This window comes from Streptomyces sp. NPDC056361 (genome assembly GCF_042262805.1).
In the GTDB taxonomy this organism is placed as follows: Bacteria; Actinomycetota; Actinomycetes; order Streptomycetales; family Streptomycetaceae; genus Streptomyces.
This window is the reverse complement of the sequence record NZ_JBHJQI010000053.1, coordinates 1-51,231: the sequence shown is the minus strand read 5'-3', so window position 1 is coordinate 51,231 and position 51,231 is coordinate 1. Positions and strand designations below refer to the sequence as shown.

The window sequence follows — 51,231 nt, the reverse complement described above, 5'->3', positions numbered from 1 at the left end:
CTGCGGGGCAGCCTCCACGACTGCCCCGCAGTCCGGGCCGCACTCGCATGCACACGCACACGCACACGCACACGCGCACTCGCACTCGCACTCGCACTCGCACTCGCCGGACCCTCGCCGGTACGCGGGGCAGCGCGACGCGCTCCGAGGTCAGAGGCGCCAGGTCCGGATGCGCTCGGCGGCCTCGTAGACGTCCGCCTTGTCGGCCTGGATGTCGCGGACGAGCTCGACCATGGCACCGTACGGAGGGTTGATGCCCTCGCCCGAGGCCTGCATGTAGGCGGCGGTGACCTGGCAGGCGTAGAGGCTGTTGCGGTGTGGCAGCGGCTGCAGCCTGATGAGGGTGTGCAGGAGGGCGGCGGCGCGCCAGGCCGGGTCGGGCTCGGCGGTGGCGGGGCGCGGGACACGGGTCTTGTGGCGGGCCACGGCGGCGACGAGTGCGGAGTAGTCGGCGACGCTGACGTCTTCCGGAACGGCCTGCTCCTGGACGTCCAAGAGCCAGGAGACGTCGATGTGGAGAATCATCAGGCAGCGTCCGCCCCGCGGTCACCGGAAGCGGACGGGGCCTCGTCGGGGAACGCGTCGTCGAACTCGCTCCGGTGCGCCTCACCCCAGGAGACCGCGTACCGGACGAACTGGCGGCGCAGACGCTCGCGCAGCGACAGGTCATGGACGTACTGCTTGAGGGACTTGCCTTCAGCGGCCGCAGCGGCGCGGACCTCCTCCAGCTCCTCGTCGGTGAAGGTGACGTTCAAGGACGGCATGCCGCCGATGGTACCTAGTAGGTACCTGAGGCGGCCAGGGTCCGGCTGCGCACCTCGGCACGCTGCCGGTGGCGGGCCGGCCGCCTGGCCCCCTGGCCGGCTGGCTGGCTAGCTGGCTAGCTGGCTGGACTGTCGGCTGGCTGGCGGGACTGCCGTACGGCCAAGGCGGCAGACCGCAGGCGAAATACGGAAGGTTGTCATCCCCAAGGAAGCTGACAGAGACTCAACATCGTTAGCACTCCGCACCATTGAGGACCGAGGAGATCCATGGTCGACACCGTCAACTCGCTGGCCACCCGCGTGCACGAACTGCTGGTGGCGATCCTGACCCATGGTGCCGACGTGATGGTGCCGGGGCAGGACACTGCCTCCTCGCCGCGCGGGTTCCTCGGTTCCCGTCAGCGCATGGACGCCGCCTCGGCCCTCCGTGACGTCGTCACGCGCGCTGGGGCGCTCGGCCCCGAGGGTACGTGGCTCTCCGCCGCGGGACACTCGGGCCTCAGCGCTCTGGCCATCGCGCGCGGGGACGCGAACCAGGCGCTCTTCCACCTCGACGCCGCGGTGGCCGGCGGTTTCAACGACTGCGTGTCGCTCCACTCCGCCCCCATGCGCCCGCTGCACAACGACCCCCGCTTCCAGGCGCTCTACCAGCGCATGCGCATCACCGCGGCCGACCTCGACGAGCTCTTCTGGCTGCACCGGGAGATGCAACTCACGGTGCAGGAATCCCAGAGAGCGACCATCGACAACATCGGCCGCCTCGACACCGGAGTGTCGCTGCTCCCCCTGGCCCCCATGCCGACCCGCGAGCCGAACACCCACGGCCTCCTGATCACCCGCATCGATCTCGCCGCGATCCAGACCGCCTTCCAACAGGTCGCCCTGAAGATGGAGTTCCAGCGCAGCTCCGGCAACACCAGCCTCAGCCTCATCGACGACACGTGGGACTACACCAGCGCCACACGCGATGCCTGGCACGCCGACGCATTGGAATCCCAGCGCCTCCGAGCCGCCCAGGCCCGCGCCTTCGTCGCACGCCCCGGCGCCGACACCATGCTCACCCGCTGCCCGCCTCTGGGCTCCATCGCCTACCCCGCCTGAGGAAGGCCCGATCGGCGCGCTGGACGCCCGCACCCCCAGAGGGCCGCGGCAGCGAGACCGTCATGGTCGGCTTCGTGGTCCCCGGCCACCGGGCGCGGAGACCGGGGGGGGTGTCACCTCCCGGTCCTGCCGGCACCGCTGCCCCGGCCGGCACCGCGGCTACTGCCGGTACCGCTGACTCACCGCCGCGAAGGCCGCCTTGGGTTCCCATGCCATGTCGGGGTAGGTCTGACCTCGGCCGTCTTCGAGGAGTTTGACGATACCCAGGCCGGCCCGGTCCAAGTCGTCCCTGGGGTCGCCGTCCGGGCGGTGCGGGTAGCCGGGCAGGGCGAACAAGAACACGAACGCGCTGTCCACGCCCTCGGTCTCGAAGATCTCCAGCAGTTCGCTCAGGTACGCGGCTTGACCGGCTTCGTCGCGCTCGTAAGCGTCGTTCAGCCGGATGGGGGCCTTGGTCAGGGGGTCGCGTTCGACCACTTCCAGGACCCGACCGCCGCGGTCACCCGCACCGCGGTAGGCCGCGGTGCCGAATCCGGTGATGGCGAGCGGTTGGGGACCTTGGGCCAGGGTGCGCACGGCGTCGCGGAACCGGTCGGCGACTTCGGCGGAGCGGATCAGTTCGTACGTCGTGATGTCGAAGGGGGTCCAGTCGACCTGCTCGAACTGGATGGCCGCATAGGTGACTTTGCCGTGGAAGTGCGCACGGACGGTGGCCGCGGCGTCCCGGAGGAAGGCGTTGATGCGCGTGCCGAGTTCGCGCATCGCGTCGGCCCGTCGCTCGGGGCGGCTCATGAGCTGCTCGACGCGCTCCTCGGGGCTCTGTCCGGGCAGGAAGCCGCGGTTCATCACGCTCAGCTCGACCCCTGCGACGAACACGACGGTCGCCCCTTGCCGCCGGAGCCGTTCCGCTCGCTCGGCGCAGTCGCGGAAGAGCGTGAGGATCTGCTCCGGATCAAGCTCCAGCGGATAGGGCGAGAACCAGACCTCGAGGCCGAGCTCAGCGGCGGCGCCGGCGGCCAGCTCCAGTCGGTCCGGGTCGCCGCCGATGATCTGGATCGCGTTGCAGTGGAGGTCGTCGCGGATGATGGCGAGTTCGCGCCGGACCACCGCAGGGTCGAAGTCCTCGCGGGATGTCCGCCCGTGTACGACGAATCCGGTGTCGTAGGTCATTCCTCTGGCTCGCATGGCCATGCCCTCCCTGTCGGTGTCGTTCGGGCCGAGGCTGACAGGAAACATGCGTGCACGCAAGTTTGCGTGCACGCATGATTGCGCATACGAAAGTTTGCGCGCTCGCAGGATTATGTGGAACGCTGGCCCCGTGACGACACCACCACCGGCAGCAGGGCTTCGGGAACGAAAGAAGCAGGCCACGCGCGCGGCGCTGAGTGGGGCGGCCCTACGCCTGGCCGTGGAGCGCGGGCCCGATCACGTACGGGTCGAGGACATCGCCGAGGCTGCCGGGGTATCGCCGCGCACCTACAACAACTACTTCGCCAGTCGCGAGCAGGCGATCGTCTCCGCCGTCACGGCCGACCGCGAGGCGCGGATCGCCTCGGCGGTCGCGGCCCGGCCCGCGGGCACGCGCCTTGCCGATGCCGTCACCGACTCCGTCGTCGAGCAGTACACGAACACCGATGAACGTGAACACCGCGCACTGCTCCTGATCACCACCCGGACCGCGCTGCGCGACGCGTTTCTCGACACCACCGCCGACATAGAAGCCCCTCTCACGGCAGCGCTCACCGAACGGCTGGGTGACGCCTCACCGCACACCGCCCGTGTCCTCGCGGCGAGCGTGGGCGCAGCGGTCCGCATCGCGCTCGAAGCCTGGCTCCGGCCCACCGGGAACACCGACGCCACCGGGACTGTCGGCGCCACGGGACTCCTCGTGCCCTCCGGTTCCCTGCCCGACCAGCTCCGCGCGGTACTGGCTCCGCTCGCGCCGGCGTTCGACGCCGCCGAGCGACGCCCTCAACCGTGAAGCCGACCCGGCCGAGTCCGCAGCACCAGACGGCTGCCACCTGAGCGTCCGAGCGCCTGACCGCCCGACCCCCTGATCGCCTGCGGGAGCAGGAGCGGGTCACCGCTCAACGCGCCCATGGCCCCCACCACTTGGGTGGCAACGGGTCGGCCGGAGCCGATGTCGGCTGCTCGGGGTGGAGTCCGAGGTGTCGCAAGACGTTCGCGCGCACGCGGACGACTATCGTGCCGTGCCAGTGGCCGTCGGAGCCCACCCCGCACATGTGGTCGATCCGAACATCGTGCTCGGTGAAGGGGTACCAGTCGATCCCCCGGTCACGCAGTCAAACCGCCATCAGTCGGCCGGGCCTCGGGCAGCCGGCGACGTTCTCGAACCAGAAGAGAGTCACCCAGTCGGAAGTGTGCAGGTCCATGGCTGCCATCATGCCGCACGACGAGGACCTACCGCCCGCATTAAGGAGGCGGGCGCATATGTCGACGGTTCTTTTCGTGCACGACTCTGTTGTGCACGGGAGGCCGGTGGCAGTGTGTCGGTACGCGGTCCTCGCAGACAGGCCAGTCCCGGAGAGGGATCGCATGCTGGTCCCACCTGCCGCCGGGCGGGCGGGACCGCGCCGGCCCCTTCCCGGCTCCCCACGGGAAGGGTTCAGGCGCGCCCGTACGCCTGCGGTCGCCGTGGGACAGCCGCGCGCGGTCAGGACCTCCGTTCTCGCGGCGATTCGGTCAGTCCGCGAACACGCGGGTCACGCCCAGTTGACCGTCGTAGTACCAAGCGAGGGGTTCGTTCTGAGCCGTTTCGGCGTAGACGTTGACGACGGACCGGCGCATCAGTTCCTGGGCGCGCGCGTCCGGGTGCTCCGCCGTCACGGTGAAGTGGTCGTCACGGCGCTGGGACCGATGCCAGGTCTCCCAGGATCGCCACAGGTCCTTGGCCTCGGCCGCCTCTGCAGCTGACGAGATCGGGCAGACGTCGTTGGCACCCCACGCGTAGTCCCGGAAGCCGCCCTCTTCCAGGGTGTCCTGGGAGTGGTAGGCCACGCCCTGGAGGTTGCCCGTCTGGGCGATCCACACCTTGATGCCGGTGTCCGTTTCGCTCAGCCGTGATGTGCCGAGTGTGACCTTCAGCGCGACACCCGGAGCCGTCACCCCCTCGAAGGTGGGGCGGAAGTCGGGCCGGCACGACGTCACCGCGTAGACCTTGGTGTGGCCGCCGCGCAGTTCCCGCAGTATCCGGTACTCCGCGGGTCGCGAACCGATGGATCCTGGCGCTGATCCGGCTGTCCGGGTTCTCAGATGTGCCCATGGCCAGACCGTAGGCGGAGGTGGGGCGCCTCGCCGATGACGACTGGGTCGACATGCCGCCGGGTACTCCTCCGGGCTGGATCAGGGCGGCGTCCCGGGCAGAGTTTTATGGATCGCCGGACGTGCCTGCCGGGTGCGTGCCCCTGCCGGGTCCGTGGCCCTCCCGGGTGCGTGACCCTTCCAGGTGTGTAACCCTTCCAGGTGTGTAACCCTCCCGGGTACGTGCCCCCGTCAGGTACGCACTCCTGCCGCTGGCTGTGTCCCGACACGTGAGCCCGCCCCTGCCGTCGGGGACGTCGGCAGGGGCGGGCTTGAGGGCTCTGGATCCGGTCGGTCGGTGTCGATCGGATGGTGAACCCCGTGTCAGGGGACGTGCAACGTGGTTGCGATGCGGCGGACGTCCGTGATGTCGCCGGGTTGAGCCGGTGACACGGACCTGTGCTTCCGGGGAGGAGATGTGCGCGGATCGCCGAGCGGTTCGGGCGGCGCGCAGGGGGTGGTGGGGGCCGGTCAGGCGGCGGGCGGTACGACCGGCTGGGACTGGGTGGCGCAGTGGATGCCGCCACCGCCGCTGGCGATGTTGTCGATGGTGACCTGGACGACCTCGCGGCCGGGGTAGGCGCCCTGGAGGATCGTGCGGGCTGCCGCGTCCGCGGCGGCGTCGCCGAACTGGGGAACGATGACGGCGCCGTTGGGGGTGTAGTAGTTGGTGTAGCTGGAGAGGAACGCCCGGCCGCTGCCGGTGATCTTGGCGCGGTCGGGGTTGGGGAGCTCGGTGATGGCGAGCGGGCGGCCCTTGGCGTCGGTGGCGGTCTGCAGGATGCGCTTGGTCTCGTCGTACACCTGCGACCAGACGGAGGTCGGGTCGGCGCCGGGGCCGGGCTTGTCCAGGATGACCTTGCCGGGTGCGGTGAAGCGGGCGAGGCAGTCGATGTGGCAGTCGGTGATGTCCTGACCGGCGAGGCCGGGCACCCAGATCACCTTGTCGACGCCGAGCGACGACTTGAGGTCCTGCTCGACCTGGGCCTGCGACTTGCCCGGGTTGCGGTTGGGGTTGACCAGGGAACTGGCGGTGGCGAGCAGGGTGCCCTCGCCGTCGGTCTCCAGCGAGCCGCCCTCGCCGACGAAGGAGGCCTGGACGCGGTTGATGCCGTACTGCGTGAGCAGGGTCGCGGCCGCGGCGGCGTCGTTGGCGAAGGGCTGGTAGTAGGTGGTGCCGGTCTTGCCCCAGCCGTTGAAGTTGGTGTCGAGGCCGGCTATCACCCCGGGGCCGGTGAGGAACGTCGGACCGAAGTCCCTGATCCACAGGTCGTCGTTGGCGATCTCGATGACCGAGATGCCGAACGTCCCCCCGGTGCCGCACGTGGCCCGGGCTTCGGCTGCGTGCGCGGGGCCGGCCAGCATGACCACCGGCTCGAAGCGCGAGATCTGCTGCGCGACGCGGGCGACGTCGCCGCGAACGCCCGCAAGGTTGGGCCAGACCGACGCGAGCGTCGGCCACGCCATGAAGGTTCGCACGTGCTTGCCCTCTTCGGCGGGCATGCGCAGCTGTACGCCGGTGGGGCTGGTCGCGGCTCCTGCGGTGGCGGGTAGGGCCATGCCCAGGCCGAGGGCGGGGATCGCCGCCGCACCGAACTTGAGGATGTTTCGTCTGGAGGTTTCCGACGAAGTCATGAAGGACTCCCAAGTGTGAGGGGGTTGGAGGTGCCGCGTGCCACATAGTTCACCTGACTGAAAATTCAGTCAAATCCGGATCGGAACGCGGACGCAACGTCAAGAAGGTTCCGAATCAGGCGAATTACGCACTCTGAGCAGCTGTGAACACTGACCGGGACATCCGGACTCCGCGCAAAGTCGTGGCCGTGGACGCCCGGCACCCCACGCACCGTGTCGTTCGACGGCGGGGAACTGCCTCTACGTCAGAAAGTCGATCCCACACCTGAGAGCCGTTCCCGCGGATCCGGGAACGGCCTGGGCGACCCGAGCGGGCTCAAGTGGGCTCAAGTGGGCTTTCGCGCAACGCGGTCGCCGGGAGGGCGGCACTGGCGGGCGGAGCGTCGGGACTGCTGTGCCGGTGGAGCGTCCGCCCTGCCGTGCGGATGAGCCTCGGTCTTGGCGGCTGGAGCGTCGGTGGGGGCGGTCGGAGCGCCAGTGGGGCATGCGGAGCGCCGGTGGGGGCCGGCGCTCCGCACGCGATGGAAGGGCGGATCAGGCGGCCGGCGGTACGACCGGCTGGGACTGGGTGGCGCAGTGGATGCCGCCACCGCCGCTGGCGATGTTGTCGATGTTGATCTGGACGATGTCGCGGCTCGGGTAGGCGCCCTGGAGGATGCTGTAGGCCACGCCGTCGGCATAGCTGTCACCGAACTGGGGCACGAAGACGGCGCCGTTGGCGGTGTAGTAGTTGGTGTAGCTGGAGAGGAAGTCGTTGCCCGTGCCGCGGATGCGCTTGCGGTCGGGGCCGGGGAGCTCGGTGATGGCGAGCGGGCGGCCCTTGGCGTCGGTGGCGGTCTGCAGGATGCGCTTGGTCTCGTCGTACACGGCGCGCCACTGGGCGCTGACGCCGGGGCCGGGCTTGTCCAGCATGACCTTGCCGGGTGCGATGAAGCGGGCTAGGCAGTCGATGTGGCAGTCGGTGATGTCCTGGCCTGCCAGACCGGGCACCCAGATGACCTTGTCCACACCGACGGACGACTTGAGGTCCTGCTCGACCTGGGCCTGCGACTTGCCCGGGTTGCGGTTGGGGTTGACCAGGGAGCTGACGGTGGCGAGCAGGGTGCCCTCGCCGTCGACCTCGAGCGAGCCGCCCTCGCCGACGAACGACGCCTGGACGCGGTTGACGCCGTAGTAGTTGAGCAGAGTCGCGGCCGCGGCGGCGTCGTTGGCGAAAGGCTGGTAGTAAGTGGTGCCGGTCTTGCCCCAACCGTTGAAGTTGGTGTCCAGACCGGCTATCACGCCGGGGCCGGTCAGGAAGGTCGGACCGAAGTCGCGGATCCACAGGTCGTCATTGGCGATCTCCAGCACGGTGATGCTGTAGTACGCGCCGTTGCCGCAGGCGTACCGGGCGCCGGCCGCCTGCCCGGAGCGGGCCAGCATGACCACGGGTTCGTAGCGGGAGATCTGATAGGCGACCTCGGCGATGTCGTTGCGGACACCCGACAGGCCGTTGCCCCAGACCGCGGACAGCGCGGGCCAGGCCATGAAGGTCCGCACGTGACGGCCGTCCTCGGCCGGCATCCGCAGCTGCACCCCGTTGGGGCTGGTGGCGGCACGCGCGGTGGCGGGGAGGAGGCCGCCGAGCGCCAGGGCGGGGACGGCTGCGGCGCCGAACTTGAGCAGGTTGCGCCTCGAGGTTTCAGGCATGTTCATAGAACTCTCCCTGGAGGGGGTGGGGAGGTGAGGTGTGGTGCGCCGCACATACTTGCGTTAACCGAAAATTCAGTCAAGGGATCTCATGCAGCGATGATCGTCCGGATACTTCGGCGGTTCTGGCTCATACTCGACCCCTACCGCCGGTTACCCCTCTATCCGACGAACCACCAGGCCCGGATGCGACTCAGGCGCGGCCCTCGAAAACTTCGCCCCGCGCGCCGCGGCGACGCCGGACCGTCCGCCCGCCGGAGGGCTCGGCAGGACGGCCGCGGAGGGCTGGGAGCGCGCGGAGGCGGGGCGGGGTGTGCCCATACCCCCGAGGAGCCAGGGTGCGCCGATACGCCCGAGGGGTCGCGGTGTGCCGATACACCCGGGGGGCACGGTGTGCCGATACCCCCGAGGGGTCACTTCCCGAGGGCCCGGTAGGCCGCCATCGTCTGCTCCAGCGCCTCCTCCGATGGGGTGGCGACGGCGCCCAGGCGGTCCCGGATGAGGGTGGAGTCGACGACGAACGGTTCGGCGAACTCGTACTGCATCTCGATGAGTTCACGCACCGTGCGGTTCACGGCACCCACCGCGTACAGCGCGAGCGTCGGCATGCGGCGCAGCCGGGCGGCGCCGGGGCGGCCGGTGGTGCGGTGGGCCAGGCCGACGAGCTCGCGGGTGGTGCGGGTGTGGGGGTCGTTGGGGAGGTGCCAGATGCGGCCGGGGGCGTCGGGGTGGCGGCCGAGAAGGGCGAGGGACTCCCCGATGTCGGGGATGAAGGTGTACGTGTGCGGCTGGTCGGGGTCGCCGAGGACGGTGGCGGTACGGCCGGCCAGGAGGGCCGGGAAGACCAGGTCGCCGAGGTTGGACTGGGCACCGCCACGCGGCCCGAAGTAGTCGGAGGCGCGGCCGATCGCCACTTCCACGCGCCCCGCCTCGTGTGCGGCGAGGAGGTCCCGGGCCATCCGGCCCCGGAGCCGGCCCTTGCGAGTGGTCGCGGCGTCGGGGGTCTCCTCGGTGAAGGGGCGGCCGCCGGGTGGCCCGTAGCTGTAGACGTTGTCCATCGAGACCATGCGGGCACCGTTCGCCTCGGCCGCGGCGAGGACACCTGCCTGGAGCGCGGGGAACTCCTGCTGCCAGCGGTGGTACGGCGGGTTGAGCGCCTGGTAGACGACGGCCGCACCGGCGGCGACGGCGGTGGTGAACGCCGGATCGGCCGCGTCGCCGGCGGCCACCTCGACGCCGTCGGGGACGTCGGCGCGACCGGACCGGTTGACGATCCGGACGGACTCTCCCTGGCGCACCAGCGCCTCGGCGACGGCCGTACCCACGGCGCCGGCACCGAAGATCACGTGACGGGGGGTGGTGGTGTGCTTCATGCGCCGACCTCGCTGAGGGAGTCCGAGCCGGGGGCCCGGGTGGGGTTGGTGGCGGGCAGGAGTCCGTGGAGCAGGGCGCCGGAGAGGGCGGAGAAGGTGACGGCGCCGGTGGCGCCGAAGACGGTGAACCGTGCCTCCACCCCCACTCCGGCGAGGGTGGTCACCGTCCAGCCTGCCGCCCACAGGGCCGGCATCGCCACCGCCCAGATCCACGGCAGACGGGTGGCGCGCGGCAGGGCCCAGGCCTGGGCCGCGCCGAGCAGGACGCCCTCGACCGCGCCCATCAGCGCCAGGGAGCCGAGATCGGTGCGGTAGTCGACCAGCGCGGCGCCGAGCAGGAGCCCGAGCCCGCTGCCGACCGCCGTGGCGGCGGACCAGCGCGGCAGGCCCAGCCGGCCGGAGGAGACGAGCGCCTGCCCGGCGCCGATCACCGCCCCCGTCACGCCCCCGCCCACCAGGGCGCTCACCACGTCGTCGACCGGACCGGCCACCGCGCGGCCGGCGAGTCCGGCGATCGGGAACGCCAGGAAGCCGGCCGTCCACCGGATCCAGTCACGCACGGCGGGGCGTCCGACGCCGTGGACAGCTGCACGCATGGGGATCACCTCTAATTTCTGTACGGTGTGCAATTAATGTACGCCGTGCAAAAATAGCTCGTCAAGGTTTCGAGTCAGCACCCGTGAGGAGCCGTACGCATGACACAGGACGCGCCACCGGCGAAGCGGGGCCGCAAGCGGGCGGTCCACGAGGAGGAGGTCGTCGCGGCCGCCATTCGGCTGCTCGGCACCCGCGGCGCCGACGCGGTGAGCATCCGAGGCATCGCCGCCGAGCTCGGCCTCGCACCGAACGCCGTCTACACCTACTTCCCGGACCGCGCCGCCGTGGTCCGGGCGGTCGTCGAGCACCTCCTCGGCGAGACCGACCTCGCGGCCCTCTCCTCCCCCGACACCCCCTGGCGGGACCGCATCCACGCACTCGCCACCGACCTCCGCCACCGCCTGCTCGCCCACCCCGGAGCCGTCCACCTCCTCCTCTCCGGCCCCATGGACGGCCCCAACGCCCTCGCGCTCGGCGAAGCCCTCCTCACCGTCCTCGCCGACGCCGGCCTCGACCCGACGGAAGCAGCCCGAGCCTCCTACCTGCTGATCGTCCAAGTCCTCGGAGCCATCGCCCTGGAAGCCGCCGAACTCCCCTCCCCCGCACCCGCCCCGCCCGTCGACGAACGCATCGCCCTCCGCCGGGAGCAGCTCCGCTCCATCCCCGCCGACCACTACCCGCGTACCGTCGAGGCCGCGGACACGATCGCCCGATTCGTCTCCGACGAGCAGTACGCGTGGGGGCTCGACCGGGCCTTGGACGGCATCGCGGGGCGGGCAACGGGCTGAGGCTCGTTGCGTCGCGGTCGGGGTGGTGGGACCGGCTCGGTTGACCCGACCCCGACCCGGCCACGCGGGCGCTCGATCCGCTTGAGGACCACGTGGTCGACATCGACGTGGACTACCTCACCGACGCGCACGCCACCACGGACGCGGAAGGGCACTTCACCACCACGGTCACCGTGAACTCCACGACGCAGATCCAGGCCGTCTACCGCTTCTCGAACGAGCACCCCGGCGTGCTGTACGGCGAATCCGCCGCGGTGCCGGTCGACGTCCGGAAGGTCGCGACGCGCTGGGTCGTCCAGAGCCCCGAGGAAGGGCTGACAGTCGACTCCGGGCAGGAGGTCACGCTCACCGCGGTTCTGGAGCGGGAGTCCCCGCAAGGCTGGGTACCGTTCGCGGGCCAGAGCGGCGGGGTCGTCTTCGAGCCTTCCTCCGGCGGCCAGTTCTCGGTCGTCGGCCAGTTCACCACCGACCTGGACGGCGAGATCGCCTTCACCCGCTTCTCCGCGACCCGCACCGACAGACACAACGCCCACGTCGAGGGCGGCATGGACTTCCTCGACGGCTGGACTCCCTCCACCATCCCGGTGCGCGTCCAGTACTCCCGTGACGGCGCGTCCTGGACCGACGTGACCACGGTCGAGATCCGAACCCACGCCCGCATCCGGGTGCGGGTGCGGGTGCCCTCACCCGTCCCGAGCCCCGGTGATCACGTGGGTCGCAGATCACCCCTCACGCTTTCGGGTCACTGAGCCCCACCTTTCCTCGACACGGACGACGTGGGATTGTGCCGTCCCGGTGGCACGGATCCCGCCATGCTCGACCAACAGCCACGACGTGCGAGGGTCGGCGAGAGGCCGCTGGCCGTCACCGACAAGGACACGGACACCGTGGTCCTTCCGACGCGGAGCACCTACAGGAATCCGGCCACCGAAGCCCGTAAACCCCTGGCGGCAAGGCGCTTGTTGCCGCGCGCGTGCCGCTGAGCCGGTCCGTGGATCTCCTACGCTGGGCCGTCGATGATCTACGTGGCGGCCGGCTGCATCATGACCCGCCGTGCGGAACGTCGGACCAGGTGCTCAGTCGGGCACCAGAGGCCTCGCGGTCTCCGCTCTTCGTCGCCGTTCGAAAGGAATTCTCATGAATCTGCCTCCGTCGGGCAGGCGCGTCCTGGTCAGTGGCGCGTCCCGCGGGCTCGGGCGCGCGGTGGCTCAGGCGTTCGCGGCCAACGGGGACCGGGTGGCCGTCCACTTCGGCTCGCGCGTCGACGACGCGCGGCTGACCTTGGAGTCCCTTGCCGGTACGGGGCATGTGCTGGTCGGCGGCGACCTGACGAACCCCAACGGAGCTGCCGTCGTCGTCGAGATGGCCACGGAAGCGCTCGGCGGGGTCGACGTGCTCGTGAACAACGCGGCGGTCAACATCCGTCACCCCCTGGCGGAGACCCCGTACGAGGAGTGGGCGGCTGTCTGGCAACAACACGTGGCAGTGAACCTGCTCGCCACGGCGAACCTGAGCCACCTCGCCGCCCGGCTCATGATCGAGCAGGGCACGGGAGGCCGCATCGTGAACATCGGCTCCCGCGGCGCATTCCGTGGCGAGCCCGACCACCCGGCATACGCAGCCACCAAGGCCGCCGTACACGCCCTCGGTCAATCCCTCGCAGTCTCCCTCGCCCCGCACGGCATCGCCGTCACCTCCATCGCCCCCGGCTTCTTCGCCACCGAGCGCGTCGCACCGCGCCTGGAAGGCCCCGAGGGCGAGGCCATCCGCCAGCAGAGCCCGTTCGGCCGTGTCGGCTCGGCCGAAGAGATCGCAGCCGCGGTCCTCTGGCTCTCCTCCCCCGCCGCCGAATGGTCCTCCGGCACGATCCTCGATCTCAACGGGGCTTCCTACCTGCGGAGTTGATGATCAGACATGGCAACGGACCCGCTCCTTCCCGGTACTCCGGGCCGGGGCGGGCCCCGGAACCGTAAACGCCGCAATCCTGATCGCTCCGACCGTCTCCGCCGACGAGGACCAGGACCACCTCCCTCCGAACTACCCGACCTGTGAGAGGTGCCCCTGGACCACCTCCCCGGTCGCGCCTCGCCCAGCTGAGGGCAAAGCAACAGTGGCGCACGCCGAATCACTGCGCTGGTCATCCGCGCTGCTCCCTGGCTCGGCTGTCTCGCGCGGCTCTCCGCGACCATCTCGCGCAGCTCGCTCGCGCGGCGCAAGGCGAGGGCCCATCGCGCGGCCTAGCCTGGAGGCATGGCAGTGGTGCGATTCGGCGGCGTCGAAGTCGCCTATACGAAGACGGGGCGCGGGCCGGTCGTGGTCCTGGTCCACGGGGCCGGGATCGATGGGCGGATGTGGCAGCCTCAGGTCGAGTCACTGGCGGACGAATTTACGGTGGTGGCCTGGGACGAGCCGGGATCCGGCAGGTCCGGCGCGCTGCCGACGGGCTTCGGGCTCGCGGACTTCGCGCACGCTCTCGCCGCCGTGATCGAGGACGTGGGCCTTGGGCCCGCCCAGGTCGCGGGACTGTCCTGGGGCGGAACAGTGGTCCTGGAGCTGTACCGGTGGCGACCGGACCTGGTGCGGTCGCTGCTTCTGGTGGACACGTACGCCGGCTGGAAGGGCTCACTGCCCCCGGAGGAGGTCGCGGTGCGCGTCGAGGGGGCCAAGAGAATGCTCGCTGCCCCTCGCGAGGAGTTCGACCCGGCGCTTCCCGGGCTGTACGCCGACGGCCCACCGGAACGCTTCGCAGCGGCGCTGGACGCCATGAGCAGGGACGTACGCCCGGAAACCATGGCCGCCCAGCTCTCTCTGATGGCCGAGGCCGATGAGACCGACCTCCTGCCCCGCATCACCGTGCCGACCCTGCTGCTGTGGGGCGAGCGCGACGCCCGCTCTCCCCTGACCGTCGCCCACGCTTTCCAGGACGCGATTCCGCACGCCGAACTCGTGGTGATCCCCTCGGTCGGCCACATGAGCAACCTGGAAGCCCCGGAGGCTTTCACGGCGGCGGTTCGGGCCTTCTGCCGCGCGAACGCCTAGGTTCACCGGGGCCGCGGCACGCTTCGAGGCCGAACGCGGCCTTCCCGCCGAGCACTCGAAGACGCCACGCCCGCGTCGGTGACTTGGAGGTAGATGTTGCTGCCCGCCACGGTGACGCCGTGCGGGTTGGTGGCGTAGGTGTAGCGGTTGGTGACGGTGCCCTGGACGTACTCCGTCGTGGCCGAGGCCGGAGCGGCTCCGAGCGCCAGGGCCGCGGTGAGCCCGGCGGCGACGACACCGAGGGCGCGGGCGCCCCTGAGGGGAACGGGCATGGCTGTCCCTTGCTGGGTGGGGTGGTGGGGTGTGTTCGGGTCGCTGCGGTTGTTCCGGGGTGACGGGCCGACGTGCAGGTGTCCGAGGCGACGATGCGGATCTTGCCGACCGTGCCGATCCTCCGTAGGTCGGTCCTGTTCTCGCCGGGGCGGACGCACCGGGTGGCGCCGTTGGTGAAGTGGAGGAGCGCGCCGTTGCGCAGGCGGGCGTTGGACACCGCGGCGGCACCGCGACTCGCGGTGAGGGCCGGTCGGGGGTCAGGCGCTGGCGGACGACGTGCAGGCGCTGGAGCCGCCGCAGTAGGTGATGTCCCAGTGGTTGCCCTCGTCGGCGTAGACGTTGCCCGCGGCGGAACGCCAGCGGGGGGAGCCGTCGCTGCGGGTGGAGATGCGGGTGAAGCTGTTCTTCACGTACGAGTCGATGCACGAGTTGTGGGTGATGTCGGCCTTGTAGCCGTTCCAGTGGCTGTACGTGCCGCTCGCGTGGCCCGTCTCGGTGCCGCCGGTGACGTTGATGCCGCAACCGCTGGCGGTCCGCAGCGTTTTGAGGTCGTTGACGGTCGCCGTGTTGATCTGCTCGAACGAGGTGCAGGTGCTGTTGTTGCGGTTGGTGCAGCCGCCGCTGGAGCTCCAGGTGATGCCGACGCCGCGCAGCGCGGACGCGGCGGAGCTCTGGCTCATCTTGGTGACGGCGAAGGCGTTGCCGGGCAGTGCGAAAAGGACGGCCGCGCCGATGGTGCCCGCGACGACCGAGAAGCGGTTGACGGATCGCACGATGGTTCCTCTCGTAAGGAGCGGATCACTGAGTGGTGTACTGGGGTGCTGTTGTGACGGCTCGTCAGGGACCGGTCGGGCATGCGGACTGGGACTCGATGCGCAGCTTGGTCACGGTGATGCCGGACTGGACCGGCCAGTCCTGGTTGGGCGGCAGGCAGGTCGTGTACTCGTTGCCGCCGTCGAGGAACTTGATGCTCGCGCGGTCGTCGTTGCGGGTGTTGACGACGGCCTTGGCTCCCCTGGACTGCGCGCCGAGGGTCTGGAACCCCGTCGTGAAGTCCTTGAACATCGCCGTGGGGTGGTTGTCGGTGTAGTCGGCCTTGGTCAGGTAGAAGCACACGTTCGGGTAGGGGCATCCCTTGCGGGACGTAGCGGAGGCCGGCGACGAGGTGAGCGTGACGAGGCTCAGTGTCGTCAGTGTCAGAGCGGCGACCACGGTGCCTCGCATGCGCCTGTGTGACATGGGCGTTCTCCCTCTCCTGAGGTGCGTCCGGAGGGCGACCGCCTGCCGTGAGCGGCGGTCGCCCGGTCGGAAGAGAACCTAGCCAGGGGGCCCGATCGGCCTCGACCGCCGCAGGTTTGAACCGTGATACGTCATGAGGCGCACGGGTCGGCTCGCGATGAACCGCCCGCCGCAGTCGCCTCATACCGGCGCGGTAGGCGATGGATCCGGAGGGGCGCCCTCAGTCGTCGTCGGCCGTGCGGGTGTGGCCGGGGACGACGAGACCCGTCTCGTACGCGAAGACCACGGCCTGTGCGCGGCTGGACAGGCCGAGCTTGGCCATCGCCCGGTTGAGGTGGGTCTTGACGGTCGCCTCGCTGAGCAGGAGCTGCTGGGCGATCTCGGCGTTGGGCAGGCCGCGGGCGACCTGGACGAGGACTTCGTGCTCCCGGTTGGTGACGGTCTGCCAGGCCGGGGGAAGGTGGTCGTCGGGCGCGGGTGCGGGCGCGTACGCCTCGATCAGGCGCCGCGTCACCGACGGCGAGAACAGCATGTCCCCGGCGGCCACCGTGTGGACGGCGGCGACCAGCCGCTCCGGCGGCGTCTCCTTCAGGAGGAACCCGCTGGCGCCGGCGCGGAGGGCGTTGTAGACGTACTCGTCGAGGTCGAAGGTGGTGAGCACGATGATCCGGGGCGCCGCGACGCGGTGCGGCGGCGGTGTGGCGCCGGACTCGGGCGTCGTCGTACCGGTCGGCGTCGCCGGGCGGGCGGCCGTCGGGGCGAGGATGCGCCGGGTGGCCTGGATGCCGTCGGTGCCGGGCATCCGGATGTCCATCAGGACGACGTCGGGGGAAGTGGCTGCCACCTGCCGGACGGCGTCGTCACCGTCGCCGGCCTCGCCGACGACCTCGACGCCCGGAGCCATCCGCAGCAGGGCGGCGAGTCCGGCCCGGACGAGAATCTGATCGTCGACCACCAGGACGGAAGGCATCGTCGGGAACATCCTCATGGGGACGGCCGGCCCTCGGCGGCGACGCGAGGCTCACGGCTACGGGGACCGGAGGTTGTGCGCGCTGCCGCCGGTCGGAGTGGGCAGGCTGAGCAGCACCTCGAAGCCGCCCTCGGCCCGGGGACCGACGTTCACCGTCCCCTGATAGATCCTTGCTCGTTCGCGCATGCCGATCAACCCGTGCCCGACGTTCGGCCGATCAACGGCCGGAACCCGTCCCTGCCCGTCGTCGGCTATCCGGACGGTGAGGGCCTGCGGTCGGTAGCCGACGGTGACCGACGCCGTGGCGGGCCCCGCATGTCTGAGGACGTTCGTCAGCGCCTCCTGGATCACCCGGTAGGCGCACAGGTCCATCCCGGGCGGCAGCGCGTAGGGCTCTCCGGTGACCTCCAGGTCAACGGGGACACCGGCCTCCCGCACGCGGAGCAGCAGCGCGTCGAGCCGTTCGAGTCCCGGGGAGGGCGCGTAGGCGTCCTCCGCTCCCTCCGTGCCGGTGCCGGTGCCACCGTCGGCGGCCCGCACGTCGTCCGATCCGACGCGCAGCAGGACCAGCAGACGGCGGAGCTCCTCCAGCGCCTCCCTGCTGGTGGCGGCGATCGTGTCGAGGGCCCGCCGGGCGGTGGCCGGGTCGCCCTCGAACACGTACGACGCCATGCCGGCCTGGAGCGACACCACCGACATGTGGTGGGCGACGACGTCGTGCAACTCCCGTGCGATGCGTACGCGTTCCTCGGTGACCGCCTGCGAAGCCCTCGTCTCCTGCTCGACCTGCAACCGGCGGGTCAACCGGGCCAGTTCGCGGCTGCGCTCGGCCGCCCGGCCGGCACCGCGCCCGATCAGGACCACGACTGCGGGAAAGGCCACCGCCTGCACCAGTACGGTCTTCATGGAGCCGTTGTGCACGTTGGACAGACCCGCCAGCACCCAGGCCGCCCCCACCGCCGCCCCACCGATCGGAACGGACCTGCCGGTCCTCGTCGCGGCCACCGTGTACAGGGCCAGCAGCGTCGCCGGGGAGTTGACCACGGGCCAGTACCCGCACGCGATGTACACCACCCACAGGGCGACGACCACCGACAGCACCGCCACCGGCGCCATCCGTCGCGCGACCAGTGCCAGGCTCGTCAGAACCGTCAGCAGCGCGCCGGTCGCGTCCATGTCGGACCAGCCGGTCGGCGGTCGCTCCATCCCGAGCAGCAGGCTGGTGGTCGCGTACCCCACGGCGAGGAGCGAATCGACCACCACGGGTCGACGCAGGCCCTCGCCGGGACGGCCGAAGAGTCCCCGATCCGGTCGCATCAGCGAAGCGTACGCCCCCGGGCGTGCTTGATCCATGAGACCGCCGCGGTACTCCGGCTACCGTGAACCGCCCGTGGATACCGCCGGAGTTTCAGCAGACGGCGGACCTCCACCCCTCCTCGTGGGGAAACGCGGCGGGGACCTGACCCCAGATGGCAGGCGGCGCGTGGCAGGCGGCAGGCGGCAGGCGGCAGGCGGCAGGCGGCGAAGCTCAAGGGATCAGGACGACCTTGCCGCGGATTCGGCCTGCCTCGCTGAGACGGTGAACGTCCGCGAGCTCGGCCAGCGGGCGGGACGCGCTGATGTCGAAGGTGAGCTTCCCCTCGTCGACGAGTTCCACGAGCGCCGCCAGATGTGTCACGTCGTTCCGGGCGACCATGTGCGAGGACGTCACTCCGGACTCGGCGGGTGGTTCGACGGGGGTGGCGATCGACACGATCCGCCCGCCCGGCCGTACCGCGGACGCCAGCGACGCCGCGTCGTGCGGGGGCAGTGGCACAAGGTTGAGCATGACGTCCACGGGTCGGTCGAGGGCGGCAGCGAGCGGCGTGGCGGTGTAGTCGATCACCTGGTCCGCCCCGTGCCGGAGGACCGCCCGGGTGCTGCGCGGGCCGGCAGTGGCGACCACCTCGGCTCCGGCGTGCTTGGCGAGCTGGGTCACGAACCCGCCGACCCCTCCCCCGGCCCCGTTGACCAGCACCCGCTGGCCTGCCGCCACCTTCCCGTGCTCGAACACCGCCTGCCAGGCCGTCTGGCCGGCGATGGGAAGGGCGGCGGCGTGTTCGAGGGGGACAGATGTCGGGGCGGGAACGAGCAGAGCCCCTGGCGCCGCGACGTACTCGGCCGCCGCACCCGCCCCGTCCAACCGCCCCACGACCCGGTCGCCGACGGCGAACCCCTCGGTGTCCGGGCCGATCTCGGCAACGGTGCCGGCGACGTCCCAGCCCGGCGTGTAGGGAAGGGCCACGGGCAGGAAGCCCTGCAACAGCCCGGCGCGCAAGGCGGCCTCGGTCGGGTTGAACGAGGTCGCCGCGACGCGGACGAGTACCTCACCGGCCAGGGGCCGGGGCCGAGGAACGTCGTCGCAGCGGATCACGGACGGTTCGCCGAACGCGTGGATGCGCATGCTCTTCATCTTCATGCCCTGAAACTACGGCCGTCGCATCGAGACGATCCATGCGTCGAAGTGCCTGGTTCATACGCGAACGTCTCACGTGTAGCTGACAGCTACTCACTGGGCTTCGACCGAAAACGCTCGCCGGGTCGGCAACCGGCGACGGCGACCAAAGACCGACGACCGACGACCGGCCATCGGCAACCGGCCACCGGCCACCGGCCACCGGCCACCGGCCACCGGCCACCGGCCACCGGCCACCGGCCACCGGCGAGACAGCTACGCTCCCTCCATGACCACAGCCTGGACGGCCGGGGCCGCCGGCATTCTGCGTCTCCCCTCTGGCCGGCTCGTTCGCGGTCGGGGACTCCGCCGGCCTTTGCCCGAGGGGCCGTTGCCCACCTTCGCGCTGTATCTCCTGGGCCATGAGCCGCCCTCCGTCTCGTGGGAGGCCCGCTGGCTTCGCTGGCCGGACTTCTGGCTGCCGTCCGACCGCGCGGCCGCCGCGGAAGGGCTGCGCGAGGCATGGACCCGCGCCGAACACGAGCGGGTCGAGGTCGCCTGTGGCGGCGGGTACGGACGGACCGGTACAGCCCTGGCCTGCCTCGCCGTGCTGGACGGAGTGCCCGGCAGCGAGGCGGTCGCCTACGTCCGCGAGCATTACGCACCACGCGCCGTGGAGACCCCGTGGCAGCGTCGCTTCGTCACCCGCTTCGAGTAGCGGTTGCCTCGGCAGCACCCCAGCGCCTGAGGACCCCGGCCCGACCGTCGGATCAACCCTGCGTCACCGCCGAGCCGTGCCACGCACGGCACGGGACTCGCAGCACTAGGGTCGCCGCATGGACGTGCTCAGCGATGTGATCACCGTGGCGCGGACCGGCCGGCCCCGGTCGGCGTACGTGCGCTGGCACGCCCCGTGGGGCCGACGGTTCGCCGCCGTGCCGGGCTCGGCGGGGTTCCAGGTGGTCCTGGAAGGTTCCTGCTGGCTGCTGACCCGGGACGGGACGCCCCTCCGGCTGGACGCTGGTGACGTGCTGTTCCTCCCTCATGGGAGCGGACACACCCTGGCCGACCACCCCGAGGCCGAAGTGGACACGCCGGCGTGCGACCCCGACGACCCCGGACTGACCGATTCCTACGCGTCGGACACCGTCGACCCGCTCGGCCGGAGCGGGCCGGTCACGGTCGTGCTCTGCGGCGCGTACCGACTCGACCCGGCCCAAGCGCACCCGTTGCTGCTGACCCTGCCGGAAGTGATCCACCTTCCGGCCGATCCCACCCGCCACCCCGAACTCCATGCGGCCGTACGGCTCCTGGCCGCCGAGGTGAGCGCCCCACGCCTGGGCACCGGCACGACCGTCCCCGCGCTCCTGGACACGCTTCTGATGTACATCCTCCGCATCTGGCTGGCGCGACAGCCCCAGGCCGACCGCGCCACAGGTTGGGCCGCGGCGCTCAACGACCCCGCGCTCACCGCCGCCCTCCACGCCATCCACCGCGCCCCCGCAGAGCCGTGGACCGTGGCGAAGCTCGCCGCGGAGGCGGGTCTCTCCCGTGCGGCGTTCGCCCGCCGCTTCTCCGCCCTGACCGGCCAACCGCCGCTCGCCTACCTCACCTGGTGGCGGATGACCACGGCGGCCCGGCTCCTGCGAACGACGGAAGCGCCGCTGCGCGCCATCGCGACCCAGGTGGGCTACACCTCCGAGTTCGCCTTCGCCAACGCCTTCAAACGCGCTCACGGACAGGCCCCCGGCACGTACCGTCGGAAGAACTGAACCACCGTCGGGAGAACCGAGCCGCTGCGAGCCTGTACGCGACCCGGCACACGCGGGTGCGCGCGGACGCACGCACGTGCGCGGGCCGGGGAGGCATACGTGTCGGGTCACGAACCGCGGGTCGTCTACAGCGAGGCCCCTGATCAGGAAGTGCGCAGCCTGCGCGTACGCCACTGCCGACTGCGTACCGCCCGGGACGCACCCGTCGCCGAGCTGGAGGCGGTCTCCTTCCGGCTGCGGTTCGGGGCCTTGGCCGTGCCTGCGGAAGGCATCGGCGGTGTGGAGACGCAGCCCGCGTTCCGGCGCCAGGGGCACATGAGCCGCCTCCTGCGGCAGGCGCTGGGCCCGCATGGCGCGGAGGGTCGACGTGGCCTTCGTGCCCGAGGGGATCGAAGGGGTGTACGAGCGGTTCGGCTTCGTCGGAGCCGTCGCCGACGGGCATCTGGTCATCCCCGTGCGCAACGTCGAGCGCACGGCGGGAGGGGATCCGGAGGCGGCCGACCCTGGCATCCGCAGTGCCACCCCGGCCGATCTGCCGGCGATGGTCGGCCTGTACAACGTCGCGCACGCCCAGCGGCCCTGGACACATGAGCGGCACGCGGGCTGGAACCGGCTCGTCCCCCAGACCACCTGGAAACCGGGGTCGCAGACCTTGGTCCTGCGGACCGGTCACACGATCGCCGGCTACGCCGTGCTGGAAGGGCGGGCCTTCGGCGACCCTCTGGGCACGGTGACCGCGGACGAGCTGGTGGCCGTGGACGCCGCCGCGACCCGCCGGCTGCTCGCGGCCGTCGCCCGGCTCTGCTGGCAGCGTCGACTGGACCGGTTCACGGTACGGGAACCGGCCGACAGCCTCACCGGCCGAATCGCCCGCCACATGGGCTGCTCCTACGAGCAGCGGTTCCCGCCGAGCGGCGGAATGATGGCCGCCGTTCTGAACCGCCCGTCCCTGGTCCGCACGCTCGAACCCGAACTACGGCGCCGGGCGGGTGGACAGCTGCCGGACACGGCCCGCCCCCAAGCGATCGAGGCCCTGTGCGGTGGCGACCTGTTCCCCGACGACCGCACACTCATCCGGTTGCTCCTCGGCCACTGGTCGGCCGAGGACGCGTACGTGCACGGTGCGGCGGTCCCCGACCGGTACCGGAGTCTCTGCGCGGCCTGGTTCCCCGGCGGCGGTACCCCGGTGCTGCCCGCTCCCTACGCTCACCGCCTGGACCGGTATTGAAGGGTACGTAGGCGCACGCCGCAGAGGTGCGACGTACGCGGTCACCGATCGTGAGACGCCGGTCCGTCACGCGGGGGACTTCCCGGCCCGTCTCCCCGGTTGCCGCGCGGCGGTGTCACACGGCTGGTCCGCCCGGGCCGTCCGGCAGCGCCGGGCGCCCGCCGACGCGGGCGATGCCCATCTCGTAGGCGAAGACGACCGCTTGGGCGCGGCTGCGGAGGTTCAGTTTGGCCATGAGCCGGTGGAGGTGGGTCTTGACGGTGGAATCGCTGACGCGCAGGTGCTCGGCGATCTCCTCGTTGGCGAGTCCCTGGGCGACGAGTCCGAGTACCTCGATCTCGCGGCCGGTGAGCAGGTTCGTCGCGTCGGTGCCGGGCCGGGCCGCCTGCTGGGGTTGCGGGTCGTGGGTGACGTGCCGCTGGACGAGGCGGCGGATGCGGGCCGGGGCGACCAGGAGGTCGGCGGAGAGGGTGGCGTTGACGGCGCTGAGGAGTTGCTCGGGTGGCATGTCCTTCAGGAGGAAGCCGCTGCAGCCGGCACGCAGGGCCGCGTAGACGAACTCGTCCTCGTCGAAGGTGGTGAGGACGACGATGCGCGGGGCCGGGTCGAGACCGAGGCCGAGGATGCGTTCGGCGGCGGCGAGGCCGCTGAGGCGGGGCATGTTGATGTCCATGAGGATCAGGTCGGGGCGGTGCTCGCGGGCCGCGGCGACGGCCTCCTCGCCGTCCGCCGCCTCCACGATCGGGCCCAGTCCGTCCACCGTGCGCAGCAGTGTGACGATGCCGGAGCGGATGAGGTGCTGGTCGTCCACCACCAGGATGCGGGCCACGGCGCTCCTCGGCCTCGGTTGTTGCTCACGTCACGGTCAGCCGCTGGTCCGATCCCGACCCGGGGGGACGTCCTTCCCCGGGAAGGCATCCGCCTCCAACGGGAGACGGAGACATACCTGGAATCCGCCCCCTGGGCGTGGTGCGGCGATCAGCGAGCCGTGCCGAATCTTCGCCCGTTCCCGCATTCCGATCAAGCCGTGCCCGGATCCGCGGACGTCGGCGGCCCTTCTCGGGGCGGCGGGCGGGGACGGATCCTGGGCCGGATCCGGTGTCCCTTCGTCCAGGACGGTCACGCACAGTTCCCGGTCCAGGTAGTCGACGGTGACGTCGGCGGCGTGCGCCGCGGAGTGCTTGACGACGTTGGTGAGTGCCTCCTGGACGACGCGGTAGGCGCACAGTTCGACTCCCGGGGGCAGGGGGCGCCGCCTGCCGGTGAAGCGGACCGCGACGCGCAGCCCCGTCGCTTCCAAGCGTTCGGCGAGCGCGGGGATGCGGTCGATGTCGGCGAGCAGGTCGTCAGGGTTCGGAGCGGACGGATCTGAGGGGACAGTGGGGACTGAGGAGACCGTGGGGATTGAGGGGACCGTGGGGGCGTACGGGCCCTCGGGGGCGCTCGTGCTCCCCGGACCCTCCGTGTACGGGCTCCCGGAGCCGGTCCCGTACGCGCTCCCCGTACGCGCCGCGTCCCCCGGATCGTACGTACGCAGGACGACCAGGAGGCGCCGCAGTTCGTCCAAGGTCTGCCGTCCGGCCGTGGCGGCGACGCCGAGCGCCTGGTGGGCGGCGGCGGGGTCGGAATGGAAGGTGTACTGGGCGAGGCCCGTCTGCAGGGTGACGATGGTCATGTGCTGGGAGATGGTGTCGTGCAGCTCGCGCGCGATCCGGAAGCGTTCGTCGAGCACGGCCCGCCGGGCCTCCTGGCGTTGCTGCTCGTCGAGCAGGAGGGTGAGCCGCCGCAACTCGGCGTGGCGCCGACCGAGTCGACGCTGGGCGAGCCCGAAGGCACAGGCCACAGCGGGAACGACCAACGCCTGTACGACCGTCACGGGCCAGGGCAGCCGGCCGCGCACTCCGCTGAGGGCGATGACCGCGGCCAGCAGCACCACACCGCACGTGACGCGGCCCCGCCGTTCACGCGCGGTGACGAAGACGCACGCGACCGCCGGACACCAGAAGTTGAGCGAGGGCTGATATCCCAGCAGCAGGTATCCGGCGAACCCCGCGGCCGTCACCACGAGAACGCCGAACGCCCACTCCTCCCGCAGACCGAGTGGCAGGGCGATCAGCAGGGTGAGCAGATAGGCCCACAGGTCGAACGCCCGCCACGGCTCCGGGTGGTAGAAGGTGCCGATCAGGCAGCCGGCCACGGCGAACCCGACAGCCAGGGCCACCGGCGCCGGCCGCGGGCGAAGGGCCTGCAGCGCGGACATCCGGACATGGTGGATGACGGTCCCCAACTGGTCGTCCCTCAGCGTGAGTCGAACACGGTCACCGGCCTCCCCGGTGACAGGCCCCGCGTCCGGCGCCCGGCGGCCACGGCCACCGACGTCGGTGCAGGCCGACCGACCGCCGCGGTCATGACCGGCGGCAGCGCACCCCCGTCGCCCGCTGCCGCCGGCCCCGCACCGTCGGCGGCCCCCGTGCACGTCGACCCGCGCCGAGCTTCGGCGCGGCGTGGCCGAGCGTGCCCCTGCCCGGCGCGCCGGCCGGTGGGTCGACCCGGGCCTCGCACCCTCGCCCACCTCGCCCGGCCGGTACGCCGACAGTAGAAGAGGGCGGACGCCGCGGGCATCCGGCAGCAGTCCCACTCCTCCGTCGACTTCCGGAGTCGCACGCCCCATCGAGGTCAACCAGCGCGGCACCGGGACCGCGCGCCGGGCCGGCGGTCGTCAACCTGAGGGTTACGGCGCGGGGTGGAGGAGCCACGGGGATACGGCAGAAGTCGGTGCGGAAGTTCAACCCCGTGTGGGACGTCAATCCCCGCCAAGAACCGTATCTTCTGAGATCACGACGTCCGGAAAGACCACCGGCACCACGTCCGGAGGCGACCGCGGCGTGTCATCGACGCTCGGTCCGCAGTGCACTGACGGATCGGATCGTCGCCGAAGCCGTTCCGTTCCGCAGTCGGCAGACCGCAGACCGCAGACCGCAGACCGCAGACCGCAGACCGCAGACCGCAGACCGCATCAGGGAACGGCCGCCACGCATTCGTACACGGGGGAACCACCATGCGCACCACACGTAAGTCTCTGAAGACCTGTGCCGCGGGAGCCGCGGCCATCGCCGCGCTGCTCTCGACCGCCGCCTGCGGCCCCGACGACGGGGCTGCAGGAGCGAAGACCCCGCCGTCCGCCGGCGCGAGCGCGAACCCGACAACCGCCGACCCGACGACCGCGAGCCCGTCCTCGACGCCCACCGGCGCGACGGCTTCCGCCACTCCGAGCAGCGGCGGGGGCGGTTCGCAGGGGGCGGGCAACGGGTCGGGGAAGTCCGGCGGTTCGGACGCCTCGGGAGGTGGCGGAGCAGGCGATGTCGGCGGCGACGGCGTCCCCGGCACCCCGTGCACCGACGACACCTTCACGATCACCGCGTCGACCTCCCCGCACGACTCGCTCCAGCACGTACTCCTCACCGCCACCAACACCGGCGACAAGGCCTGCGTCCTGGGCGGCTATCCCGCCGTGGTCTTCGAGGACGCCACGCACGAGGCCACCGTCATGAAGTCCCAGCTCGAGGAGTTCCTGGTCCAGCCGGGCAAGAAGGCGTACGCGGGTGTCCGGCTCTTCCGGGTCGGCGCGCCCACGACCGCGGTGAAGCGGATGGGCGTCAGCCTCTCCCCGGAGGGCTACGAGCAGAACGTCCCGCTGCCCGGCGGCGTCGGCTTCGTCAACATCGACGACGACCCCGAGGTCACGTACTGGACCGGCAGCGAAGCCCTCGCCGTGAAGCAGTCGCTCGCCGAGTGACCTCCCCCGGCCTCGGGTGCCCGTACGGCCCGAGGCCACGAGAGCCCCACTCCGGCGGTGCCGGTCAGGTGGCGCCCTGTGCGGAGCTCACCTCCGACGCGGGCACCTCGGCCCGTGGCCGCACCCGCATGCGCAGGTCACGGAGTTCGAGGGTCACCGCCGCGGCGAGGCGGCCTCGATGGCCGGACACGTGCTCCAGGCGCCATCGCGCGGCGATGGTCGCGAGGGCGAGGGTCGCCTCGACCATGCTGAACGAGTCCCCGATGCACTTGCGGGCGCCCGCGGCGAACGGCAGGAAGGCGTGGCGCGGCGGCTGGGGGTGCGCGTCCGACCAGCGGTCGGGGGCGAAGGTCTCGGGATCGTGGTGGAGGTCGGGCCGGTGGTGGATGAGGTAGGGGCTGTAGGCGACGCTGGTGCCGGCCGGCAGCGCGTACCCGCCGAGGTCCGTGTCGGCGGTGACCACACGGGTGAAGAACCAGCCCGGCGGTCGCAGCCGGAGCGTCTCGTTGACGACCTGCTCGGTCAGTCGCAGACGCGGCAGGTCGGCGTACGTGGCCGGCTCACCGCCCAAGGCGTCCACCTCCGCGTGCAACCGGGCCTCCACGTCGGGGTGGCGGGCCACCAGGTCCAGCGCCGAGGACAGCGTGGCAGCGGTGCTCTCGATGCCGGCGAGGACGAAGGAGACGATCGTGTCGTTGATCTCGGCGCTCGTCATGCCGGAGCGGTCGTCCTCGGGGTCGTGCGCCGCCACCAGGGCCGAGAGCAGGTCGCCGTAATCGGCTCCGTCGGCACGGCGCTCGGCGACGATCCGCTCGACGGTGTCGTGCAGCCGGGCGCGGGCGGCGAGGTGGGCCCGATTGCCGGGGGTGGGCAGCCGATCCAGCGGCGGAATCAGGAACATGCGCTGGTAGAGGCTCTTCACCACCGTGGTCACGTCCTCGACGAGTTGCCCGTGCGCCGTCGCGGGCAGCGCGTCGGAGAACAGCGTGGCGGTGATGATCCTGGAGCTGACCCTCATCATCTCGGCGGGCACATCGAGCACCTGCCCAGGACTCCAGGAATCGGCCGCCTCCTGCACGCACGTGGTCATGGCACGCGCGTAGTCCGGCAGCCGAGCCTGATGGAATGCCGGCTGGGACAGCCGCCTGAGCCGGCGATGCGCCTGATGCCGGCACGACACGACGCCGTCGCCGATCACCTCCCGTAGGCGGTCGTACAGCGGGCCGCCCTTGTCGAAGACGCGGTCGTCCAGCAGAGCTCGCCGGGTCAGTTCCGGATCGCAGATCACGACCATCGCGAGCGGGCCGAGCCGGATACGCACCAGGTCGCCGAAGGCCGGCAACGACTTCAAGAACGCCAGCGGATCCCTCAGCAGCGGCACGACGTGCCCTACCAGGGGCAGCCCACGGGGAGCGGTAGGGATCGAGCGGAAATCCTTCATGACGCGGTACGGCTCCTCTTGCCAAGCCCCCTTGTCAGGCGACCCTCTGCCATGAGTCCGTCCTGGTGGTGCTCTGGCAGATCGGTGGACCGCCAGACCGCCGAGTCGGGGCCGGCTCGGCCATGTCCCCACGCGTCGTATCTAGCGCAGCCCTGCGAGGTCACCCTCTTCCGGTCCGGAAAGGGGCAGGTCAGCGGCTGTCAGCCGGATAGCCGTCAGGTTGACGGCTTACGGTTCGCGGCTTACGGCTCACGGCTTCGCTGGGAGTGGGCGGCAGGCAGTGGCGGTCCGTGCTCAGCGGTGTCGGCGTTTCGGCCACGTCCCTTCCCGGACCACGACCCTCGCGCCGCAAGGGTCGGTGCACCCGGCACGAACATACCTTCGCTCCGTCTCGGGGTTCGCACGCTCCGTCTCGGGTTCGCACGGCGTCCGAAAAACGTGTGTTCGACGGGCGTGGTCGTGTCGTTGAGCCTTCTGACACCCCGAACCCCTCCCGCTTGGAGAACGCCGTGTACCCCCTTCCCGACCCTGTCGCCTCCCCTACCCCCGCCCCCACAGCCACCCCCACCCCCACTCCCGCCGGGCCTCGCCGTGGCGTCGGCGCGTTCCGTTCAGCACGTCCGGATACGGGGTGGGGGGCATGAAGGCGACCACGGACGGCAAGACATCGCCGCCGGCCGGGGCGGGGTCCGAATCGGCTTCCGAACGGCTGCTGTTCGGGGGACGGCTCGACTACGACAAGGGGTGGAGCCAGTACCGCGGGACCTGGGTGAAGCTGGGCATGTGGAGCATGGCCGTGAGCTTTCCGCGGCAGGTGGCCGTGGCCGTGCGGCTGGCGAGGCAGGCCGACCGGAGGGCCCTGTACACAGTGGCGGTCAGCGAGGTCGGTCGAGGGCTGGGGCAGGCGTTCACGCTGGTGGCGGTGAACGCGCTGCTGGCCGAGTTGCTGGCGGCGGGGGCCTTGGCCGACCGCTTGCGGGCGTCGATGCCGGCGCTGGTCCTCGTATCGGTGATGTCGGTGCTTTCCTCGCTGCTGAAGTCGGCGTCGACCGCGTCGACGGGGGTACTGGAACCGAAGGTGCAGCGGGTCGCGACCGAGCGGTACCTGGGGCTCGTCGCCAAGGTGGAGATGGACGCGATCGAGGACGACGCGTTCCACAAGCTCATGGACTCGGCTCAGTGGGGCGCGGACGGGGCCCGGCGGATGGTGGGTTACTGCACGGCGGTGGTCGCCTCGGCGATCTCGCTCGTCGCCGCCGCCGGCGTGCTGACGGTGCTGCACTGGGCGCTGCTGCCCCTGCTCGTGGCGATGGCGCTGCCGAGCGCGTGGGGGTCGCTGACGGTGGCGCGGGCGCGGTACACGAGCTGGCACCGGTTCGTCCAGCACGCGCGCGCCGCGCAACTGCTCAGCCAACTGCTCATCGATCAGCGGGCGGCCGGGGAGGTCCGGGTCCACGACGTGGGCCCGTTCCTGCTGGAGCACTTCCGGGGGATGGCGGAGACGAGCGAGCGGGAGCAGACCCGGCTCGCGTGGGTGGCGGCCCGTACGGGTCTGCTGGCGGACGGGGCTCGTGGTGTCGCCACGGTGGCCGCGTACGGGGTGCTGGGGCTGCTGCTGTGGAACGGACAGATGGCGCTCGCGGTCGGCGGCACCGCGGTGCTCGCGATCCGGGCCGGGTCGACGAGCATCACGGACCTGGTGCTGCGGGTGACGGACATCCAGGAGGAGTCGCTGTTCGTCGCCGACCTGGAGCGGCTGTGCGCCGAGGCGGAGCGGCGGGCCATCCCGGAGACCGGCGTGGACGTGCCGGAGGACTTCGACGCGATCCGTTTCGAGAAGGTCGGCTTCACCTACCACGGTGCCGACGAGCCGTCCCTGCGCGAAGTCGACCTGGTCATCCCCCGCGGCCGGACCGTCGCCCTGGTGGGCAGGAACGGATCCGGCAAGTCCACCGTTTCGAAGCTCCTGTGCGGCCTGCACCTGCCGGCCGAGGGACGGGTCATGTGGGGGGACGTCAGCGCCGCTGACGCGTGCCGAGCGCGGATCTTCAGCCGGGTCGCCTTGGTTGCCCAGGACTTCCAGCGATGGCCGTTCACCGCCCGGGTCAACATCGGCATCGGCCGCAGCAGCGTCGCCATGGACGACGCGACCATCACGGCAGCGGCCGCCTACGCGGGCGCCGACGAGGTCATCGACGGGCTCCCTCGCGGGCTGAGCACCCTCCTGGCCCGCGGCTACCGGGGCGGACAGGAGCTCTCCGGCGGACAGTGGCAGCGGATCGGCCTGGCCCGCGGGAAGGCCCGCGAGGGGCAGGTGCTCATCGTCGACGAGCCGACCAGCGCCCTCGACCCGGCCGCCGAGCAGCGCGTCTTCGACCAGATCCATCGGCTCGCCGGCACCGGCCAGACCACCGTCCTGATCACCCACCGCCTCCACAGCGTGCGCCACGCCGACCTGATCTACGTACTCGACGAAGGCCGGGTCATCGAGCACGGCACGTTCGCCCAGCTCATGGACCCCACCACGGGCCGCGGAGCGTTCCGGGAAGCGTACGAGCTGCAGGCCCGCCAGTTCACGGCCCCGTCGGTACCGGCACAGGCCGCCCCGGCGAAAGGCCCGTCGGTCGAGGACGCCGACCTCGTCGGCGAAGGGGAGGTGCTGCCATGACGCCCGTATCCCCGGAGTCACGGATCTCCTTGGTCACGCTCCTCCTCGCCACGGACTTCGCCGTTCTGCCCACGTCTGTCGTGGCGGGCCCGGCCGGCACCGACACGCAGAACTACATCGCCAGGGCCGAGTCAGGCCGTCACTGGTTCGTGAAGACCTACACACCCGCGACCGACCTGGCGAAGGCCGAGGACGCCGCCGCTCTCAGCGAGCACGCGCGCCTGTGCGGGGTTCCGGTCGCCCCCGCCCTGTACACGGCGAACGAGAACCGTCTCATCGCCAGGCACCCGTGGCTGGCGATGTCCGTGACCCGTTTCATCCCCCACGCGATCACGGCGGACGGGCGGCTGACAGGTCGCCGGTGGGAGGCGGTCGGCGAGGCCGTCGGGCGTCTGCACCGCGGCTTCGGCCGGCACGGGTTCGGTACGCACGGGTCACCACAGCACGGGTCACCACGGCACGGGTTCGGCCGACACGGGTCACCACGGCACGGGTTCGGCCGGCAGGGGTTCGGTACGCACGGGCTCGGCCCTCCGCTGATCGGCCCGAGGGACAAGTCCGTCGACATGGCCCGGTGCAAGGCCCGGTTGGAAGGACTCCTGTCCTGGTACGAGGCGGCTCCACCGGTCACCACGTTCGAACGCTGGGCCGTTGCCACGGCCCAGGAGAAGCTCGCGCGGCTTCCGGAGGTGGAACGGCTCCTGGAGCAGGTCCCTCAGGCGATGGTGTCGCAGCTGGTGCACGGCGACCTGTCGGGCCCGAACGTGCTACTGAAAGGCGACTCGGTCGCCGCCCTCATCGACTTCGCCCCGCCCGTACGACGTTCCCCGGTGTGGGAACTGGGCCGCCTGGCCCTCGACCCCCGCACGGTACTGACCCAGCCGGACTGGCCCGACGGTCTGAGCCGCCTGGCCGCCGCCTACCACCACCGGCACCCCGTCGTGGGAGTGGAGGAACTGGTGAGCGTGGTGCGGTTGACCGCCGCCGCTCTCGCGCTGTCCGTGTACCCGCTCAACACCGTCGCCGCCGGTCTCGGGCCCGTCACTCCGTCCCTGGCGGCGTACGCGCGAGTCCGCCACCAGGCCTCCGTGGTGCTGCGCGAGCGGCTCGACGAGGCCGAGGAGGTTCTGCGTGAACGCCTCGGCTAGATCCCCTGGTCCCCCGCCCGCGCCTCTCCATGGCCCTCCGACGACCGTCCCATCGCGCATCGAGCTTCGTGAGGTTCTGACATGCCGCCTTCCCTTGCCCCCATCCGTGACCTGCTCACCGCCTACCTCGACCGGAACCCCGGCGAACGGAGCGGGCTGGCCGCGTTGCTCGCCGCCCTGGACACCGCCACGGACGCCACCAGTGCCACCGGCGATCCGACTCCGACCAGCGCCACGGGCGACCCGACCAGCCGTACCACGCTCCCCGGACACATCACCTGTAGCGCCGCCGTGATCGATCCCGACGCGCGTGTCCTGCACGTCCTGCACCGAGGTACCGGGTTGCTGCTCGCGCCGGGCGGCCACGTCGACGCCACCGACGAAACACTGCTGGCCGCGTGCCTGCGGGAGCTCAAGGAGGAGGTGGGGATCCCGGCCGCCGCCCTCGCCCTCACCCCTGCTTTCCGGGAGGGGCCGATCGACATCGACGTCCACACCATCGACGCCGACCCCGCCAAAGGCGAGCCGGCGCACCGGCACTACGACTTCCGCTTCGTCTTCCAGCTCACCGCCGACGACGTACCAGGGCTCACGCTCCAGGCCGAGGAGGTAGACGGCGCGACCTGGCTCCCCTTCGACAAGGTCTCCTCCTCCACCCTGCGGGCCAAGCTGGTCGCCTCCGGGCTGGACGGCACCATCCGGCCGGTGAACGCCAGCGCGCTCATCCACGACGGCAGCGGTCGGTACCTGCTGCACCTCCGGGATGCGAACAAGCCCGACATCTGGGAGCCGGGGGCGTGGTCCCTGCTCGGAGGCGGCAGCGAACCACAGGACCGCGGCCTGCTGGACACGATGCGCCGCGAGCTGATGGAGGAGGCCGGGCTGGCCATCGAGGACCTCCGGCCGTACGCGGTCGAGCTCGCCACGGGTACCGCCGGCACACGCGTGCCCATCCAGCTGTTCACCGGCCGCTGGAGCGGCGACCCGTCGACGCTACCCCTGACCGAAGGTGTGATGCTCGCCTGGGTCCACCCCGAGAAGTTCCCCTTCATGACCATGCCGCCGTCTACGAGGACCCTGCTTGAGCGACACGCGGCCGAACGCCCCGCACCTGTCCCCGAACCCGCACGCACACTCGCCCCCGCCCGCAGCACCTGGCCGGGTGCGGTCGCGTCGGCAACGGCCCCTCCCGGGACCGTGCCACACATCCTCGGCGTCCACCTCTATCTGGAGCGCGACGGCCAGGTCCTCCTGGGCCACCGCCATCCCGATTCCGCCTTCGCGGGCGGGCTCCTGCACACCCTGGCGGGCCACTGCGAGGCCGAATCGGCGACAGCGTGCCTGGTGCGAGAGGCACACGAGGAAGCCGGACTGGTGATCGACCCGGCCGACCTCGCACTCGTCCACACAGTCCACCTGGTGGGACCCGGAAGGGCACCGAGGATCCAGCTCTTCTTCCGCGCCGGCCACTGGGAGGGCGTGCCGGAGATCCGCGAGCCGGACAAATGCGTCGGCTGGGGCTGGTGGAACGCCAAGGACCTGCCCGAGCCGATCGTCCCCTACACGCGAGCCGCGATCGAAGGCATCCAGGCGGGCCGCCCCTACACCGAGCTGGGGTGGGCACGTTGACCGACTTCGCCACCGTCGGCCCCGCATACACCGCCCACTCCCGCACGGCGCGGGGCCGCCTCCGCCACGATCTCGTCGCCCGCCGCCTCCTCGCCGAACTTCCCCCCGATCCCGTACGGATCCTGGACGCCGGCTGCGGCGACGGCGAGATGACCCTCAGACTCGCCGCAGCCGGACACCACGTCACCGCAGCCGATCCGTCCGCCGACATGCTCGCGAGGACGGCCCGCCGCCTGATCGCCCGCCCCGAACTCGATCAGCGAGTACGGCTCCTCAAGGCCGGGATCGACGAACTACCCGCCGATGGCTCGCACTTCGACGTGGTCTGCTGCCACGGCGTACTGATGTACCTGGCCGACACGCCGGGCCCGTACGCGCGGCTGGCCGCGCTCGTCGGATCGGGTGGCCTGCTCAGCGTTCTCACGAAGAACAGGTCCGCCATCGGCTTCCGCGAAGCCCTCCGCGGCGACTACCCGGCGGCGCACCACCTCATCGAGCTCGGCGCGGACACCAGCATCGGCAACCTCGGCCTGGCCACGCGAGGAGACACGGCCGACGAACTCGACCGGCTCGCGGCCGAGCACGGCCTCACACCACTGAGCTGGCAGGGCATCCGCGTCTTCACCGACCACCACGACGACTGGAACCCTGCCCCCGACACGTACGCACAGGCGCTGGAGACCGAATGGGCCGCGTCGACCCGTGACCCGTACCGACAACTCGGACGCCTCGTGCACACGCTGGCTCGCCGCGGACCGGCAGGGGCGACGCCGTGACGACGACCACGACCACGACCACAGCCAGGACCAGAACCACGGCCACAGCCACAGCCACAGCCACAGCCACAGCCACAGCCACAGCCACGATCGCGACCGCGACCGCGACCACCGCGGGCCTGTCGCGGTTGCCCACACGACACGCCGCACAGCCACGCAGCCGACAGGAGCTCCTCATGTCCCAGCAGCAGAACCCGCTGCCTACCCCCGTCACCGGACCCGCGCTTCCGGCCGGCTGGCCCGCGACGTTCATCCGCCACCGCTCCGGCGACGGATGCCCCATGTGTACGAACGACTACACCGCCGACGACATCGGGTGGGGTGTACTGCTCCGTCACGGTGAGGTGGCGAACGCCTATCTCTGGCGCAGTGGGCGGGTGCGCGGCTACTGCGTACTCATCCACCGAGGGAGCCCGCACGTAGCCGAGCCCACCGAGCTGCCTGACGCCGAGGCCGCCGCGTACTGGCGCGACACCCTCGCGCTCGGAAAGGCCCTGACCACCTTCTACGAACCGGTGAAGATGAACTACTCCACCCTCGGCAACGTCGTCCCTCACCTGCACAGCCACGTCTGCCCCCGGTACGCGGGTGAATCCGATCCCGCTCCGGGCGGACCGCTGCCGTGGGGGTTCCTCGACGGCGAACGTCAGGACGAGACCCAGCTGCTGGCCGACGCCTCCTCGCTGCGCCTCCTGCTGGGGAAGGCATGACCGCCTGCGCGCGGGCCTTCCTTCGAACGCCCGCGTGGGAGGCCCTGGCCGTGACCGACCGGCTCACCGAGCACCGCTCCCCCACCCGCCGCGCATGGACGCCCGGCCGGTTCGTCGAGAACGCGGCGTTCACCGTGCTGCCGCCCCGACGTCCGGGAGGCAGCGAGTGAGCGGCGGGCGGCACACCGTACCGGTGGACGTGCACCTGATCGCCGTCCGGGAGGGACATCAAGGCCCGGAAGTGCTGCTGTCCCGGCGGGCCGGTGACGTGTACGCGACCGGTCTCTGGCATGCGCCGTCAGGCCATGTGGAGCGGGAGACCGTCGTCGCCGCCGTCGTACGCGAGACGTGGGAGGAGACCGGTCTCGACGTGGACCCGGCCGACTTACGTGCCGCCGTCACGGTGCACCACCGTCCTCCCAGTGGACAGGAACGTGTCGGCTTTTTCTTCGAGGTGCGCCGCTGGCAAGGGACCCCACGGGTCGTCGAGCCGGACAAGTGCGACGCGATGGGGTGGTTCCCGCTCGATGCCCTGCCGGATCCGATGGTCGCCTACTGCCGCGCCGGACTCGACGCCTACCGGGCGGCCACGCCTTTCGCCGTGCACTTCCAGCGTCCCGACGACGGGATCGCCTACGACCCTGACCCTGACCTCAACCGCCTCCACCTCGTCCCGGCCGCCGGGCCTGCGCAGCTCAGGGCGGAGCCGAAGCTCAGGGCGGTCCGGGAACGGGACCCTGCCCCGGACCAGGCCCAGCGGCAGGGCCAGCGGCAGGGCCAGGGGCAGAGGCAAGGGCAAGGGCAAGAGCAAGGCTTGGAGTCGACGCCGTACGCGGAGCCGGCTTCCTCCCCGCAGCGGGAACCCGCTCCCCCGCCCGCGGTGCGCGCTTTCGCCGAGCGCGCCGTCGGCCGTATCGCCACGTGGACGGATGTCTCCTGGGCCCGGGAGAACAGCCGTGTATGGCGGGCCGCAGGCACCGGCGGTGGCCTGTGGTTCGTCAAGGTCCACCAGAATGCCTGGTTCCACCGCAGGGAAACGGACGCCCTACGCGGGTGGGTTCCGGAACTGGGCGGCGCCGGGCCCCGGCTCGTGGCCGCCGACCCCGAACTCCTGGCTGTCGTGGTGACACCCGTCGAGGGCCGGTCCCTCCACGGTGTCGTCCTCTCCGCCGCCGAGGAGGCCGAGGTCTTGCGGTCGATCGGCGTACTCGCGGCCCGCATCCACGCGAGTCCGCTCCCGCCCGACCCCCGACCTTCTGATGCGCCACCGACCACCGACCCGTACGACCGAATGGAACGCCACCTGGCTGCAGCCCGTCCATTGCTCGAACCGGGAGACGAGGAGCGCGTCCGCTCGGCCGTCGCAGCGGCTCGGGAACCGGCACCACTCGAACAGGTGGTGACCCATGGCGACTTCCAGTACCGCAACCTCCTCGTCGCTGCCGACGGCACCGTGCGCTTCATCGACGTCGAGCGCAGCGAACCCCACACCCGAGTACGGGACCTCGCACGCCTCATCGACCGCTTCGACGGTCGGCCCGACCTCGCTGAGGCGTTCTTCGCCGGCTACGGCCGCCCGCTCACCGCTGCCGAGGAGACCCACCTGGCTGCGAGCACGGCGCTGGACGCGGTCTCGGGCATTTCCTTCGGAACCCGCGCCGGCGACCCGGAGCTCGTCGAGCGCGGCCGCCGCACACTCGCCCGCCTCCGCGCAGGCACCTGCTGGCCTTTCTCCAGCCTCCCTCAGATCAAGGACCGGGGGCGGCAATGACCGCATACCTATCCCTCCCGCCCGAGTCGATTTCCGCAGGCCAAACCCAGGGGTCCCGATGACCGATTTCCTCCCGCCCGCCGAGTACGCGGCGATGCTGCCGAAGGCGACGGTGTTCGGCGCACTCTTCTTCACCGACATGAACGACTCGCCCGTACAACTCCACGCGGTCTACAGCGCCGAGCATCCCTGGCAGCTGCCCGGCGGCACGGCCGAGGCCGGCGAGCGTCCCTGGGAGACGGCGGTCCGAGAAACCCGAGAGGAAACAGGGCTGCTGGTGTCCGGACCACCTCGCCTCCTGGCGGCCGTCTTCGGCCTCCCCGGCACGTCGTGGCCGCTCGCGACCGCAGGCTTCGTCTTCGACGGGGGACGGCTGACCGACCGACAGATCGCGAACTTCACGCTCACCCCCGACGAACACGACGAGCTACGCGTCCTCCCGCTCCACGAGTGGCAGGCCCTCATGCCCGCACGGGACTTCGCCCGGCTCACCGCCGCGGCCGAGGCTCGCAGAACCGGGGTGGCGGCCTACGTCGGCGACTGGGACTGGCCCACCGAGACGAGTACGCCCCCGGGCACGGCCGCAAGCCCGAGCACCGACGAGACGACACACTGAGCGCGGCAGCATCAGCGGAGGACCGGCGCGCGCACTACAGGTCGGGCCGCACCATCAGAACGGGCGCCGCTGGACTGGCTTGCCCAACCCCATGGCCAAGCGCACCTCCTGTGAGGGACCGCGCCGCGCGACGAGTCCACCCCACCACGCGCGAGATGATGGGCACGAACGACAAACGACGAGGTCAGGAGCATCCATGGCGAAGCGGGTTCACCAACCCCGTGAGGACGCGGAGTTCGATTTCATCCTGAGGATGAGCGGATCCCCGGTTCTCGCGTACTTCACCGGCACATGGCCCAAGGCCATCGAGCCCAGCCGGACGATGGACCTCGTCGTGGGTGGCATCGCGGACGAGTACGCGGACCGGCTGACGGCCGTCCGCGTCGACATCACGCGCTGTCCCGGCACGACCCAGCGATACGGGATCACCGGAGCGCCGTCCTACGTACTGCTGAAGGAAGGCGAGCCGGTGGCCAGTGGCACGGGGCCCACGAGCACGTCCCACATCCGGGAGCTCCTCGAATCCCACCTCTGAGCCCCGAACCGGGGAACGCCGGGGCAGGGCGTGGGATAGTTGATCATGCCTGTGACCAATCCGTGGCTGGCCGGCCCGTCACCCAAGCAGCGGCTCGATCGCGAGCGGCTGGAAGAGCGAATACTCAACCTGCTGTCGTCGCAGAACATGTGCGTGATCGCGACAGCGGGACCGGAAGGGCCGCTCGCGACTCCGGTGCGCTACTTCCACCTCGACTTCGCAGTGATGTTCTCCACGGCTGCTGGTTCGCCGAAGATGAGGAACCTCGCCGCGGATCCCCGGGTGTCGGTAGGGGTCTTCGCTCCGCTGGTCGGACAGGCCAGCAGTCGGGGTGCCCAGCTCTTCGGAAAGGCGCGCGTGCTGTCCGAGGGCGACTCGGACTTCGATCACTACTGGCCGGCGTTCCGCTGGCAGTCCGATCACGTCGAGCGGTCGCGTGCGCTCGACGAACCGCCATCGGGGCCGCTCGTCGTGATCGAGGCCGCCCGGATCGTCTACACCGAGCACTGGCTGCGCCGCGAGGGTTTCGCACCGCGTCAGGTCTGGACCCGCTCGGACACGTAACTGGGAAACAAATCGATGGGGCGATCGACGAGTATCTGCCACGATCGGCGGATGGGAGCTTTGAACGCGGTGGCGAACAGGGTCGCCGACGGGGCGACCGTGACGTTCCGGCCCAGTGGCTCGTCGATGGTCCCCCTGATACGTAGCCGACAGCAGGTGGTCGTTGCTCCGGTCGACCCGACGAAGGTGGCGGTCGGGGACATCGTTCTCGCCCGCGTCGCCGGGACGGTCTACTTGCACTTGGTGTCATCGGTGGACCCGGTCAGGAAACGGGTTCAGATCAGCAACAACCGCGGCCGAGTCAACGGCTGGACCGGCCACGAGCGTGTCTTCGGCATTTGCGTGACAGTCGACGGCATCCCCCGGAAGGGAGCTGCCGAGAAGTCGCTCGCGGCCGACTCCGACGACTCCCCCTGATCAAATCCGAAGCGTCGGCTCATGCCGACCCGCGTTCCCGGGTCGGGCGGAGATGCGCTGGGAGCGACCTGATCCGTCACAACGGACGCGTCACCGATACCCGGGTCCGTCACACCCTCGACATCCCACCCTCGATGTCCCACCGACTACGGCGAGCGCAGCCTCACTGGCGACGGACGGTGAAGTAGTCGTACGCGGTGGATTCCGGACCGCCGACGGTGACCGTGAGGAGGGTGCGGTTACGGGAGCGGGCGGTGGCCATGCTCATCGGGGAGTCCGGCATGACCCAGCAGCGCCTGTAGATCTCGCTGGCGGGTGGACACGGGGTAGGGGACTCGGACGTGACGAGCACCGAGAGGGGGTCGTCGGGCCTTTCCCAGTCGATCTCGATTCCGGGGCCGTCGAGCACGGGCGAAGGCAGCTTGCTTCCGTCGGAGGTGCGGCCCCCGTGGCGTAGGTAGTCGAGCGCGTAGGTGATGGTGCCGGCCGCGTGCGGCATGTCGCGCCCCTTGCCGTCCTGCGGCCCCCAGACCGCGATGTCGGCCTCGCGAATGCGCGGCAGCGCCTCGGCCACGCTTCCCCGTACGCCGAAATAGGCGACAGCGCGCATGCTGCACGTCAGCACGTACGGAGGCCGACCGCTGTCGAAGACCGACCCTTCGCCGAACCTGATGCACGAGTCCGTGACATGCGCCCGTACGAGCTCCAGGCCCTCCACTGCCCCCATCCGCCCGATGACCTCCCGGATCTTCTGTTCCTCCGCCGCTCTGAGCTGCTCCGTCGCGGGCAGCGTCGTCCGCGACCGCAGCTCCTGATCCGACGGCGCGGCGGCGCAGGCCGTCGCCACCCCGAAGAGCACCGCCGCCCACAGAGCAAGCCCCGCTCGCCGACCACGCCGTGGCGGCCGCCTCGTGCTGGTGTCGGTGGGCCAGGGGGTGCTCGACCTCGGGTGGCCGTCGCGTCGCGGCTCACATACGTCCGCTACGTCCGCGGCCGCGGCCGCGGATGACTCCGTTCCACGGACCATCGTGCGATACGCCGCCCCGCGCACATTCCCGCATAACTCGCGGAGGGCGGAAGTGAATACGCGGGGCGGAACGCCCATCGCGTCCAGCAGTGGCTGACTGCGTCCCATCGCTCCCCCGTGCACGTGCCGACGTCCTTCAGGACTCAACCCGAGTGGGGCCACCCCCCACAAGAAGGAATCGAGCCGTGCCGGGCAGCGGAAGATGGAACGCCGGATACGAGAGGCAGGACGCGGGACGCCGGACGCGGGGCACAGGGCGCACGCCGCGGGACGGAGGTCACTGGTCGCAGAGCTGATTGATTCACGGTCGAATCAGGGCTGCGAGACAACGCACCAGGGCCGAAAACTCGGGGTGTCGGGCCGGAAGGGCGGTCGGACGGGCGCCCGGCCGGCGTCCACCCCATCAGGAAAGGAACGGCACGCTCATGGCGAATCGGAGTTACGCGTACCCCGTGAGGTCTTTCGTCCGGCTGGCGGTCACAGCGCTCGCCGCACTGGCGATCGCGGCGTTCGGCATCACGCCGGCGTCCGCGGTCGCCGAGACAACGACGGCGACGGCGACGGCGACGGCTCAGAGTGGCGGCTACGCCAGCGGGGGCTACGCCAAGCGGACGCACGAGGGCCAGCGGAAGGCCTACGGCATCGCCGCTCCGGCCGGCGTGGCCGCGACCACGCCCGCGGCCCGTGGCTACCGGACGTACGACCTCGGCGTGTACCCGGGCTACGTCTGCGACTACCTCAGCGCGTACTACCGCGCCTACTACGCGGCGCGGGGGTACCGGGTCTACTCCCAGTGCATCTACCTGGGCGGCATCCCTCCCTTTCACCGGTCCCTGCTGCGCGTGACCCTCGCCGTCTGACACGTCCGTCCGTTTCATACGTACGTCCGGCACCCGGCACCGCGCACGAACCGCTGCCGGCGTCTCGCCCCTTCGTCCAGCAGGCCACTCGCCGGACGAAGGGGCCCTCCTCAGTGCCAGGTAGAGTCAGGGCGACACAAGAGAAGAGCTCGCATGGACTCCCGCATCCCGCGGCTGCGACGCAAGCTGGCACGCGTCCCGTACACGCCCGACCGAAGCCACTCCTTCGGTGAGGAACGGCACCGTTTCCGCCTCGGCCCCCGCCTACCCGAAGCTCGGGTGAACGCCTTCGAAGCCGAGCACGACGTAGAACTCCCCCGGGCTTATCGGGACTTCCTCACGCACTTGGGCGGCAGCGGTGCGTCCCCGTACTACGGGCTGCTCCCACTGGAACACTGCGCCCTGTTCACCATGAATCCCGCAGTTCCCGGCGCAAGAACGAGATCCTTCAGTCGAGCCCATCGACACACGCGGACCGGCGATCTCTTCCTGCACGTCATCGAACCCGGCTGCACCGATCTCGTCCTCGTGGGCGTGACCGGCCCCCTCACCGAGCGCGTGATCATCGGCAACGTCGACGGCTTCTGGGGCCCGAACGTCTCCTCGGCACCCGACTTCCTCTCCTGGTACGAACGCTGGCTCGACCACATGGCCGCCGGACGGGACAACCGAACCCTGCACCTCACCTCACCGCGCTTCCACGCTCATCCGCAGCATTACCGCCTCGCTCCGAAGCTCTGAGAACTCCTCACGGAAGATGCCTTGAGTGAGCCTCTTTCATCCTGTGCTGGAGGGTGAAAGAGGCTCAGTGAAGGAATCAGGCGAACCTCCTACCTATGGCTTCACATCGAGACGCACGAGCGCGCCAATCTCAACGAGTTGGTCCGGCAGTGCCAAGTCGGAAATGCCCATGACCGTGCTGGCGGGCCGGTGCTCCCCGAAGTACTCGGCGTGGAGGCGTGCTGTCGTGTCGAAGTTCTCCCGCAGGTTCCTCACCAGCACCGTGGTCTCCACTATCTGGCCACGCTCGGCCCCGAACTGCCTCAGCACCAGGTCCAGATTTTCCAGCGTGGTTCGGACCTGCAGTTCGAAGTCGCCTGCACCCAGGAAGTTGCCGTGACGGTCATGGGACAGCTGCCCTGACACGTAGACCGTGTCACCGACCTGGGTGGCCTGGCTATACCCGTACAACGACTCCCACGGCATACCAAAACCGAATGCCTTCATCTGAGAACTCATGAATCACTCCTTTGAATCAGTGCGCGGGACCGTCGGTTACAGACAGGCCCCTGCACGCAGAAGTTACAGGTTCGTACAAACGATGCTTGTCTGGCAGCGAAGTCGAAGTGTTCTCTGCGTGCACAAAATTGGCTGCAGTGAGTCTCTTTCATCCTGCATAGCTGCAGATCAGGAGGGTGTGGACGGCTTGGACGATGGTGCCGATGCGGCGAGTGGAGCATCTGGCTCGCCGTAGTAGCCGCCAGGACTTCAACTGGGCGAAGGCGCGTTCGCCCGGAGCTCTCAGTCGGGCATGGTCCCGGTTGAACTGCTGGTAATGCTCGGGTTGTTCGCGGTGACGGTAGTACGGGGTGCGGCCGGGTGTCGCGCGGGAGAACCAGAGCGGTGTGCCGTCGGGCCGGGCGATGACCTGCACGTTCATGCCGCGCTTGCGTTTCTTGCGGTGCTTTTGGGAGTAGTACGGCTCGTCGGCGGCGATACGGTCGATGGGGATCAGGGTGCCGTCGACGATGACGTGGTCGCCTTCACCGAGGCCGGTGAAGGCTTCGTGGAGGCCGGGCGCCCAGCCGGCCAGGATGTCCAAGGTCTCGTCGACGTACCGCCAGGCGGTGGCCTGGGATATCCCGAAACCCGCTCCGAGCTGCGAGAACGTCTCGTTCTTCCGCAGGTGCACCAGCGTGAGCAGTGCCTGGTCGAAGCAGCCGAGCTTGCGCCAGCGGGTGTTGCGGGTCCGGCGGTGCTCGTACAGCAGCCAGGCGACATGCTCGACGAGCTCGTGCGGGACGTCGAGCGTGGCAGGATACGGAACCAACGGGGCCCCTTCGGTCGCCGGTGTGCTGAGTGGAATCACCACGCCGACGACGAGGGTCCCTGCCTCGTCACCACACCCGCTGACCAGCCCATTTCACCCTCCAGCACAGGATGAAAGAGGCTCAGTGAACCGGAATACGGTCAGAGCCGCGGTTCATGCACTGGGAGGAAGACCCGTCTGGGCGCGGGTCACCGCTCCTCACCACAGGGCCTCCTGACCAGGTAGCTCACGTATGCGCAGGTCGCCGATCCGGTACAGACGAAATCAGTTGACGGAGTCGGCAGAATGCCTGGCATGGGTACAGACATAAGCGGCTTCCTCGAGTATCGGGCGCCGCAAGACGATCAGGAGCCGATCTGGTACAGCGCACACGACCTCAGCTCCCTTAACGATGCCCGTAACTACGATGCGTTCGGTTGTCTCTTCGGGGTCCGTAACTACGCAAACTTCCGCCCCTTGGCCGCAGGCCGGGGTCTGCCCGCCGACGCCTCGGCCACCATGAGTGCGCGATTTAAACAGCTGACCGAGTGGTACGGCGAAGACGGCTTTCACGGCATCACGTGGATCACCTGGGCCGAGGTGAAGGCGGCCGACTGGGACGAGCGGGCGGAGAAGCCCGACAGCCGGCTTCACGAGTACCGCCGGACGCCGAGCGGGCTCAGGATGACGGGCAAGTCGTCCTGGAGTCCGGAGTTTGCCGAGGCTGTCGGTCTTGAGCGAGGTGAAGACCGGGAGTGGCCCGAAGGAAGTGAGTGGCTCGTCGGGGACACGCTCTACAGATCAGTCACCATCCGCCGCAGAGATGCCGTCACCGAAACCGGCGAGTGGCAACCCGTCTGGAAAGCAATGAAGGAACTCGCAGCACAGCACGGGGACGACAACGTGCGCCTCGTCGTGTGGTTCGACAGTTGAGCAAGACTCGACACCTACGCGCATCGATGGCCAGCTGATTCGAATCACCTTGCGGACCGGACGACGATGGCGGAATCGAGCGCAAATCCGAGCGGCTGCGGATCGGCTCGGGATCGGAATCGGAATCGGGATCCGAATCGTGCTTCGGCTCAGGTGTCGTACTCACCGTCCCAGGGTGCGCTGAAGCCAAGGCCGTCGGGATAGAACTCCGCCCACACGCCGTCGACGTCATCGCTGCCGTACTCGTCACCGCCGGCGTCACCGCCCATGCCCACGCCCACGTCGGCGTCGGCGTCGGCGTCGGCGTCGGCGCAGTCGTCGATCGACTCTTCATGCTTCTCCAGCACCAGGCCGAACAGAACTCCCTCTGCTCTGACGGCGAAAGGCGCGATCGCGATGTCCTGGTACCGCCGGTCCGGGAGGGCGTCCAGCCACTCGGCAAGCAGCCGGCGCGCGGTCGTGATCGAGGTGTTCTCGCCGTCTGCAGTGGTGCCGGTGAACTCGATGCGCGAGGTGAGGTGGCGGCCGTTGTCGTCGAAGTGATGGAGTACGGCGCACCAGCGCTTGTGGGACTGCCAGTCGTCGCCACTCCAGCCCTCGGCGAAGGCCGCGGTGACCGAGGCGAAGAACTGGCCGCCCTGCCATCGTCCGATGGTGCTCGTGCGGTAATCGGGCTCGTGTCTGATGGGGATGACCTTGGGGACGCTCACGGGGGAACCGTAAACGCGACCTGTGACAACGAGGATCACGCCGAGCAGACGACCAGCGGACTGCCCGAACCTGGCGTGGGGCGGCGGGGGCGGCAGGAACCCGAGAAATGTGCCCCTGTCTCCCCCGGTTTCCCGTCTCCCCCGGTTGTGTGGAGAGGCGCAGAAGTATCTTGCGCCGGGCAGGTGCCTGCAGTGGGGTGTCCCCCATGAAGAAGCGAAGTGTTGCGGCAGTGACTGCGGCTCTGGCTGTGGCACCCCTTCTGGTGGCGGGTGTGCAGGGGCAGCGGGCGGTGGCGGCTGAGGTCGGTGGCGTTGGTTCCTCGTACGGTGTCGAGGCGGGGCTCCTGGGTGGAGTGGACCTGGATACGGTGACGATCCCGGAGTTGCAGGCGCGGATGGGGCGCGGGGATCTGACGTCGTCGAGGCTCACGATGACGTACCTCCAGCGGATCAAGGCTGTGGATCCGAGGATCAACGCGGTGCTGCGCACGAACCCGACCGCGATGAGTCAGGCGGTGGCGAGTGATGTGAGGCATCGGCTCGGGAAGGTTCGCGGCCCGCTCGACGGCATTCCGGTCCTGTTGAAGGACAATGTGAACACGCGGGACATGCCGACGACGGCCGGGTCGCTGGCGCTGGCGGGGAGTCCACCGGACACGGATGCGGTGCTGGTCGGGAGGCTGCGTGCGGCAGGGGCGGTGATCCTCGGCAAGGCCAACATGTCGGAGTGGGCCAACTTCCGCGCGGCGAAGCCGACGTCGGGTTGGTCGGCGGTGGGTGGGCAGACGCGTAACCCGTACGTGTTGGACCGCAATCCGTGCGGATCGTCCTCCGGGTCGGCTGCGGCGCTCGCGGCGTCGTTGGCGCAGGTCGCGATCGGCACCGAGACGGACGGTTCCATCGTGTGTCCGGCCGGGATGAACGGGGTCGTCGGCCACAAGCCCAGCCTCGGACTGGTCAGCCAGTCCGGTGTCGTCCCGATCTCCGCCGAGCAGGACACGGCCGGCCCCATGGCACGCAATGTCGTCGACACCGCGATCACCCTCTCGGTGATCAGCGGTCAGGACGCCGACAGCACCCTCGGCACCGTCGGCCTCACGGAGGCGGTCACGCGCCCCTCCACTCTGCGCGGCAAGCGGATCGGCCTGTGGCGGCTGCCGTCGCTCGGCACCGACGTGGACGCCCTGATGACGCGTACCGCCGCACGCCTTCGTGCCGCAGGTGCCCAGGTCGTCGAGGTGACGCCGCCGTACCAGGCCAGGCTCGCCGAACTCGAGTTCCCGGCCCTCCTGAGCGAGTTCCATCGGGACATCGACGCCTACCTCGCCTCCCGTAACGGGCCTCGCGACCTCGCCGGACTCATCGAGTTCAACCGCACGCACCCGGCCGAGCAGACCTGCTTCGCCGGCCAGGAACTGTTCGAACTCGCCTTGGCCGCACCGTCGACCTCGGACCCGGGCTACCGGGCCATGCGCGCCGAACTGGGCGACCTCTCCAAGCGCTCGATCGACGAGACCATGGCCGCCCACCGCCTGGACGCCATCGCCTCCCCCGCCAACCCTCCCGCCTGGACCACCGACTGCGCCCGCGGCGACAACGACGTGATCCCCTCCTCCACCCCGGCCGCCGTCGCCGGCTACCCCTCCCTCTCCGTCCCCGCCGGCTTCGTCGGCGAACTCCCGGTCGGCCTCCTCCTCATGGCCTGCAACCACCGGGACGCCGAACTGCTCTCGCTGGGCGCGGCAGTGGAGCAGCGCCTGGACGCCTGGCGTGCCCCGAAGTACCTGCCGTCGTCGACTCCCACCACGACTGACTGACCGGACGGCGTGCGAACGGGACCGGGCCGCGTTCCTGGTCCGGTCCCGTTCGCTGCGCGACCTGAACGTTCGCTGCTCTCTACGCGCTCGCTCGGCGTCGCATCGCCTGCGCTGGTTACGCCCGCAGGCGGTTGACGGGCCGGCCAGCCGGCTGGCACGGGGCGCTCACTTCCGGCGATGTCAGAGGCGTCTGACACGATCACCGTCATGACCGACCTCGATGGCCTCCTGCGACGTGTCGCCCTGCAGGCTGCGTCCGACGCCGAAGACCTTCCTGCCTGTGTCAGCGAAGAGCAGGTTGCCCAGGCCGAGGCGCAGCTGGGCTTCACCCTTCACCCCCTCCTCGTACGCCTGTACCGCGAGATCGCCGATGGCGGGTTCGGTCCGGACTACCGACTGCTGCCGCTGCTCGGGCCGGGTGCCGGCGTCGTCAGCGAATTCCTGGAGCGTCGCGAGGCGTCCTCCGGGGTGCCGTACCCGGAGTGGCCGGACGGTGTCGTGCCCATCCTGACCTGGGGCTGCGCGATGTACGCGGGTGTCGACTGCTTCAGCGAGGACGGCCAGGTCCTGCTCTTCGAGCCGAACGTGTACGGCGGCGACTCGTGGGAGGAGTGCTGGTTCCTCGACTCCACCGGCCTTGCGGCATGGCTGGAGACATGGCTCGCGGGAAACGGCTGGTTCGACGAGGAAGCCGCCGACCGAGACGACGTGGTCGAACCACGGCTCTGGGACCAGGCCGGAAGCCGCTTGTCCCCCGTCGCCTCGTAGAACTCCGCACGACATCCACGAGGTGCCTTCCGCGCTCCCGGATGCGCGCTGATCTGCCGGCGGGGCCTGAACTCCCGGTGGGAGTGCGAAGACAGGCACGGCATACGTCGACGGTCCGGTGGCCGATCTCAGGTCGGCTTGCGCCACACGGAGATGTGCTTCGTGGAGTCCTGGGTGAACGGCGTCCCGTCCCAGTCCGCCACGCGACGTTCCAACTTGAGGCCGGCGATCCGTGCCATCAGGTCGAGCTCTGCGGGCCAGGCATAGCGGTGCCGGGAGTCGTCGCGGCGGTAACGGCCGTCGTCGCCGTCGCGGGTGAAGTGGTGCGAGACGAGAATCTGCTCGACGAGGTCGAAGGTGTCGAAGCCGAGATGCTGCTCGGAGACGTCGAACGGCACCGCGACCTGGCCTGGCGGCAGGAACCGCAGCGGCGGGACGCCCAGCTCGATGACGAATCGGCCGCCGGGCTCCAGATGACGTGCGGCGTTGCGGAAGCACTCGACCTGCTCGTCCTGTGTGAGCAGGTTCGTGATGGTGTTGTAGACGAGGTAGACCAAGGTGAACTCCCCGGGAACGACGGTCGTGGCCATGTCCCCGATCACCACCGGAAGCGTGTCCTCGTCGATCTTGCGCCGCAGCACCGCCGCCATGTGCTCGGACAGTTCGATGCCCACTACCGGCACTCCGCGTTCCCGCAGCGGGACGCCCACTCGCCCGGTCCCGATGGCGAACTCCAATGCCCGGCCGTCCCCGGCAAGCTCCGCGAGGAAGGCCAGTGTGGGTCGCAGAGCGACGGCCGAGGACGTCTCGGCCTCCTCGGCGTCGTAACGGTCGGCGGTCTCACGGGTCCACAGCTCACTGCTCGTCACGGGCGGCCACTTTGCCGGGCGCCGAGGGGCCCTGTCGACGCATTTATGCTTCCGCGGCTCCGACCACGCCGTTCGGGTGCCGGTTCAGACCGTTCAGACCAACGTCCTGTTCGAATTCCGAGCCGCCGCTCGCTGCCGCTCCCGGCATGATCGGGGACATCGCCGAGCTGGGATGATCCTGTCGCCAAGGACGACACGCCAGCGAGGGGCGCTATGACCGACTACCTGACCGCGACCATGGCGATGCTCGGCCCGGCCCAGCATCGCTACACGGACCCCGCTGCCTGGGATCGCCTTCACGCACAGCTCGGCGTCCGGCTGCCGACCGACTATCAGACGCTTGTCGACGCGTACGCTCCCATCCGGCTCAACAGCCACCTGTCCTTGCACCACCCCGCCACCGACCGCTGGAATCTGGGCTACTGGATCCGAGAGACGGCCCACGCCTGGTCCGAAGTGCCCTGGGACGAGCTCGACCCGGACGAGGACCCGCGCCTGCTGTTCGGACTTCCGGAGTTGAGCTTCGGCGCCCGCAACGGACCATGGCCTATGGCCAGCACTGACCGGGGCGAGACACTGTTCCTTGTGGCCGCGCACAGCACGACCCCTTGGCTCCTGGTCGAAGACGGCGGAGGCGGCTGGGCACGGTACGACATGAGCTTCGCCGAATGGCTCTATCGCTATCTCATCGGGGAAGACATGGCCGGGCCTCACACCGCCGCCTTCTACCCCGGTCCGGTACAGCTGCTCCGCCTCCCGATGACCGCCGACGAACGACCAGAGCCCTGGAGCGGGCCGGACCGCGGCATGTAGCCGCTCCCCATCGGATCCGTGTCGGAGAGCCGGGTGGTGAAGACCCTGCCCGACAGACCCTCATACGGTCTCCTGCCCCCTGTGCGGCAGAATCGCGATCGACTGGGCAAGTACGGGTGGGGGTGGGAACGTGGGGCTTTTTGGCTCGCGAGGCCGGCGTCAGCGCATACCGGACGATCCGGCGCTGGTGGCTGCGGCTGCGGAGAATCCCGGTGGCAGCGTTGCTGAGATAGACCCGGCGTATGTCGACGATCCGAATGGCTACGTACCGCCGGAGGCGATTCGTGGCGCGTGGTTGGTGGATGGCAGTGGGCAGCTGACGGGTGAGTACGAGAAGAATCCCCGTCATGGGGTGCCGCAGGACGACTTCGGGAAGCTCACCGATCCTGATCATTGGCTCGGCTGGATCGGCGGTGATCCTGCGGTGGCTGTACGGAAGGGCATCGAGGAGTCCTTGCGGGCGCAGGTGGCAGACGCTGTGGTCCAGTGGGTCAAGATCCTCGAAACGCCGCGGTTCCTGACGGGTGGGCGTCCGCATGCGGAAGGCGCGGAGGTCATCCTGGTCACCCGTGCGGCGCTTGCCGCGCCGTTTGCGTTGTCCGTGTGGACGGCGCAGCACGGGCCTTCCGTCCTCCTGGGGGTGTTCTCCTGGGCGGCGGTGAACCTCTCGACGCCCGGAGCGCGAAAGGATCGGCACTGGTTCGACTTGGGTGTCGGGCTGGACTGGGCCGAGGAACGGCTCCAAGAGCGGATCTACGAGATGGACGGCCACGAGAGCAGCGGTGGTGAGGACGGCTCCGCCGGGCGGTAGGGGCGAGGGCGGTGGGGGCCGGTAGCGCCAGGTCGTACCGGGTGCCCGGCGGACCTTCGTGCGGGCCGGCTGACATCCTGAGGTCATGAGATCTGAAGACCAGCCCGTGCGTCCCCTGCTGGTGGTCGACGGGGCCAATGTCGTGGGGTCGGTGCCGGATGGCTGGTGGCGGGACCGACGTGGGGCGGCCGAGCGCCTGCGTGACCGGCTTGCCGTGACGGGAGGCCCGACCGGGGGGCCGTTCCCGGGACCGTACGAAGTCGTGTTGGTCGTCGAGGGCGGGGCGCGAGGTGTCGCCTCCGTGCCTGGTGTCCGGGTGGAGGAGGCTCCTGGCAGTGGCGACGACACGATCGCCGAGTTGGCCCGGAGCGCGAGCGGCCGACCTTGCCTCGTCATCACGGCCGACCGGGAGCTTCGCCGGCGGGTGGAGGAGGCGGGTGCTCACTGCATGGGGCCCCGGAGTCTCCCGCAGACCCCCGCTTAGGGATCTCGCGGGGGTACGCCTTCCACGTACTTCCGGCTGCCCACCTTTGCGGCCGACTGTACCCCTCCCCTGTGGATCCGCCCGGTCGTAGGCTCACACGCAGGGATTCGCGGCCCTTCCCGGGCTCGGAGTTCCCGTCCCTGCGCTCAGGGCTCCCGGCGCCGGGTTCTGCGGGGCTGCTCCTCAGGGGGGCCGAATCTCTCGATCGCTTTGGATGGAGAAGCCGCATGCACACCCGCACCACAACCGGGCCGGGCCTTCCCGATGACGGAGTTCGGCTGCGCCCGGCGACGGCCCAGGATGCCGAGTTCCTGACCGAGATGCTGTTGGAGGCGTTCAACTGGGACGGGCCGCGATTCAGCAGGGACGAGGTCTTGGGGAGACCTCGGCTCGCGCACTACATCACCGGGTGGCCCCGGCCCGGAGACTTCGGTGTGGTGGCCGAGGACAGCGCGGGCAGGGCAGTGGGCGGTGTGTGGGCGAGGCGGTTTCCGGCGGATGATCCGGGTTACGGGTACGTGGACCCCCAGGTGCCGGAGCTGACCTTGGGGGTCCTGCCGGGGCATCGGGGACGTGGAGTGGGGAGCGCTCTGTTGGATGCGGTGGTGGACACGGCGTCGCGGCTGGGCGTCGAGCGGCTGAGTCTGAGTGTCGAGGACGGTAGCCGGGCTGTGCGGCTCTACCGCTCGCGAGGGTTCGTCAAGGTCGGGCGGGAGGGGCAGTCGGACACGTTGCTGCTGCGGGTGGGAGGAGAGGGAGCGCGTTCGGCGGCCGAGCTGCCTTACGACTCCTAGCAGAAGGAGGTTTCTGGATCTCCGGGAATGACGGCATGTCAGTTGGGTTGTGGAAGGAACGATCGCGCTGCTGCACTGGTTCCGCCGTCTGCGTATCCGCTGGGAGATCCGCGACGACATCCACCACGCGTTCGTCACCGTCGGGCCCGCGCAGCCTCACATCCGGGATCTCAGCACGTCGACCTCACAGCCCGGCGCGAACGGGTCGAAGCCGTGCTCGATCAGCCAGCGAACTGCCAGCAGGCTTCGCAACGACCACCACGCGTGGATCACGTCGAGGTCGATGTCGGTGCCGTAGCCGGCGAGGACGTCGTCGAGGTGCTCCTCGTGTCCGAGTGTGAAGGTGGCGAGGTCGTACAGGGCATCGCCCTGGCCCGCCTCGGACCAGTCGATGATGCCGGTGACCTCGTCACCGTCGATGAAGACGTGCGCGATCTGCAGGTCGCCGTGTGTGAACGCCGGTGTCCACGGCCGGAGTGCGGCCTCGGCGACCCGACGGTTGCGGGTGACCAGGTCGGCGGGCAGAAGGCCGTTCGTCACGAGCAACTCGCACTCGTCGTCGAGTTCCGCCGCCAGCGCGACGATGCTCCGGCCGGCCCGGCCGGGCCGGGGCGGCAGCGGCGCGTCGTGCAGCTTCCGGATGGCGGCGCCTGCCGCGGCCCACGCCGCTGGCGACCCGGTCGACGGCCCGCCGAGGCGGCCGAGCGTCGTCCCCGGGAGTGCGGCGATCGCGAGCACGGGTGGCTTGCGCCACAGGACCTCCGGGGTCGGGACCGGCGCCAGGGCCATCGCCTCGACCTCGACGTCGATACGCTCCTGATCGGCGTCCACCTTCAGGAACACGTCACCGACGCGCAGAGTCGCACGTTCGGAATGGGCGACGACGACTTTGACCTCATCCATGGGCGACCAGCATCCCCGAGATGCTCGCCGACGTCGCCGGATTTATCGCATGCGATGACGCAACTGACCGCATCTCGCATGCAGTACGCCGATCCCGGCCCCGCCGCCCATATGGGCGG

At 70.3% G+C, this 51,231-nt stretch carries 53 protein-coding genes and 2 pseudogenes; 32 read left to right on the top strand and 23 right to left on the bottom strand.

All coding sequences use genetic code 11. The features are described 5' to 3' along the window. Positions 1-150: 150 nt before the first annotated feature. Positions 151-525 (bottom strand): toxin Doc, encoded by a 375-nt coding sequence (locus tag ACFCY7_RS19230; RefSeq protein ID WP_376486531.1) that lies wholly within the window; start codon positions 523-525, stop codon positions 151-153. After that, entirely contained in the window at positions 525-764 is a 240-nt protein-coding gene (locus tag ACFCY7_RS19225) for a hypothetical protein (RefSeq protein ID WP_376486528.1), read from the bottom strand. Before ACFCY7_RS19225 ends, ACFCY7_RS19230 begins: the two co-directional genes overlap by 1 nt. Positions 765-1,031: 267 nt before the next feature. On the opposite strand from ACFCY7_RS19225, the gene ACFCY7_RS19220 reads away from it, so the two are divergent. Continuing rightward, the gene (locus tag ACFCY7_RS19220) at positions 1,032-1,865 is read left to right on the top strand and encodes a hypothetical protein (protein ID WP_376486525.1); all 834 of its coding nucleotides are present in this window, start codon (positions 1,032-1,034) and stop codon (positions 1,863-1,865) included. A gap of 159 nt (positions 1,866-2,024) precedes the next feature. On the opposite strand, the gene ACFCY7_RS19215 is transcribed toward ACFCY7_RS19220, so the two are convergent. Continuing rightward, positions 2,025-3,035, bottom strand: a complete 1,011-nt coding sequence (locus ACFCY7_RS19215; RefSeq protein WP_376486535.1) for a hypothetical protein — start codon at positions 3,033-3,035, stop codon at positions 2,025-2,027. 148 nt (positions 3,036-3,183) lie between these two features. Here ACFCY7_RS19215 and ACFCY7_RS19210 point away from each other — a divergent pair, with 148 nt between their 5' ends. Continuing rightward, positions 3,184-3,846, top strand: coding sequence for a TetR/AcrR family transcriptional regulator (locus ACFCY7_RS19210; RefSeq protein ID WP_376486523.1), 663 nt, complete (start codon positions 3,184-3,186; stop codon positions 3,844-3,846). 722 nt (positions 3,847-4,568) lie between these two features. On the opposite strand, the gene ACFCY7_RS19205 is transcribed toward ACFCY7_RS19210, so the two are convergent. The 5 genes from ACFCY7_RS19205 to ACFCY7_RS19185 form a co-directional block, all read right to left on the bottom strand. Next, positions 4,569-5,033: a hypothetical protein gene (locus ACFCY7_RS19205; protein ID WP_376486520.1), complete on the bottom strand. Its 465-nt coding sequence runs from the start codon at positions 5,031-5,033 to the stop codon at positions 4,569-4,571. A gap of 624 nt (positions 5,034-5,657) precedes the next feature. Continuing rightward, on the bottom strand, positions 5,658-6,821 hold the full coding sequence (locus ACFCY7_RS19200) for an agmatine deiminase family protein (protein WP_376486518.1): 1,164 nt from the start codon (positions 6,819-6,821) through the stop codon (positions 5,658-5,660). Between the two features lie 534 nt (positions 6,822-7,355). Further along, positions 7,356-8,510, bottom strand: coding sequence for an agmatine deiminase family protein (locus tag ACFCY7_RS19195; RefSeq protein ID WP_376486515.1), 1,155 nt, complete (start codon positions 8,508-8,510; stop codon positions 7,356-7,358). Between the two features lie 413 nt (positions 8,511-8,923). Continuing rightward, positions 8,924-9,883: an NAD-dependent epimerase/dehydratase family protein gene (locus ACFCY7_RS19190; protein WP_376486513.1), complete on the bottom strand. Its 960-nt coding sequence runs from the start codon at positions 9,881-9,883 to the stop codon at positions 8,924-8,926. Continuing rightward, entirely contained in the window at positions 9,880-10,479 is a 600-nt protein-coding gene (locus ACFCY7_RS19185; protein WP_376486511.1) for a hypothetical protein, read from the bottom strand. The genes ACFCY7_RS19190 and ACFCY7_RS19185 overlap by 4 nt, the downstream gene beginning before the upstream one ends. 99 nt (positions 10,480-10,578) lie before the next feature. Between ACFCY7_RS19185 and ACFCY7_RS19180 the strand changes: the two genes are divergently transcribed. The 4 genes from ACFCY7_RS19180 to ACFCY7_RS19165 all read left to right on the top strand — a co-directional run bounded on the left by ACFCY7_RS19180 (position 10,579) and on the right by ACFCY7_RS19165 (position 14,307). Next, on the top strand, positions 10,579-11,268 hold the full coding sequence (locus tag ACFCY7_RS19180; protein WP_376486509.1) for a TetR/AcrR family transcriptional regulator: 690 nt from the start codon (positions 10,579-10,581) through the stop codon (positions 11,266-11,268). A gap of 92 nt (positions 11,269-11,360) precedes the next feature. Next, positions 11,361-12,017 carry a hypothetical protein gene (locus ACFCY7_RS19175; protein ID WP_376486506.1) on the top strand — a complete coding sequence of 219 codons (657 nt, stop codon included), beginning with the start codon at positions 11,361-11,363 and terminating at the stop codon, positions 12,015-12,017. A gap of 388 nt (positions 12,018-12,405) precedes the next feature. Further along, positions 12,406-13,173: an SDR family NAD(P)-dependent oxidoreductase gene (locus ACFCY7_RS19170; RefSeq protein WP_376486503.1), complete on the top strand. Its 768-nt coding sequence runs from the start codon at positions 12,406-12,408 to the stop codon at positions 13,171-13,173. Positions 13,174-13,518: 345 nt separating this feature from the next. Continuing rightward, positions 13,519-14,307: an alpha/beta fold hydrolase gene (locus ACFCY7_RS19165; protein WP_376486501.1), complete on the top strand. Its 789-nt coding sequence runs from the start codon at positions 13,519-13,521 to the stop codon at positions 14,305-14,307. Between the two features lie 2 nt (positions 14,308-14,309). Here the strand turns inward: ACFCY7_RS19165 and ACFCY7_RS19160 are convergent, their stop codons facing one another. From ACFCY7_RS19160 to ACFCY7_RS19135, 6 genes are all read right to left on the bottom strand, one after another. Continuing rightward, positions 14,310-14,579, bottom strand: coding sequence for a hypothetical protein (locus tag ACFCY7_RS19160; RefSeq protein ID WP_376486500.1), 270 nt, complete (start codon positions 14,577-14,579; stop codon positions 14,310-14,312). 258 nt (positions 14,580-14,837) lie between these two features. Then, on the bottom strand, positions 14,838-15,353 hold the full coding sequence (locus ACFCY7_RS19155; protein ID WP_376486498.1) for a hypothetical protein: 516 nt from the start codon (positions 15,351-15,353) through the stop codon (positions 14,838-14,840). Between the two features lie 64 nt (positions 15,354-15,417). Continuing rightward, the gene (locus ACFCY7_RS19150; RefSeq protein ID WP_376486496.1) at positions 15,418-15,819 is read right to left on the bottom strand and encodes a hypothetical protein; all 402 of its coding nucleotides are present in this window, start codon (positions 15,817-15,819) and stop codon (positions 15,418-15,420) included. Positions 15,820-16,039: 220 nt separating this feature from the next. Further along, positions 16,040-16,789, bottom strand: coding sequence for a response regulator (locus tag ACFCY7_RS19145; RefSeq protein WP_376486494.1), 750 nt, complete (start codon positions 16,787-16,789; stop codon positions 16,040-16,042). A gap of 57 nt (positions 16,790-16,846) precedes the next feature. Continuing rightward, the gene (locus tag ACFCY7_RS19140) at positions 16,847-18,106 is read right to left on the bottom strand and encodes a sensor histidine kinase (protein ID WP_376486492.1); all 1,260 of its coding nucleotides are present in this window, start codon (positions 18,104-18,106) and stop codon (positions 16,847-16,849) included. 211 nt (positions 18,107-18,317) lie between these two features. Beyond that, entirely contained in the window at positions 18,318-19,241 is a 924-nt protein-coding gene (locus tag ACFCY7_RS19135; RefSeq protein WP_376486532.1) for an NADP-dependent oxidoreductase, read from the bottom strand. 271 nt (positions 19,242-19,512) lie between these two features. Here ACFCY7_RS19135 and ACFCY7_RS19130 point away from each other — a divergent pair, with 271 nt between their 5' ends. The 4 genes and pseudogenes from ACFCY7_RS19130 to ACFCY7_RS19115 all read left to right on the top strand — a co-directional run bounded on the left by ACFCY7_RS19130 (position 19,513) and on the right by ACFCY7_RS19115 (position 22,223). Then, positions 19,513-19,941: a protein-tyrosine phosphatase family protein gene (locus tag ACFCY7_RS19130; RefSeq protein WP_376486489.1), complete on the top strand. Its 429-nt coding sequence runs from the start codon at positions 19,513-19,515 to the stop codon at positions 19,939-19,941. Between the two features lie 118 nt (positions 19,942-20,059). Beyond that, a complete protein-coding gene (locus ACFCY7_RS19125) occupies positions 20,060-20,995 on the top strand; it encodes an AraC family transcriptional regulator (RefSeq protein WP_376486487.1) in 936 nt (311 codons plus the stop codon). 99 nt (positions 20,996-21,094) lie between these two features. Then, positions 21,095-21,280 (top strand): annotated as a pseudogene (locus ACFCY7_RS19120) (GNAT family N-acetyltransferase); the annotation flags it as partial. 64 nt (positions 21,281-21,344) lie between these two features. Next, positions 21,345-22,223, top strand: a complete 879-nt coding sequence (locus ACFCY7_RS19115; protein WP_376486538.1) for a GNAT family N-acetyltransferase — start codon at positions 21,345-21,347, stop codon at positions 22,221-22,223. Positions 22,224-22,338: 115 nt separating this feature from the next. Here the strand turns inward: ACFCY7_RS19115 and ACFCY7_RS19110 are convergent, their stop codons facing one another. Continuing rightward, positions 22,339-23,052: a response regulator gene (locus tag ACFCY7_RS19110; protein ID WP_376486484.1), complete on the bottom strand. Its 714-nt coding sequence runs from the start codon at positions 23,050-23,052 to the stop codon at positions 22,339-22,341. A gap of 36 nt (positions 23,053-23,088) precedes the next feature. After that, complete coding sequence (locus ACFCY7_RS19105; RefSeq protein WP_376486482.1) at positions 23,089-24,483, bottom strand: sensor histidine kinase; 1,395 nt, start codon at positions 24,481-24,483, stop codon at positions 23,089-23,091. Positions 24,484-25,281: 798 nt separating this feature from the next. Here ACFCY7_RS19105 and ACFCY7_RS19100 point away from each other — a divergent pair. Then, positions 25,282-26,019 carry a DUF4232 domain-containing protein gene (locus ACFCY7_RS19100; protein ID WP_376486481.1) on the top strand — a complete coding sequence of 246 codons (738 nt, stop codon included), beginning with the start codon at positions 25,282-25,284 and terminating at the stop codon, positions 26,017-26,019. Between the two features lie 64 nt (positions 26,020-26,083). On the opposite strand, the gene ACFCY7_RS19095 is transcribed toward ACFCY7_RS19100, so the two are convergent. Next, positions 26,084-27,460 (bottom strand): cytochrome P450, encoded by a 1,377-nt coding sequence (locus tag ACFCY7_RS19095; protein WP_376486478.1) that lies wholly within the window; start codon positions 27,458-27,460, stop codon positions 26,084-26,086. Positions 27,461-28,100: 640 nt separating this feature from the next. Between ACFCY7_RS19095 and ACFCY7_RS19090 the strand changes: the two genes are divergently transcribed. The 11 genes from ACFCY7_RS19090 to ACFCY7_RS19040 all read left to right on the top strand — a co-directional run bounded on the left by ACFCY7_RS19090 (position 28,101) and on the right by ACFCY7_RS19040 (position 38,294). Continuing rightward, a complete protein-coding gene (locus ACFCY7_RS19090) occupies positions 28,101-30,128 on the top strand; it encodes an ATP-binding cassette domain-containing protein (protein ID WP_376486476.1) in 2,028 nt (675 codons plus the stop codon). Further along, a complete protein-coding gene (locus ACFCY7_RS19085) occupies positions 30,125-31,276 on the top strand; it encodes an aminoglycoside phosphotransferase family protein (protein WP_376486474.1) in 1,152 nt (383 codons plus the stop codon). Before ACFCY7_RS19090 ends, ACFCY7_RS19085 begins: the two co-directional genes overlap by 4 nt. A gap of 81 nt (positions 31,277-31,357) precedes the next feature. Next, positions 31,358-32,905 (top strand): NUDIX domain-containing protein, encoded by a 1,548-nt coding sequence (locus ACFCY7_RS19080; protein WP_376486471.1) that lies wholly within the window; start codon positions 31,358-31,360, stop codon positions 32,903-32,905. Further along, positions 32,893-33,681, top strand: a complete 789-nt coding sequence (locus ACFCY7_RS19075; protein WP_376486470.1) for a methyltransferase domain-containing protein — start codon at positions 32,893-32,895, stop codon at positions 33,679-33,681. The genes ACFCY7_RS19080 and ACFCY7_RS19075 overlap by 13 nt, the downstream gene beginning before the upstream one ends. Positions 33,682-33,857: 176 nt before the next feature. After that, on the top strand, positions 33,858-34,391 hold the full coding sequence (locus tag ACFCY7_RS19070; protein WP_376486467.1) for an HIT family protein: 534 nt from the start codon (positions 33,858-33,860) through the stop codon (positions 34,389-34,391). Next, complete coding sequence (locus ACFCY7_RS19065) at positions 34,388-34,561, top strand: hypothetical protein (RefSeq protein WP_376486465.1); 174 nt, start codon at positions 34,388-34,390, stop codon at positions 34,559-34,561. Before ACFCY7_RS19070 ends, ACFCY7_RS19065 begins: the two co-directional genes overlap by 4 nt. Before the next feature lie 23 nt (positions 34,562-34,584). Further along, a complete protein-coding gene (locus tag ACFCY7_RS19060) occupies positions 34,585-36,162 on the top strand; it encodes an NUDIX domain-containing protein (RefSeq protein ID WP_376486462.1) in 1,578 nt (525 codons plus the stop codon). A gap of 58 nt (positions 36,163-36,220) precedes the next feature. Beyond that, positions 36,221-36,778, top strand: a complete 558-nt coding sequence (locus tag ACFCY7_RS19055; RefSeq protein WP_376486460.1) for an NUDIX domain-containing protein — start codon at positions 36,221-36,223, stop codon at positions 36,776-36,778. Between the two features lie 196 nt (positions 36,779-36,974). Beyond that, positions 36,975-37,313, top strand: a complete 339-nt coding sequence (locus ACFCY7_RS19050; RefSeq protein ID WP_376486458.1) for a thioredoxin family protein — start codon at positions 36,975-36,977, stop codon at positions 37,311-37,313. A 45-nt stretch (positions 37,314-37,358) separates the two neighbouring features. After that, a complete protein-coding gene (locus tag ACFCY7_RS19045) occupies positions 37,359-37,877 on the top strand; it encodes a pyridoxamine 5'-phosphate oxidase family protein (protein ID WP_376486456.1) in 519 nt (172 codons plus the stop codon). Between the two features lie 51 nt (positions 37,878-37,928). Then, positions 37,929-38,294: a S26 family signal peptidase gene (locus tag ACFCY7_RS19040; RefSeq protein WP_376486454.1), complete on the top strand. Its 366-nt coding sequence runs from the start codon at positions 37,929-37,931 to the stop codon at positions 38,292-38,294. Between the two features lie 163 nt (positions 38,295-38,457). On the opposite strand, the gene ACFCY7_RS19035 is transcribed toward ACFCY7_RS19040, so the two are convergent. Further along, positions 38,458-39,141, bottom strand: coding sequence for a hypothetical protein (locus tag ACFCY7_RS19035; RefSeq protein WP_376486451.1), 684 nt, complete (start codon positions 39,139-39,141; stop codon positions 38,458-38,460). A 632-nt stretch (positions 39,142-39,773) separates the two neighbouring features. On the opposite strand from ACFCY7_RS19035, the gene ACFCY7_RS19030 reads away from it, so the two are divergent. Next, positions 39,774-40,181: a hypothetical protein gene (locus ACFCY7_RS19030; RefSeq protein ID WP_376486450.1), complete on the top strand. Its 408-nt coding sequence runs from the start codon at positions 39,774-39,776 to the stop codon at positions 40,179-40,181. A 153-nt stretch (positions 40,182-40,334) separates the two neighbouring features. Next, a complete protein-coding gene (locus ACFCY7_RS19025; protein ID WP_376486447.1) occupies positions 40,335-40,922 on the top strand; it encodes an SMI1/KNR4 family protein in 588 nt (195 codons plus the stop codon). A 93-nt stretch (positions 40,923-41,015) separates the two neighbouring features. On the opposite strand, the gene ACFCY7_RS19020 is transcribed toward ACFCY7_RS19025, so the two are convergent. Continuing rightward, entirely contained in the window at positions 41,016-41,420 is a 405-nt protein-coding gene (locus tag ACFCY7_RS19020; RefSeq protein ID WP_376486444.1) for a RidA family protein, read from the bottom strand. A 148-nt stretch (positions 41,421-41,568) separates the two neighbouring features. Continuing rightward, positions 41,569-42,273, bottom strand: a complete 705-nt coding sequence (locus tag ACFCY7_RS19015) for a transposase family protein (RefSeq protein ID WP_376486442.1) — start codon at positions 42,271-42,273, stop codon at positions 41,569-41,571. Positions 42,274-42,525: 252 nt separating this feature from the next. Between ACFCY7_RS19015 and ACFCY7_RS19010 the strand changes: the two genes are divergently transcribed. Further along, positions 42,526-43,143, top strand: a complete 618-nt coding sequence (locus tag ACFCY7_RS19010; RefSeq protein ID WP_376486439.1) for a hypothetical protein — start codon at positions 42,526-42,528, stop codon at positions 43,141-43,143. A 149-nt stretch (positions 43,144-43,292) separates the two neighbouring features. Here ACFCY7_RS19010 and ACFCY7_RS19005 read toward each other — a convergent pair whose 3' ends face one another. Then, the gene (locus ACFCY7_RS19005) at positions 43,293-43,853 is read right to left on the bottom strand and encodes a hypothetical protein (protein WP_376486437.1); all 561 of its coding nucleotides are present in this window, start codon (positions 43,851-43,853) and stop codon (positions 43,293-43,295) included. Positions 43,854-44,059: 206 nt separating this feature from the next. Between ACFCY7_RS19005 and ACFCY7_RS19000 the strand changes: the two genes are divergently transcribed. Both ACFCY7_RS19000 and ACFCY7_RS18995 read left to right on the top strand, forming a co-directional pair. Further along, entirely contained in the window at positions 44,060-45,670 is a 1,611-nt protein-coding gene (locus tag ACFCY7_RS19000) for an amidase (RefSeq protein WP_376486435.1), read from the top strand. 207 nt (positions 45,671-45,877) lie between these two features. Then, positions 45,878-46,438: an SMI1/KNR4 family protein gene (locus ACFCY7_RS18995; protein WP_376486433.1), complete on the top strand. Its 561-nt coding sequence runs from the start codon at positions 45,878-45,880 to the stop codon at positions 46,436-46,438. 128 nt (positions 46,439-46,566) lie between these two features. Here ACFCY7_RS18995 and ACFCY7_RS18990 read toward each other — a convergent pair whose 3' ends face one another. Beyond that, the gene (locus ACFCY7_RS18990; protein ID WP_376486430.1) at positions 46,567-47,307 is read right to left on the bottom strand and encodes a class I SAM-dependent DNA methyltransferase; all 741 of its coding nucleotides are present in this window, start codon (positions 47,305-47,307) and stop codon (positions 46,567-46,569) included. Between the two features lie 213 nt (positions 47,308-47,520). Between ACFCY7_RS18990 and ACFCY7_RS18985 the strand changes: the two genes are divergently transcribed. The 5 genes and pseudogenes from ACFCY7_RS18985 to ACFCY7_RS18965 form a co-directional block, all read left to right on the top strand. Next, entirely contained in the window at positions 47,521-48,120 is a 600-nt protein-coding gene (locus ACFCY7_RS18985; protein ID WP_376486427.1) for an SMI1/KNR4 family protein, read from the top strand. A gap of 130 nt (positions 48,121-48,250) precedes the next feature. Continuing rightward, positions 48,251-48,931: a hypothetical protein gene (locus ACFCY7_RS18980; protein WP_376486426.1), complete on the top strand. Its 681-nt coding sequence runs from the start codon at positions 48,251-48,253 to the stop codon at positions 48,929-48,931. Between the two features lie 85 nt (positions 48,932-49,016). Then, on the top strand, positions 49,017-49,415 hold the full coding sequence (locus ACFCY7_RS18975) for an NTP pyrophosphohydrolase (protein ID WP_376486424.1): 399 nt from the start codon (positions 49,017-49,019) through the stop codon (positions 49,413-49,415). A 227-nt stretch (positions 49,416-49,642) separates the two neighbouring features. Beyond that, entirely contained in the window at positions 49,643-50,209 is a 567-nt protein-coding gene (locus ACFCY7_RS18970; protein WP_376486422.1) for a GNAT family N-acetyltransferase, read from the top strand. 43 nt (positions 50,210-50,252) lie between these two features. Then, positions 50,253-50,345: pseudogene (locus ACFCY7_RS18965) on the top strand (IS5/IS1182 family transposase); the annotation flags it as partial. A gap of 20 nt (positions 50,346-50,365) precedes the next feature. Here the strand turns inward: ACFCY7_RS18965 and ACFCY7_RS18960 are convergent. Then, complete coding sequence (locus tag ACFCY7_RS18960) at positions 50,366-51,112, bottom strand: phosphotransferase family protein (protein ID WP_376486420.1); 747 nt, start codon at positions 51,110-51,112, stop codon at positions 50,366-50,368. Positions 51,113-51,231 lie beyond the last annotated feature (119 nt).

Bases quoted from the DNA above. Each gene is read 5' to 3' on its own strand.
- ACFCY7_RS19230 (WP_376486531.1), bottom strand. From the start codon at position 525: ATGATTCTCCACATCGACGTCTCCTGGCTCTTGGACGTCCAGGAGCAG.
- ACFCY7_RS19225 (WP_376486528.1), bottom strand. From the start codon at position 764: ATGCCGTCCTTGAACGTCACCTTCACCGACGAGGAGCTGGAGGAGGTC.
- ACFCY7_RS19220 (WP_376486525.1), top strand. From the start codon at position 1,032: ATGGTCGACACCGTCAACTCGCTGGCCACCCGCGTGCACGAACTGCTG.
- ACFCY7_RS19215 (WP_376486535.1), bottom strand. From the start codon at position 3,035: ATGACCTACGACACCGGATTCGTCGTACACGGGCGGACATCCCGCGAG.
- ACFCY7_RS19200 (WP_376486518.1), bottom strand. From the start codon at position 6,821: ATGACTTCGTCGGAAACCTCCAGACGAAACATCCTCAAGTTCGGTGCG.
- ACFCY7_RS19195 (WP_376486515.1), bottom strand. From the start codon at position 8,510: ATGCCTGAAACCTCGAGGCGCAACCTGCTCAAGTTCGGCGCCGCAGCC.
- ACFCY7_RS19190 (WP_376486513.1), bottom strand. From the start codon at position 9,883: ATGAAGCACACCACCACCCCCCGTCACGTGATCTTCGGTGCCGGCGCC.
- ACFCY7_RS19185 (WP_376486511.1), bottom strand. From the start codon at position 10,479: ATGCGTGCAGCTGTCCACGGCGTCGGACGCCCCGCCGTGCGTGACTGG.
- ACFCY7_RS19180 (WP_376486509.1), top strand. From the start codon at position 10,579: ATGACACAGGACGCGCCACCGGCGAAGCGGGGCCGCAAGCGGGCGGTC.
- ACFCY7_RS19170 (WP_376486503.1), top strand. From the start codon at position 12,406: ATGAATCTGCCTCCGTCGGGCAGGCGCGTCCTGGTCAGTGGCGCGTCC.
- ACFCY7_RS19165 (WP_376486501.1), top strand. From the start codon at position 13,519: ATGGCAGTGGTGCGATTCGGCGGCGTCGAAGTCGCCTATACGAAGACG.
- ACFCY7_RS19160 (WP_376486500.1), bottom strand. From the start codon at position 14,579: ATGCCCGTTCCCCTCAGGGGCGCCCGCGCCCTCGGTGTCGTCGCCGCC.
- ACFCY7_RS19150 (WP_376486496.1), bottom strand. From the start codon at position 15,819: ATGTCACACAGGCGCATGCGAGGCACCGTGGTCGCCGCTCTGACACTG.
- ACFCY7_RS19145 (WP_376486494.1), bottom strand. From the start codon at position 16,789: ATGCCTTCCGTCCTGGTGGTCGACGATCAGATTCTCGTCCGGGCCGGA.
- ACFCY7_RS19140 (WP_376486492.1), bottom strand. From the start codon at position 18,106: ATGCGACCGGATCGGGGACTCTTCGGCCGTCCCGGCGAGGGCCTGCGT.
- ACFCY7_RS19135 (WP_376486532.1), bottom strand. From the start codon at position 19,241: ATGAAGAGCATGCGCATCCACGCGTTCGGCGAACCGTCCGTGATCCGC.
- ACFCY7_RS19130 (WP_376486489.1), top strand. From the start codon at position 19,513: ATGACCACAGCCTGGACGGCCGGGGCCGCCGGCATTCTGCGTCTCCCC.
- ACFCY7_RS19125 (WP_376486487.1), top strand. From the start codon at position 20,060: ATGGACGTGCTCAGCGATGTGATCACCGTGGCGCGGACCGGCCGGCCC.
- ACFCY7_RS19115 (WP_376486538.1), top strand. From the start codon at position 21,345: ATGGCGCGGAGGGTCGACGTGGCCTTCGTGCCCGAGGGGATCGAAGGG.
- ACFCY7_RS19105 (WP_376486482.1), bottom strand. From the start codon at position 24,483: ATGTCCGCGCTGCAGGCCCTTCGCCCGCGGCCGGCGCCGGTGGCCCTG.
- ACFCY7_RS19100 (WP_376486481.1), top strand. From the start codon at position 25,282: ATGCGCACCACACGTAAGTCTCTGAAGACCTGTGCCGCGGGAGCCGCG.
- ACFCY7_RS19095 (WP_376486478.1), bottom strand. From the start codon at position 27,460: ATGAAGGATTTCCGCTCGATCCCTACCGCTCCCCGTGGGCTGCCCCTG.
- ACFCY7_RS19090 (WP_376486476.1), top strand. From the start codon at position 28,101: ATGAAGGCGACCACGGACGGCAAGACATCGCCGCCGGCCGGGGCGGGG.
- ACFCY7_RS19085 (WP_376486474.1), top strand. From the start codon at position 30,125: ATGACGCCCGTATCCCCGGAGTCACGGATCTCCTTGGTCACGCTCCTC.
- ACFCY7_RS19080 (WP_376486471.1), top strand. From the start codon at position 31,358: ATGCCGCCTTCCCTTGCCCCCATCCGTGACCTGCTCACCGCCTACCTC.
- ACFCY7_RS19070 (WP_376486467.1), top strand. From the start codon at position 33,858: ATGTCCCAGCAGCAGAACCCGCTGCCTACCCCCGTCACCGGACCCGCG.
- ACFCY7_RS19065 (WP_376486465.1), top strand. From the start codon at position 34,388: ATGACCGCCTGCGCGCGGGCCTTCCTTCGAACGCCCGCGTGGGAGGCC.
- ACFCY7_RS19055 (WP_376486460.1), top strand. From the start codon at position 36,221: ATGACCGATTTCCTCCCGCCCGCCGAGTACGCGGCGATGCTGCCGAAG.
- ACFCY7_RS19050 (WP_376486458.1), top strand. From the start codon at position 36,975: ATGGCGAAGCGGGTTCACCAACCCCGTGAGGACGCGGAGTTCGATTTC.
- ACFCY7_RS19045 (WP_376486456.1), top strand. From the start codon at position 37,359: ATGCCTGTGACCAATCCGTGGCTGGCCGGCCCGTCACCCAAGCAGCGG.
- ACFCY7_RS19040 (WP_376486454.1), top strand. From the start codon at position 37,929: ATGGGAGCTTTGAACGCGGTGGCGAACAGGGTCGCCGACGGGGCGACC.
- ACFCY7_RS19025 (WP_376486447.1), top strand. From the start codon at position 40,335: ATGGACTCCCGCATCCCGCGGCTGCGACGCAAGCTGGCACGCGTCCCG.
- ACFCY7_RS19020 (WP_376486444.1), bottom strand. From the start codon at position 41,420: ATGAGTTCTCAGATGAAGGCATTCGGTTTTGGTATGCCGTGGGAGTCG.
- ACFCY7_RS19010 (WP_376486439.1), top strand. From the start codon at position 42,526: ATGGGTACAGACATAAGCGGCTTCCTCGAGTATCGGGCGCCGCAAGAC.
- ACFCY7_RS19000 (WP_376486435.1), top strand. From the start codon at position 44,060: ATGAAGAAGCGAAGTGTTGCGGCAGTGACTGCGGCTCTGGCTGTGGCA.
- ACFCY7_RS18995 (WP_376486433.1), top strand. From the start codon at position 45,878: ATGACCGACCTCGATGGCCTCCTGCGACGTGTCGCCCTGCAGGCTGCG.
- ACFCY7_RS18985 (WP_376486427.1), top strand. From the start codon at position 47,521: ATGACCGACTACCTGACCGCGACCATGGCGATGCTCGGCCCGGCCCAG.
- ACFCY7_RS18975 (WP_376486424.1), top strand. From the start codon at position 49,017: ATGAGATCTGAAGACCAGCCCGTGCGTCCCCTGCTGGTGGTCGACGGG.
- ACFCY7_RS18970 (WP_376486422.1), top strand. From the start codon at position 49,643: ATGCACACCCGCACCACAACCGGGCCGGGCCTTCCCGATGACGGAGTT.
- ACFCY7_RS18960 (WP_376486420.1), bottom strand. From the start codon at position 51,112: ATGGATGAGGTCAAAGTCGTCGTCGCCCATTCCGAACGTGCGACTCTG.